Source organism: Aneurinibacillus tyrosinisolvens, from assembly GCF_001015055.1.
GTDB classification, from domain to species: Bacteria; Bacillota; Bacilli; order Aneurinibacillales; family Aneurinibacillaceae; genus Aneurinibacillus_A; species Aneurinibacillus_A tyrosinisolvens.
In genome coordinates this window covers 1-55,496 of record NZ_BBWZ01000029.1, presented here as the reverse complement: position 1 = coordinate 55,496, position 55,496 = coordinate 1, and the positions used below count along the sequence as shown (strand labels likewise).

Here is a 55,496-nt window from a genome sequence, read left to right as displayed (position 1 = left end):
CTTAAATGAAAAGAGTGACAACCAATGAATTACAAAAACTTAATGAAATGAAAAGGTTATATTTATCTTAAAGAATTGGCTGAACCTGATGAAAATTCATTAAGGATACTTATTAATAGATGTAAAGTAGATAATCAAAGTGAAGCTGTTAAGGTAGGAGAACAAGTGATAATGGATTCTTATCCCATTGAAGTTGATGATGGGTTGCCAATAATTCAATTGGATTTTGAATCATATGTTTCTTATTCCATAATCAATGAATCTTTTACTGTAATGGACGAATATGAAATTTTTGATGGTGGAGTATTCAGGATTTATACAAAGTCAAGATACTTGGATTTCGTTAAATTAGGAACAATCGCCGAACATATAAATCCTAACGAACATTTTGTTCATTATCAAATTCCCTGTTTAAACCATATAATTGACGTAATTTCATATGAAGAACCTAAAATAAAAGAAATAAAAAGAGGTTAATTTTCAACCAATGAAAATCGATAATTCAACACTGGGAGACCCAAGATGAATAAGGTTGTAATTTGCAATTCTGTTGGCTCTTATGCAGAAGCATTAACAAGAGGCAAGGAATATGAAGTCATAGCTGAAAATGAAGAAAAAGAACAGATAAAAATACTCGGTGATAACAAACGAGCAAGGTGGTTTAAAGAGGATTACTTCGTATCTTATGGAAGCAATGTCCCGGTGTTGGTTCAATGGCAATTTGATGATGTCATTCATGATTCAAGTGAAAACTCATTACAGCACCCTGAAATCACAGTTATTTTAAGTGATGGACAAAAAAGATGGTGTTCAATATGTACAAAAGTTGGATTAATGGATTATATTCAACGCAATATGGACGGAAATGTTTTTCTTATTGAGAACCAAATTATTATTAAGGATTTTTCGCATGAAGTGGTGAATGATGCTCTAATCCATTTAGACCAGCAAAATGAATTAATCAGTTCAACCAAATTATTGAGCTAATGGACAGTTTACTTCAGTAACTATTTTTGCTTCGGGATAATTCCAGGCATAAATTACGTCAAAATCATTGACGTAATTTATGCCTTTCATTATTATTGACTTAAATTACGTCAAGGAGTGAAGAAAATGAGTGCTCAGAACAATTTAAACGCTAAAACCATTCGTTACATCGAACCATCGCAACGCGCTGGCATGAGGTTCATGCAGCGAGGCATTGAGGGTAGCATCATCATGCTGAACCTACTGCGTTTTCGTGATGTTGCCGATTACACAGCCAATCCTGAACTAACACCGGAGGTCCCAATCAGCGGTGCCGAAGCTTTCAACCGCTATATTGAGCACACGCTCCCATTTCTCCGTGAAAGCGGGGGTGAAGTCATGTTTCTTGGAGATGGCGGAGAGTTTCTTATCGGTCCCGAAGACGAAAGATGGGATCTTGTCATGCTGATCCGCCAGAGCAGCGCGCAGTCGTTTATTGCTTTTTCAAGTCATCAAGATTACCTAGCCGGTATCGGACATCGGACTGCAGCAATCGAAGATTCACGCCTTCTGCCTATGGCAGAACTTCCGATACCGATTTAATTGGAGGAGAACATGACCATGAACATTCTGAAAGTCAACGGCGTCGATTTGGGCTATGACAGTTTCGGTAACGAAAACGACGAGGCTATTATCCTAATCGCCGGGCTTGGAACCCAGATGATCCGATGGACGGTTCCGTTTTGTCGAATATTAGCAGCGCGGGGTTTTCGCGTGATTCGCTTTGACAATCGCGACGCAGGTTGCTCGACGCACTTTAGCCATCATCGGGCGCTGGATTTTGACGCACTAGCGACTGCTCTCATGTCGGGACAACGACCGGACATCCCCTACACTCTCGATGACATGTCCGATGACGCTATTGGACTGCTCGACGCCCTTTCAATTGACCGGGCACATTTCGTTGGCAGGTCGATGGGCGGAATGATCGCCCAGATTGCAGCCAGTGAGTACCTTGAACGGGTTTTATCGCTCACCTCCATTATGTCCAGTTCCGGTAATCCCGCCCTTCCGCAATCTGCCCCGGATGTCATGGCGATGATGACTAAACCGGCGCCGAACCCATTTGAGGATGAAGCAGGATTTTTGGCGCACAGCCTCTCTTTTGCCAAACGCATCGCCGGCACCGGCTATCCGTTTGAAGAGGACGCTTATCGGGCGCTCATTCTGGAGGAAGTCCAGCGAGCCTACGATCCAGGCAGTGTCGGACGACAAATTGCAGCGATCGCTGTCTCCGGTGACCGTCGTCCGCGGCTGGCGACCATAAAAGTACCAGTACTTGTCATTCATGGGGTGGAGGATCCCCTGTTCGTCCCGGCGTGTGGCGAGGACACGGCTTCTGCCATCCCGGGCGCCGAGCTAATGTTGGTTGACGGCATGGGACACGACCTTCCGCACCAACTGTACAAAGTAACCGCTGATGGCATAGAGCGAACGGCTCGTCGCAGTTGACACGCGCTTCCTGCACCTAGCAACCAGCCGCCTACTTCGCTTCGTACATCGTGGATTACACCGATTTCAGCGGAACGTATATGGCGAGGGCGATCGTGCCAAAGGTCGGATTCACGGGCAAGAACATCATCGGCATGCATTACCATTCGGGAACGAAAACCTTTGCCGATATGACTGGGAACAAAAAGATGTGCAACTGCTCGCTTCGCATTTGATCATCAACGAGGTGACGGCGAATTGATTCGAGCCGAATGCGGACATCACCCGGGCGGAAGCGGCGGTGCTCTTGGAACCGTTGTTAAAGCAGCTCCATTTCATCAATTAACGGTGGTTCATAACCAGAGACTCCATTTGAACGTATATGTGGAATCGATCGAATAAGCGCCGGTATTATGTCATTTGTTATTGTTGACGTAAATTACTTCAATAAGAGAGGGGAATCCAATGGGTGATAAAAATATATTAAACTCTAAAACCACTTTAGAATATCTGGTATTGGTTAATGAACAATCCTATTCTGGGATCGGTAGGGAGTTAAATATTACACCACAACAATTTTCGGATTGGATTAAGAAACGTAGACCTATTCCGCAAGAAAGATTGAAAACACTAAGTGACTATTTTGGTATTGATGAATCCTATTTAGTTGATCAGAATAACTTCACAAAAAATCTCGACTCAATTAATAAGATCGATATCCAAATGTTGCTCATTAAGAAAAAAATTAATGAAGGTATTGACGAAGAATCTTACCATGAACATATCCAGAAGCTTCAAAAGGAGAAATCCAAACAAATTCGCATAGGAAGATTAGCTTCGATACTCCATCATGATAATGAGGAGATAAACCAAAGAATTGATCAATTCTTGGCAGAAATGGAGCAACTGATAAGGGGAAGAGAATTACATGGACATGAATAGGCGCAAGGAACTGCAAGAGGATTATAAGCAGATTAAGACGTATATGGGGGTATTCAAAATAACAAATAATCTAAATGGAAAAATGTATGTCGATAGCTATCCTAACTTAAAAAACAAATGGTTAACTCTACAAATGCAGCTAAACATGGGGAGATTTGCAAATTCCCAGTTACAAAAAGAATGGAGCAAATTAGGGGCAGAAGCATTTACCTATGAAGTGTTAGAGGAGAAAAAAGCAGACAAGATTATAGATAGGCGATGGGAACTTAAAAAAATGAAGAAACAATGGCTTGGGAAATTGCAACCATACGGAGACAGAGGATACAATAAGCCAGCAAAAGAATGAGATATGGGTAAAGATATCCTATTTGAACATTTTACACTATCAGTTGTTTAACTAACGGAAATCGCTAGCGAAAAACGGCTGTCACAGACAGTCGTTTTTTATTTGTTCCGCTAACGGGAGTATAGTTTAAGAACATCTGTTAGAATTAAGTTAGTTTTGCTATAGAGAAATAGCTTCTGCATGAAAAGAGATGATTAAAGTGAACAAATTTGAAATTGCAGGTAAAAACGGATTTATACGTATTGAATTTAATGAAGTTTTTGGTTTTCCTAAACAAACAAGTTATTTAGGTGGCTATGATGTAGAGGGGAAAATCGAAATTAAGAGCAGAAATTATTATGTTAAAGAGGCTAAACTTTGGTTTTCAACTGGGCAGGTATATGAGTTTTTCATTCGGATACAAGAATGTTATAACCTTTTAAAAGGAAATGCTACCTTTTCAGACTCAGAAAATAACTTAGAATTTAGCCTTAGTTTTATTAAGTTAGGGCACATACACATTCAAGGACGTTTTCAAGAATTAGGACATGAAGAAAATATTTTGAAGTTTGAGTTTGAAAGCGACCAAAGTTATTTATCATCAACATTACAACAGTTAAAAAATATTGTTGAACATTACGGTGACCTAAAAGGTGTAAAGAATAAGTAATTTCTTATTCCGTTAACAGAAATCTTTAGTTGAACATTTTAAAATTAACTATTTGTGTCGGCATTATACTATGGCTAAAAGAGCGACAAAAAAGTCGCTCTTTGTTTAACTTTATTGGTGTTTAATAATTTTATCAATTAACCCATATGATACTGCTTCCTGTGCATCCAAAAAATAATCTCTATCAGTATCTCTCGCTATTTTCTCCAAAGGTTGTCCTGTCTGTTTAGATAAGATGTGGTTAAGCTGGTCACGCAATTTTAAAATTCGTTTCGCACTGATTTCAATATCTGTTGCCTGACCTCTTGCTCCTCCAAGGGGTTGATGAATCATGACTTCACTATTTGGAAGGGCTAATCTTTTTCCTTTGGCTCCACATGCAAGTAAAAAAGCTCCCATAGAGGCCGCAATCCCAATACATAAAGTGCTAACATTAGGTTTAACATGGTTCATTGTATCGTAAATGGCCATCCCTGCTGTTATGGAACCGCCTGGAGAGTTTATATAAAGAGAAATTTCCTTTTCGGGGTCCTCAGCTTGTAAAAAAAGAAGTTGTGCTACCACACTATTCGCAACATCATCATTAATTTCACCCACTAAAAAAATGATTCGGTCTTTAAGAAGCCTTGAATAAATGTCATAGGAACGTTCTCCTCTGCTTGTTTGCTCAACAACATAAGGAATGAGATTCATGGATTTTCCTCCTGTTAATTATTTAGAAAAACGCACAATCAATTCGATATTTTTTTTCTAAGCTTGATAATTCATTTGTTAGATACTGCGTCTGTAAAGGAAATCCAACTAATCCTTCATCTGCATTCCGTTCATTTATCTTCTCTAATTGAGAAATTACTTCTTTATCAATTTTCATATCATCCATTTCATCTTCAGAAACTAAAACCAAAGGAATAGAGCTTGTCATTTCCTTTGGTTGACCCTGGCCATCCTTATAACTCAGACTGACCGTGATTTCTGTTTTCCTACATGGGATTTCCTGTTGGGTATAAATCTCAATCATAATGTTCAACTCATGTGAAATACTCCCTAACAACATGCAGGCGCTCTTATTCTCAAAATAACCATTAAGGTTTTCCGAACGATATACACCATTAGGTAGGTGAATAGTTAATTGAGCATGTTTTAAAACCTGGGACGATAAAGGATGAATGCGAACCCACAAATGGTTCATCCCTTCTTCATTCTCCATTTTTGATTTCGCTAATCGGATATTTAACATTAGGATTGTTCTCCTTTCAAGATTTGGGAAACGGAGTTAATCACCTTTTGCTTCATTTCTGCGGATATCTTTGGGCTTAAGGTAATAAAAACATCGTCATTAATCTTGTGTGTCTCATTTTCAAGGATTCGATTTGATTGATAAAGGGGCATCTGTTCACTGATTTTTTCAACGGCTTCAAGGGATAGGGATTGAAGCTTCTTTTGAATGGATGATAAGGTTTCGCCTGTCTTTGCCAATGTAAGAACGGCACGGAAATAATGAAGATGTTTATCAATATAAACTCTCTTGTTGCCAACAAGTTCTAATGGGGGAATGACACCAATTTGCGTGTAGTACCTGACTGTTCGTAAGTTTATATTTTGACCTTCACTTTCCAAAATATCTGTGACCTGTTTTGCAGTATAAGTCTGCATAGGAAGCACCTCTTTTATACAGTTAAATGTTTGATTATCGGTTAAATGTTATATTAACAGTATACTGTAACGAAAAAATATTAGTCAAGAAAATTGTGGAATGATTAGTTAATTAATCTAAAGGTACACTTATCCTGATAGACACAAGGAAAAAATTTCTATATTTTTCCTTGAAATCGCTTTATACTATAGAAAATAACAAAAGAGGGCGGTTTCAGACATGATTGAAGGAGTCATTCTGTTTTTATTCCTAACGTCACCATTATGGATTTTCATTATTACCAAACACCAAAAGTATAAGAAAAGCACATACAGAAAAGAAACCATGAACTCATATTGGAAGGTAATACGGGATAAAGGGTTATTAGGGGAATACTTTACAACCCAAAGGCTTGATAAGGTAAACGGATACCATAAGTTCCTGGTCAATTGTTATGTTCCAAATGGAAAAGGGGGAACAAGCGAAACCGATATAATCTTTCTCCATGAGACGGGAATTTATGTTATTGAATCTGTGAACGGCCAAGGTAAAATAAGCATAAGCGGCCATGCAAAAATCTCCAGTAAAAAATAAAATCCCACTCCAAAGCTCCATGATGTATTTTGGTAAGTGACCAAACAAACCAAAGTCATCAGGAGTAGGAGTGGGAAGATTGAAAACGTTGGAGGTTATTTACATGGTTCAGTTTTTACAGCAGCAGGGGTTAAAGCAGACCCAGATAGCCGATCATCCTCTTGTTGGGAGTGACCGGGGAACCGTACGAAACATCCTAAGAGGAGAGCACCCTCTTCAGCAATCAGAGAGAAAGAAAAGAGAGGCAGAATCTACCCTCATTTCAGCTTATATTCCCTACATCCAGGAACGTCTAGAGAAATATCCGCAGCTGTCAGCCGTTCGTATTCATGAAGAAATGACAGACATGGGATATACAGGTTCCATTCGTACAACAAGACGAGGGGTAGCCGCCTTGCGGCAGCCAAGAAAGAAAAGAGCCTATAAGCCCTTTGAAACCTTGCCTGGTCAGCAGATGCAGGTCGATTGGGCAACCTTTACCATTCACTGGCCCGGAGGGGCGAAACAAACGATTTATGCCTTTATCGCCGTTCTTGGTTACTCTCGTCATGTATACGTTGAGTATACCACATCGATGGATATGAATACATTCTTAGCCTGTCATCACCATGCGTTTCTTCATTTTAAGGGGGTTCCACAAGAGGTGGTCTATGATAACGCTCGTACCGTAACGCAAGAGCGAGTCGGTTCGATTGTACGGTTTCAGCAGGAGTTACTGGCTTTCTCTAAGCACTATGGATACCGGCCCCACGCCTGTTGGGTTCTAGACCCTGAATCAAAAGGGAAAGTCGAGTCTTCCGTTCGTTATGTACAGGACAATTTCTTTTATGGACGAGAGTTTGAAAGCATGCATCACTTAAATGAAGAAGCCATCACCTGGTGTCAACGCGTCGCAAGACGGGTTCATGGAACAACCCGAAAGATTCCTTATGAATGTTGGAAAGAAGAACAAGCGTATCTTCATCTTCTTCCGGAGCTTCCCTACCTATCTTCAAATATGCAGGTGAGAAAAGCAGATAAAACAGGACTGATTTCTGTAGAGGGAAACCGCTATTCTGTTCCATGGATGTACCAAAATCACAACGTACGTATCGTGGATCACGGAGATACCTTTGATGTGTACAACTTGGAGGGGGAATGGTTGACCGCTCATACAAAGGCCAAGGAAAAAACAAAGCCGATCATCCTGGATGACCATTATAAAGATCGGCCACATGGTTCTCTCTACCGCAAGCAGCGTTCCTTACAAACAAAATTTGAAGGTTTAGGAGAGCGAGCAAAAGAGTTTGCGGTGGGTTTATCCCTTGAGCGGGAGGGCGGGTCCCTTCGAGACCAGATGGAGTCTATTTTACGACTGACAGAGATCTACCCAGCAGTGGAAGTATATGAGGCCATAAAAAGGTGTTGCGAATTTCGTAACTTCACGTATGGAGCAGTAAAACGCATTGTAGAAACACAGCGTAGGCATCCAAAGGCGCTTCCTTCTCCTCCGAATCAGGCCAGTATTGAAACCAATCGATACGATACATATGAACAGGCCGGCATTCGATCTGCTTCCTATTACGAGGAGGTGGAGTAAGAATGGAAGTGTATTTAAAACGCCTCAAGCTTCGGAGGATTCGTGAAGTGTTTGAGGAGAGGTGTCTTCAAGCGGAGCAGGAGAAATGGACCTATGAAGCCTTTCTTCTTCATCTCCTTGAAGAAGAAATTGAAGCAAGGAATCAAACCGTCGAACAAAAACGTATGCGGGCAGCTAAATTCCCTTCGGAAAAAACCATGGGCGATTTTGATTTTACTTTTCAGCATGGCTTATCGAAAGAAAAAATCATGCGGCTATCCACCCTTGATTTTATTGAAAAGCGGGAGAACGTGATGATGATTGGCCCAGCAGGCGTAGGAAAAACGCATCTTGCCATTGCATTGGGCCGCGAGGCCGTAACCGCCGGTTACGCCGTCTTGTTTCGAACAGCCCAACAGCTGGTGGAAGAACTGTATGCCTCCCTGGCCGATGGGACAGTGGCCAAGAGAATTCAGAGTTATTTACGGAACGATCTTTTGATTATCGATGAATTTGGCTATCTTCCGATGGATGAAACGGCTTCCAATCATCTTTTCCAGGTAGTTTCTCACCTGTATGAACAAAAATCAATTATCGTGACAAGCAACTTGTCCTTTCGTGAATGGCCAACGGCCTTCTCATCAGAAGCGATTGCGGTGGCCACTTTGGATCGGCTTCTTCATCATAGTCACCGTCTTGTATTTAACGGCGATAGTTATCGGTTAAAAGGAAAAAAGACAGCAAACTAAGGAGATTTTTCTTGGCCGTAAGTGATGATTTTCGGATGGCCGTTGACAGAATCTAAAAATTATAGCGGGTGGATATTTGGGAAAGAAACAGATAGAAACTGGTGTCAAATGTTTCCCAATAAACGTAAGGAGTTCTTTTATAACCCGATTAAACAAAATCAAACCCATATTCAAGCCTTGCAAAATATTCTTACCTCTGTGCGTTCCCACCATTTTAAATCTCTTATTGTATTCAGTGAACGATGTGAATTGAAAAAGGTATCCTTTGATGCTACAAACTTATTCATTTTGAAAAGGAATAGATTGGAGAAGATGATGAAGGAATCAATCGAAAAATCACCTAAAGTATTTACAGTAGGTGAGATTGACTGTATTTATGACAAGTTAAAAAGGTATTCAGGTGTGTCTGAAGAGGAGAAACAAAACCATCTGGAACGGATAAAACGGTACAAATAAAACAAGCTTTACCTCAAGTAGAACAATCTAACTAACTCATTTTACTCTGTTTCAGGAAAGAATTAGCTATTAGATTCAATAGTCTATAGATTATAGTGTTGAGAAAAATGCTTACAAAAAAGGAGTATAGAGTGCCTATTATCAAGCATCAACAATTTATTAAAGCACCCATTAAGATATGTTTTGACCTTGCGAGGAACGTAGAAATTCATACCCAAACAACCTCTAAAACAAAGGAAAGAGCCGTTGGTGGAGTTACAAAAGGGTTATTAGAGGAAGGAGATACCGTTACCTGGGAAGCTGTTCATTTTGGTATTAAACAAAAGCTAACAGCCAAGGTGACCACAATGCAAAAACCATACAAATTTGTGGACGTTATGTTGAAAGGAGCTTTCCATTCCTTCAGTCATATCCATCAGTTTATTGAAGAGGGAAATGGAACAATAATGATAGATACATTTCAATATAAGTCTCCATTTGGTCCAATTGGAGTTATAGCCGATAAATTGTTTTTGGAAAAGTATATGAGAGACTTTATTGTTTCTCGTGCAAAGGAATTGAAAAATATTGCTGAAAATATGGCTTAGCTTTGTTCCGTTACGGTGTTTATCAAGATAGTTGTCGTATTTTCCTTGTTTCCTAGAGTTCTATTTATTGAACCAATGATCTTATAACTCAGCCTACTTCTACCGCGCTTCGCTTGGTGTCCTTATCATAAAGGTGGTTACTCCTACCGTGGAAACAAAATAGCGGTTTGTCCACAGGGAGGGAATGCGGCTTTTGAGCCAGGGGAATTCACTCCGCAGGATTCGAGAGGATGCCCCTTTGAGATGACGGACGAGTTTATTGATGCCATACTGAGGATCCACTTCGACGAGAAGGTGAACAGGGTCGGGCATCACTTCCATCTCGATGATCTCAGCCCCGACTTCAGCTGCAGCATCCAGCAAAATTATTTTAAGTCTTTCATCTACCCCATCAATCAAAACATTTCTTCTATATTTTGGACACCAAACCACATGGTATTTACAGGAATAAACAACGTTATGATTACTTTTATAAGTCGTATAACTTTTCATAATCCAATTATATAATAGGGTTAATTCTAATTCAATTTGATTTAAATGATTGAACAAAAAAAGGTCGCTATCCCCATACATAAATGCAGGGGCTTGCGCGACCTCTAAAAAAACGGTCAAATACATAATAATCAATCTCTATTCTTTAGATAACAAATATATTTATACAGAAAAGAGGTTTTCAAATGAAAAAGTTGGCCGTTCCTTTTCTCAGTTTAGCTGTACTATTTCCATCAGCATCCAACGTATTTGCTGCTCCTCATACGCCTGCTCCAATCGACAAGGTAGAGTTTATCGGCATGAAGGCTCCACAAACACCGGAAGAAATCAATACGATGTATTCCAAGGCTTCTGCGGAAGTTACATACAAGAACGGAACTAAAAAATATTCCCTCTAGCTTATGAAAGTCTTTTCAGACCCGGTGACGTGATTAATGGAAAAACGGCGGGAGCCACTTATGATGCCAAGGGGAATGTCATTACGGATCCGAGCACTTCAAAACCTTTTGTTTCAACCTCCCCGGATAGTAATAGCTTAATCAAAGTAGGGGATAAATTATATCTGGTTAATCATTACGAAGGAATCAGTGGCACGAAAACAATCGGAAATTTACCGAAATCCATGGCATTAAATACAGTAGAGCAGGATAAGAACACTGGAAAGTTAACGGTAACAGATATGAAACCCATTGACTTTTCAGCCGATGGCGGAATTTGGACTCCATGTGCCGGATCGCTATCTCCTATGCCGGATAACCGTACTGTTTATATGGGGGATGACGGCAGCTATACGATGATGTTTATGTATGTAGCGGATAAAACAAAGGATTTATCTGCCGGAACGTTATATGCTGCCAGGTGGAAGCAAACCGGTGATCAAAACGGCGGATCAGCCAATTTAGAATGGGTTAAATTATGACACGCAAGTGATGCGGAAATTCAAAAATTAGCGCAAAGCTTGAAGTTCAGCGATATCTTCGAAACGACCAGCGATGACGCTGTTGCCCAGGCTAAAGGGTTTAAGAAAGTAAAAACCAATAGCAGCGGTGGAAAAACGGAATGGTTAAAGTTAAAACCGGGAATGGAAAAAGCTGCTGCGTTCCTTGAATCCCGCCGTTACGGTGCCCTTCTTGGAGCAACTGCCGAATTCAACAAAATGGAAGCTGTTGATTTAAACAAACAAGACGATAAATTATATATGTCCATGTCTTATATTGAAAAAAGCATGGAAAAAAACGCTGCCGATCCTGTCGATGATATTCATGTAAATAAGATCGCTGCAGGTGGAGTGTACTAAATCCAACTGACAAAAACGCAAAAAGATCGGAACGGTGAAGCGATCAAGAGTAACTATGTACCTCTTCGATGTCCGGGCTTGTACTGGGTGAGGATCTTGCTGCACCGGATGCTAGAGGCAATACAGCTAATGCGGATAAAATCGCAAATCCGGATAATGTTGTTTTCTCTGAGAAAATGAGAACTCTGTTTATTGCGGAAGACAGCGATAAGCACACCAATAATTTTGGCCGGGCTTATAATATCGATACGAAGAAACTTTCCCGCTTTGTATCTGTTCCGGATGGGGAGGTGACAGGTTTACAAATGCTGGATAACTTGAATGGATTTACTTACCTTATGGTAAGTTCCCAAAATCCAGGGAATGTGGGATACTTAGCTGGTTTACCAAGCATGGGAAATCAAGATGATGGTGATAACGAAGATCAAAATGATGATAACAGCCAAAATTAAAAATATAATACTCGACAGTCTGAGGAGAACCAAAAGGTTCTCCTTTCTTCTGCTTAAATAATTTCCATTGGGCGCATCATTTCGTGATCTTCATGCTCCAGCATGTGACAATGCCACACATAACGCCCGGTGAAGGGTCCAAAACGGGCTATAATGGATGTAACGTAACCAAAGGGGGTTCGAACTGTATCTTTTGATCCCATTTCATAGGGATTAGGAGGAGTGGGAGGTCCCGTAAAAATAAGGTTTCCGGTTTTTTGAAAATGAGAAACATCAAAAGGCTGGCGATCAAGAATTTGAAAGTCGATCAAATGGAGATGGATGGGGTGAGGATCATCATCGATTATATTGATGATTCGCCATACTTCAACAGTGTTTACCTCAATTCTTTCTGATATGCGATCTATCCACATTTTACCGTCTAATAAATTCAAGGATCTGCCATATTGATCCTTGATTCTGACGAGTGTTAAATATCTTATTCTCCTTGCCATCCTCAGAGAAAGTCGTTCGAATTTCCCTAAATAAAAAGGTAGAGAACTGGTATCTCTACTTGTTAATGGAACGGTTACTCGGAATTGCATGACATCGGTTGTTTCGGGGGATGCACTCTTGGTGACATTTTTGAGAATAATGGTTTGACCGTAGGATTGAGAAAAATCAATGATCATATCTACACGCTCGGCACTCATAAGTATAAACTCATTTATTTTTACTGTTGTCTCAAGAAAGCCGCCATCCGTGCCAATTTGATAAAAAGGCTGACCGGAGTCCATTTTTAATGTCAGGATTCGACTATTGGAGGCGTTTAAAATGCGAAACCGGTATTTTCTTGGTTCAACGTCCAGAAACGGATACACCTTTCCGTTTACCAGAATGGTATCCGCATCAAAAGGAGAGACAAGAGAAGGATGAGGAAGACCTGGATCATTTTGATCCGGTTTGCTGGGGTAGTAAAGTGACCCGTCTGGGTTGAACGAACGGTCCACAATTAAAAGAGGGATTTCATATTTTCCTTTCGGAAGATTCAGGGATTGTTCATGCCTGTCACGAATGAGATACAATCCCGCGAGTCCCGCGTAGACATTCAATCTTGTAATTCCTACCGTGTGGTCGTGATACCATAATGCCATGGCTCGGTCAATGTTTGGATACGTATAAACCTCTCGTTCAAATAAAGGTCCTGTTTGTTGAAAATTTCGCGTAAACCATGCTTCGGGGTAGCCATCACTATGGGCAGGCGTTGTTCCTCCGTGTAAATGTACAACGGTTCTACCCTCTGGAAGAGTGATTTCGGAACCATGAATCGTTGTATCAACGGGAAGAAAGTGCTTATTAGGCAGATCATTCACCCATTTAACATACACTGTTTCATTCTTCATCACTTCGAACGTAGGACCTGGAAATGTTCCTCCATAACCCCATAAACGGGTTGGCCCGAGGTCCCTGTGCAGCTTCTGGGAAAACTCCTTCATAGTCACTTCGTAATATGAACTCGTATTACTTCGCTTCTTGGGAGATAACGTATTTGGAATCGGCAGTTCATCCACAAATTTTTGCAGCTTTATCTTTTCAGGCATAAGAAAGGTAACCCTCCTCACTGTTAAGATCAATTGAGTAAGTTTATGAACGTGAACTTGTCCATTATGTTTTTAAAAAAACTTACTCAAATCCTAATTTATAAGTGGTGTTTTTTTCTTTATGAACCCCTTTCCATCAGCCGTTTTAGCTTCGCTTCTGTAGAGGAGTCTTCTACCGGGGTATATACACTGCATCGTAAATCTGTGCTCCCCTGTACCTGAAGTGAAGTCAAGTTGAATAGCATTTTTCCTGCTTTAGCATGCCTGAATTCAATCAGCACCTCTGGAGCGGTGCTTACCTGGCTTTCTTCCCACAACGACTGAAACTCCGGGTGAAGCTGACTCATTTCTTCAATAAATTCGTTATACCATCCATCCCTTACATATTGACCGTAGTAGACACGAAAAATGGCAAGAAACCCCTTCACAAAATGCTCCCAATTGACGGCTAATGACCTCAATTCTTTTCTTGTAAACACTAAGCGAATTAAGTTACGCTGCTCGTTCGGTACCTGTTCAAAATCCAAAAAAACATGGGCTGCTGCACGGTTCCAACCGACGATTTGGCAGTGCCGATCTGTGATAATCGTAGGACAGTATTTCAGTTCCGTTAGAATTCTTTCCAATGAAGGGCTGATTTTCGTTTGTACTTCTTTTTGCTGAGGGGAAGCTGGATTTGGATTTATTTCTGAAGCCAGATTATATAAGTAATTCCGTTCATCGCTATTTAACTGCAGAGCACTGGCGATGCAATCTAACACGGTCGAAGAGACTTTTATATCCCGCCCTTGCTCCAGCCAGGTATACCAGGTCGTACTTACTCCCGCTAATTGGGAAACTTCCTCCCTTCGAAGCCCGGGCGTCCTCCTCCGGGTTCCCACTGGCAATCCCACAGACTGCGGCTGGATTTTACTGCGCTTCGATTTTAAAAAAGCTGACAGTGCTTCAAGTTTGGCTTGATTACTCAACATCTCCAACCTCCATTATGATAACCATCATCCTGGTGTTAATTATACTAGGATAAACAACAACTTGTAATAGGATAATTTGCGTGTAAAAATATGAACATAACTTTAATTGGGAGGGAATGGGACTTGGAAAGAGTAGTCATTACAGGCATGGGAGTGGTGTCACCGCTCGGAAATAGTGTGGAAACGTTCTGGCAGCACCTGGTTGAAGGCAGGTCCGGAATTTCTGTCATTGATTCATTTGACGTAACCAGACATAAGACGAAAATTGCCGGAGTTGTCCGGGACTTTAATGCTGAGGATATATTGGATCGTAAGGAAGCCAGGCGCTTAGATCGGTTTTGCCAATTTGCTTTGGCTGCAGCCGAACAAGCATGGACGGATTCCAGGCTAAATCTTGATAATATCGATACAGAACGGCTTGGTGTATATGTTGGCTCAGGTACGGGCGGAATTGAAACCTTAATCAAAAATGTTGATATACTGCGTGAAAGAGGACCGGGAAGGGTGAGTCCGACGCTGGTACCAATGATGATTTCAAATATGGCTGCAGCCCAAATTAGTATGAAATGGGGTGCAATGGGCCCCACCATGTCGCCGGTGACTGCTTGCTCCATCGGAAATACAGCCATTGGTGAAGCGTACAAACTCATCCGGTCCGGCGGAGCAGATGTCATATTTGCAGGGGGAACGGAAGCGGCCATAACGGACTTGTCTTTAGCCAGTTTCGAGAATGCTACCGCTTTATCAACGAGGAATGATGACCCTGCCGGAGCCAGCCGGCCATTTGATGCGAATCGGGATGGATTTGTCATGGCCGAGGGGGCGGGCATTTTAATACTCGAATCGTTGTCCCACGCTTTATACAGAAATGCACCAATCTATGCGGAAGTCATCGGATACGGTGCAAGTTCGGATGCCTATCATATGGTATCTCCCCATCCGGAGGGGAAGGGAGCTTATCTTGCTATAAAAATGGCTTTACACGATGCGTCCATTTCTAGTGAAGAAGTCAATATGATTAGTGCTCATGCAACAAGTACAGAAATCGGCGATCGATGTGAAACGATGGCGATTAAGAAGCTGTTTGGAACGGAGGCATACCGGATTCCGATAACAGCTAATAAATCCATGACCGGCCACATGTTAGGTGCAGCGGGTGGAGCTGAAGCCATTGCATTGGTGAAAAGCTTGCAGGAGGGCATCATACCTCCAACAATCAATCAAGAACAATCCGATCCGCTATGTGATTTAGACTATGTACCAAATGTTGCCCGCCAGGCCAATCTAAATATTGGGCTGTCCAATTCATTTGGTTTCGGCGGCCACAATGCAGTTATCGTTTTGAAAAAGTATAAGCAGGATAAGTTGTAAGAAAGGTACCTCAATAAGAGTCCGTTTGGTGTTACCAGCACCGACGGTCTTTTTTTATGTTAAAAAGTTACCGATTTTTGCAATGAATCTTAAGCATTACTTATTGAAAAATTTATAATTGTTTAACATTTATATTTTACACTATCCTTGTATTAAAAATGTTAAAACATAACATTTCAACCAGGAAAAGAGGGTGTTTATGAAGAGCAAGAACAAATGGTTAACCGGACTCCTTGCGTTATCTCTTAGTTTGCCCGTCTCCCTCCCTTATCTTACCCCTATCGCTTCAGCGGAAGGGCCAAGTGACCCGGCCCCTGTACTCACAGCAAAAATAACCAACCAAAATGCCGGAAAAAAGATTCTCTTTGATAACATCCATGGACAAACTGCCGGAGCAGCTGATTGGGTTATCAATGGAGGATTTTCAGACTTTGGAAATGGACTTGCCAATAATGGTTTTTATGTAAAAGAACTTCGTAAATCCACCCCGCTCACCTACAGCGACCTCAGTTCCTATGATGTATTTGTCATTCCGGAAGCTAATATTCCATTTAAGACGTCTGAACAGGCAGCTCTGCTGCAGTATGTACAAAATGGAGGAAGCGTGTTCTTCATTTCAGATCATTATAACGCTGACCGAAACAAAAACCGATGGGATGCTTCCGAGGTTTTTAACGGATACCGTAGAGGAGCCTGGACAAATCCAGCAAAAGGCATGACAGTGGAGGAGGCAAACTCAACTGCTATGCAGGGCGTAAGCAGCTCAGACTGGCTGGGAAGTAATTTTGGCGTACGCTTTCGCTACAATGCCATCGGAGACGTAACGGCAAACCAGATTGTCCCTTCCAGCCAGGCGTTCGGTATTACGAACGGAGTCTCCACGGCTGCCATGCATGCGGGATCTACCGTAGCCATTCTTGATCCGAAGAAAGCCAAAGGAATTGTATACCTTCCCGCAACAACAGCCAAATGGAACAGCGCAGTGGATCAAGGTGTATATAATGGCGAGGGAGTTCCAGAGGGGCCTTTTGCGGCTGTTTCGAAGGTAGGAGCAGGTAAAGCTGCGTTTATCGGAGATTCTTCTCCCGTAGAGGATGCAACCCCACGCTATGTAAGAGAGGAAACCGGCGGGACAAAAACGACACACGATGGTTATAAAGAACAGAATGACGCGACTCTTCTCGTTAATATTGTAAACTGGCTGGCTAAAAAGGAAAGTTACACGAGTCTTGATCAAGTATCAGGGCTGCAGCTCGATAAACCAACGTCATTATTGTCTTTTGAAACACCGAGCCAATCTACTGAACCGAAGGCCGAACCGTGGTCTGCTCCGGCAGCGGGCTACAAATGGTATGACCCGGCTACTTTTAAGCCTGGCTCCTATGGAGCGGTGTCAAAAACAAGCACACCGCCGGCTCCGGCTCCAGCAACTGGTTATTCTTTTGATCATCAATCCGTTTTGCCTAGCGCACAAGCTTTTGAAATTCGAGTAAAAATCGATGGCCAGGCACCTAATACCACCTATAGCGGCTATAACATAGGAATCTATACCTCAAGCGGCACGCAGATAGCAAAGGTACAGAACGCGAATGGAAGCTGGCCTTCCGCTTATGGATACAGTCCTTCCTTCTCTATGACAACTGATAGTATGGGACACGCTGAGAAGGTACTAAAAGTACAGATCCAGCCGGGAACCACGGGGGCGGGAAGCCTGCGGCTCAGACAGAATACGACAGCGAAATATACAGAATCAGTATCGATTGGGAATGTTCCTGCCGAACCGCTTCAGTAAAAGAACAATTTATAAACCAGTTAATGAATGGAGGGTACTTAAATGTTTAAAATGAATTTCAAGGCTTCCGTTTTTTCCATCCTATTTATGCTTATGTTTTTGGCAGCCAGTCTTTTTACAGTATCTACTCCTCATGAAGTTACGCAAGCCGCTAGTTACGACAAAGTCCTTTATTTTCCTTTAAGTAAATATCCTCAAACAGGCGATCATATCCGGGATGCGATTGCAGCAGGGCATTCTTCTATCTGTACAATTGATCGGGGGGTACAGACGAACGACGAGCGGCATCTCTGGCTCCTTATCCAACGAAGCCTGGTTACGATCGGGATGAGTGGCCGATGGCAATGTGTGAAGAGGGTGGAGCAGGAGCCGATGTAAGATACATTAGCCCGTCAGATAATCGTGGAGCAGGAGCCTGGGTAGGAAACCAGGTGTCAGGCTATCCGGATGATACAAGAGTGAAGTTTATTGTAAGATAGCTGTAGGAAGATTTGTGTGAAGGAGTTCAACCTATGGAAAAATCATGGCCTAGGCAAGAATTAACGATTTCCTATTCGCAAATTGCAATATTCAATAAAGGAATGGACACTCCCTTCTCTGATTGGAAAGACGAACATGTGAAGCAGGGGTTTGCATGGAGGGAAGGAACGGTTTCCTTTGGAACGCTGGCAGATGATACGTGCGAAATAGAAGTAAGCCTTAACGATGAAGTAAATGCCAGCGAACAAGCCGTTCGATCCATTGTTGTTCCATTTCAAGTCGGGGAAAAAGGAGTGACGGTAAGCAGCATTCTTTCTAAACAATATGACTTTGATATTCCTCACGGGATATATGAACTGTTATTTGAAGCCGTTCCATTGGAGCCGCCATCAGCAAACGGAATGTTCAAAGTTCGTTATGTTTTTAGATTTACCCCTTCTGCAGCTCCGAAGCAGCGAGTAATCAAACATGACGCCGAACTATCACCGCCTGAAGAACTAGTTATGAAGGCTGAACCGGCGGTTTGATAATCTTCATCGAATACCATACGTATAAAAAAGAATCCAACCCGAATAGGTCGGATTCTTTTTTATTCATCAACTATATTTTTGGCAGTGACCCGCAATGAAAAGCTAAAAAATTAAAAAGGATACCGATATAAAGATATAGGAAAGAAAATGGGTTCTTTTTCTGCAAGCCATTCTTTTATTTTTATTAAGGAAAGGGTAGGTAGCAATGGAGAGATGGGAAAGCACAAAAGGTACTGGTGGACAAAAACCCATACAACGATGAGCCCGTTGCGGAATTCCGTATAGCAAATTTGCAGGACATCGATGAGGCATACCAGGCTGCGGCCCGTGCCAAACAAGAATGGGATAAAGTTAATCCATTTAAAAAGCGGATGATTCTAGAACAGGCGATAACATACATAGAGCAGCACGAAAACGAGATAACAGAAATTATTATTGATGAGTTAGGCGGAACCCGCCTGAAAGCTGCCTTTGAAATTGGACTTGTTAAAGACATTATTAAGGAAGCAGCTACTTTTCCGGTGCGTATGGACGGAAAAATCCTCCCTTCCCCTGTAGACGGAAAAGAAAACAGAGTATACCGCCTTCCTATCGGCGTCGTTGGTGTTATTAGCCCCTTTAACTTCCCCTTCTTTTTATCCATGAAATCAGTTGCGCCTGCACTTGGTGCGGGGAATGGAGTCGTATTGAAACCGCGCGGGCTGGCCAGGATGGAAGAGGATTTGCCGTAGTGGCGGATGAGGTCCGAAAAATGGCCATCAACTCCCGGGAAAATGTGGTGCAGATTGATGAGACGACGAGTCTTATCCAAACCCTTATTTCTAAGCTGGAAGATTCGCTAGAGCGAATTAACGAGACGACGAAAGCCCAGGCAGCGGCTACTGAACAGATATCGGCTACTATGCAGGAAGTAAGCAGTAATACAAACAAGGTGGCACAGATGGCCGAATCGTTGCTGAAAGGCTCAAATTAAAAATTTCTTGTATAAATAATGAAAGGCATAATATGCAGAAAAGTGGATGTGATCCCTTTCCTGTATATTGTGTCTTTTTAAAACCTCTTTATATACAATAGGGGGATGAAAAATGAGAATACAAGGAGGAGCCATATCAAAAAAACGGTTGACAATAAGAGGAAATCATTATAAGTTGTATGTACAACTAACAATGAAAAGCATTAAAGGAGCATATCGTGGAGAAACAGATGAATTTTGAGGAGGACGGTTTTTTTGATTGTCCTTTTTTTAATGTAAACCGGTTAGCGCGTGTAATGAACAAAATGGCTGAGGAAGAGTTTGCACTTATCGGCTTGTCACCTTCCTACGCATATTTGTTAATGGTTGTGGAACAGAACCCTGGTATTACACAGAAAGACTTAAGTGAAACACTGCACATTGCCCCCTCAACAAGCACCCGTTTTATCGATAAGTTGGTTAGCAAAGGTCTTGTACAGAGAAAGAGCGAGGGAAAACTGGCCCTTATCTATCCTACGGATAAAGGGCTGCAGCTCCATAAGGAAATAAATCGGTGCTGGCAGCGGCTGAATGAGCGCTTTGCAGATATTGTAGGATCTGAGCAAGGCAGCATGCTTAGCGGGATGATGCATGCGGTAAGTGAAAAGGTGGAAAAAAAGTAAATATTTTTTTCTGTTTAAAATTGTTTGTACATACAAATGTAAAATCTAATAGAATAAGGGAGGAATTATAGCATGGTTATACAAATAAAGCGGGGGATATTTGACTCATTGGAGGATGAAATGGTCGGTGCGGCGTGTTTTCAGCCGATGCTCCTCGTTTATAAAAATAAAATAGCAGAGCAGACTGAGCAGGACCATTACGCAGTTAAGTCGCAGTTTTACCGTCAGCTAACCGGCGGGCAACAAGCATTGTTCACATTCTATGTGTACCATAATCACGCATGGAAGTCCCCGGTTGAGTTTTATTGGTGGACTGCCTATTTTCTTGCACAGCCGGAAATCTGGTCAGCAATCAAAGGCGGGCTGCAGTATTTCGAAGCTGATTCCATGCTGAACCTTCTTGAAGAGACGGAAGGGCTTCTTAAAGTGAAAGACTATCCACGCAGTCTGGAGGATTTTTCTGTTTCACGTGAGGATCTTGACACCAATGAGGAACTTCTGACAGCTATAAGGTCGCTCCATGCTGCGTACCGTGAACTCACTCCTGCAACCTTAAGGATGGTAGGAGAACACATTCGAAACAACCCGAACGAATTTGTTGACTTCATAGATTAAGTGTAAACGTTATATAATAGAAAATAACAAAAAGGGCAAGTTATCAGATAATTACCAGATAACTTGCCTTTATTCTAGACAAAGAAGAGGAGAACAAAATGGGCAACATCCCTTCACCGGTAAAATCAGCACCGCGTTCTATTTACTGGATTATCGCGGGAATTACCTTTCTAACCTTATTAGTCTCAGCGGGTGTACGCTCCGCTCCGAGTGTGCTTATGGTCCCCTTTGAGGAAGCGTTCGGGTGGAGCCGGACAACGGTTACCTTTCCACTGGCCATCAATCTGGCACTCTACGGCCTCTGTGGCCCGTTTGCGGCAGCTTTTATGGAAAAGTATGGGCTAAAGAAAATTATGATTTTTGCCCTTTCGCTGCTCGTCCTGGGCACCAGCCTTTCAGCCGGAATGCAAACCGCCTGGCAGTTTACCCTATTGTGGGGATTGGTCATCGGCGTGGGTACAGGGTTAACTTCCTCGGTTTTAGGGGCAATGGTAGCAAACCGCTGGTTTAAAGAAAGGCGAGGGCTTATCGTAGGCGTATTTACGGCAAGCGGAGCAACCGGTCAGCTTATCTTTCTTCCTTTATTTGCACAAATCGTATCTTCCTACGGCTGGCAGATGGTCGTTTGGGTTACAGCATGCTCTTCTCTTGTTGCCGTTATACTTGCAGCGGTTTTCATGCGTAATAAGCCGGAGGATGTGGGCATTCTGCCTTATGGTGCAACAGATCCGACGGAGGCTGAGGTTCCTCAAACCCGCATGAATCCTTTTCGGTCTGCGATGGATGGATTAAAGGTCGGAACCCGCTCTAAAGATTTCTGGCTGCTTGCGGGAAGCTTCTTTGTCTGCGGATTGTCTACCAATGGCCTAATTGGGACACATCTCATTCCCGCCTGCCTGGAGCATGGGATTCCTGAAGTGACGGCAGCGGGGATGCTTGCTGTTATGGGGATATTTGATATTATCGGGACGACGATGTCTGGCTGGCTATCCGATCGGTGGGACAGCCGGTGGCTGTTATTCTGGTATTACGGATTGCGTGGGATTTCCCTCGTCTTCTTGCCGTATGCCCTTGATTCCACGTTTTTTGGTCTCGCTGTCTTTGTCGTTTTCTATGGGCTGGATTGGGTAGCAACAGTCCCTCCTACGGTGCGTTTGTGTTCGGACGCGTTTGGAAAACAAAGCGGCATCGTATTTGGCTGGATTTGGGCCTCTCACCAACTCGGAGCAGCAACCGCTGCTTTTGGAGCCGGAATTCTGCATACATGGTTTGGATCGTACACATTTGTCTTTATTGTCGCAGGTATCCTTTGTGTGACTGCGTCCGGATTTGTTATTCAAATACGGCAGAAAAGGGAATCATCTGTTCAATACATAGGCTAGTTGAAACTTTTTGTTTCAAGCATGAAAAATAGAAGAAATTCCTTACATGCAGCGTGGCTGATACACTTCAGGTATAAACGTAAGGAGGTTTCCGAAATGAGAATAAGCGTGCTTGGAACAGGGCGGATGGGACAGGGATTAATCAAAGTAATGTCCCCCCATGTAAAAGGAATTAGTTGGGGTTCCCGTTCGCCTGAAAAAGCAGAGGAATTAATCAAAAAATCAAACAGCAAAGAGGTTTTTCCCGTTACATACGAGAAAGCTTTACAAGCGGATATTATTTTTCATTCCTTTTGGTTCAGGGATTTGCTTCCTTTTGTAAAAGAAAACAAGGAGGAGCTGGCAGGTAAAATACTCGTAGACATTGTTAACCCTTTTACGGAGGATTTCTCAGATTTTACAACGGAGTGGGGAACATCCGCTGCAGAGGAGCTGCAAAGAACTCTCCCTGATACGAGGGTAGTGGGCGCTTTCAAAAATACATTCTTCGAAGTATTTAATCAGCCCATTCACGTAGGAATGAAAAGTGATGTATATGTTACTTCGGATGAAGAGGAGGCACGCGATACCATTGTAAAATTGCTTGAACCACTGCCTTTCCGAATTTTGGACGGCGGCCTGTTGAAGAATAACCGTACAATAGAACGCATGACGCTTTTTGAACGCGAACTTGCCATTCGCTACGGACATTATCCTTATGTATCCTTTCGCCTGTTTGGGGCGGAAATAGGAGATAAAACCAGGGAGGGGCTATAATGTTTATTGTTCTCTTGAAGTATCTAAAACCGTTAGACCAAGTGGAAACGTTTATTAACGAGCATCGGGAGTTTTTAGGAAAGTATTATAAAGAGTCTAAATTTCTTGCTTCAGGACCCCAGGTTCCCCGAGAGGGCGGCGTTATTATTGTCAATGCAGACAGCCGGGAAGAGGTACAGATGATAATAGAAGAAGATCCGTTTAAACGGGAAGAGATCGCCCACTATAATATCATTGAATTTACTCCGACCATGCATGATGAACGAATCTCGCATATTTTACAGCAAGCCAGGTAAGCAGCACTATTGCTTGAAATATTTTCGTAAAAGAAAGCCGTCTTGTTCGGATGCACAGATAAGGGAAATCGTCCGCTTTGCTTCTGTATCACGAATGGGGAGAGCTTTCAACGTGTTATGGCCTAAGTGCTCAACCGCGGTTTTTGGAAGCACGGTGATTCCTGCCCCCGCAGCGACATAGCCGAGGAGAAAGTCTCCAAATGCGACTTCTGTTTGAATCGTAGGAACTATATTGTGCTTTGCAAAAACGGACGTCATCGTTTTTCTCACATGACACTCCGCTGGATAAAGAACGAGCGGCTCAGTTGCTAAATTAGCTACAGCTATATATTCGTTAGAGAAAAGCTGGTGATTCTGGGGAAGAACGGCATAGAAGGATTCTTCGAAGAGGTCCGTTATCCAGAAGGATTTATGCACAGGCAGACGTTCAATAACCGCAGTGTTTACTGTGCCTGACTTTAGCAAGTCGAATATTTCCAAAGAGGTATTTCGAACAACGATTTCAACTTTAATCCCTTTTTCCTGCAGAGCCATTACTTTTTTCGGCAGGTAGTGGGCGGCTAAGCTTGGCAGAGTCCCTAGTACAATGGACTTTTTCTCGCTGAACTTGTTCATGTCGGCCTGAATCAATGCCATTTCCTCAAGTACCGGCTCAATTCTTCTATATAGGGTATCGCCTGCTTCCGTTAGCGAAACGCCGGAAGTTGAACGGGTAAATAGAGCCACACCGAAATAATCCTCCACTCTGCGGATTTGTTTACTCAAGGCCGTGTGGGTAATATTTAGATTTTGGCTTGCTTTAAAAATACTTTTTTGTTTTGCTGTTTCAACAAAACTAGCAAAGTAGTCGATATTCATTTTTTACCTCATCTCATTTTTAAGCCGGGAGCAGAAACTTCCGGCTTTTTACACCTTATATTTTATATCTGTTTCCTAAAGAGTGGTATAAATATTGTTTGGAAAATAAGCGTTTTTCGATTAACGGGGAAGGAGGCAGGGAACGTTAGAAGTATATAAACGAAAGAGAGGGAACAGCATGGATAAGAAAGAAAAGCTTGAACAGGAAATAGCCCAGATTCTTACGGAAGGTGAAATAGAGCGTGAGGATCCGCAGGAAGCGGCACGAAAGCGTCTTCCACACAAGCAGGAGGTACGCATTCAAACGCAAACCGACCCGATTGTGGAAGAGACAAAAAAATTCCGTGAACTCGCGGAAGAGGTCGATGACCGGTATGACAAGTATTCATAGAGAGAAATAGGGGATATAGGGAAGGGGACGGAGAAACTAAAGCATGCTTTGTACGTGTACCGGGATTTGGACAACAGGGCTTTCTTAAACAGGCTTACGGCGGAATGTATTAAGGAAGGGACTGTCATTTCCGATGATGTTTGTTTAATTTCGATTACGATTCCATAAGGATGATAAGGAAAATGGGTACAGGAGAAGGAACGTCTCTGAAGAAAATTGATGTAGTAGGCGCCGTTATTCAGAATGAGAAAAAGGAAATCCTTTGCGCGCTGCGGTCGCAGCAAATGTCGATGCCCGGCATGTGGGAATTTCCCGGCGGAAAGATAGAAGAAGGGGAGAAGCCGGAGCAGTCATTGCGGCGGGAGATTAAAGAAGAACTTTCGGTACAGATTGAAGTAGGTGAACTTATTACAGATGTTGTACATGATTATCCGGCTATCCAGGTTCACCTTTTTACATACCATGCAAAGATTGCATCAGGAGTACCACAAGCAAATGAGCATGAAAAGCTTTTATGGCTGCCAATTCAGGACCTCCTTAGCCTCCACTGGGCTCCGGCCGATATGTCTACTGTGTATAAATTGCTAGGTAAAAATACCCTGTTAGATAAATAATTAGTCATTCCCTGAGAAAATATTTGCAATGCGGTAAATGAGCATATATAATTAGGGTGAATTTGTAATAATATGTCGAATGACCCATAAAAACCGATAAAGGCAAACCTGTTGAAAGGCAGGGACGCAAAGCCACGGATCTAAGGTTCTAAGGACTGCAGAACTATGAACGCCGGGTTACCGAGGACATCATGAAAGCAGAGATAAATAACTGAGGTAACGATGGCTATACCGGACACTGGTATAGCCATTTTTTTAAGGAAGAGCAAAGAAGGAAAAGGGGATAAGGGGATTTTATGCGGGAGAGTACAAGTGCAATAGAAAATGAGCTGTTAATAGAGAGCATAACCCAGAGCAGCCCGTTATATCAGGCATTGTTTGAGTATTATCCGGAACCTGTGTGCCTGATGAGCCTGGACGGGACCTTTGTCAATATAAATAAGCCATGGGAAGATATTATCGGGTACGGTAAAGAGGCACTGCTTCGCGTGCGTTTTGAGCGTCTCATTTGTTCAACAGACATTGAAAGGGTAGACGCTTATTTTAGAAAAGCAATGCGCGGTGAAGCGCAAAGCTATGATACAACGGTGCTGTGTGAAGACGGAAAGAGTATTGAACTGAGTGTTGTCATGGTCCCTATTATAACTGAAGGGAAGGTTGTCGGAGTCTTAGGCGTGGCGAAGGATATTACAGAGCAGAAAATGGCGCGTGATGTATTCAACTCGTCCGCGCTCCATGATATTCTAACCGGGCTTCCAGGCCGCTGGTTGTTTAAAAATGAGCTGACAAAAGCAATAGAAGAGGCCGAGAAGAATACCCATAAGCTGGCCATTATGACGGTGGATATTAATCGATTCAAAAATATAAACGACTCGTTCGGTTATCAGTGCGGAGATTTGCTGCTAAAGGAAGTTTCCATGAGATTAACGCGCGCTATCGGCAGGAATGGAACGATCGCCCGGATGAGTGAAGATGAATTTATTCTCCTCTTTCCCCTTCTTCGTGATAAGGAGCAGGCAATCCCTATAGCGGAAAAAATAGCAGCCGAATTCAACCCGTCGTTTCATATAGAGAGTTATGAATTCCAGATTACAAATAGCATCGGCATTTCCCTCTTTCCAGATGATGCCGCAGATGCGGAAGGGCTTATCCGCCATGCGAGCACCGCCCTTTATTATTGTAAAGAACAGGGGAGCGCCTACTATTTTTACAGTGAAGAAATAGAGAAAGAAATATACGAGCGGTTTGAAATGGAGAAAGATTTGCAAAAAGCAATCGAGCAGGATGAGTTCATTGTTCATTATCAGCCGCAGGTTAACGTGAAGACGGAGAAAATTGTCGGTGCTGAAGCGCTTTTGCGCTGGCAGCATCCGGGGAAGGGAATCATTTCTCCCCTGAAATTCATCCCGCTGGCGGAAGAGACAGGCCTGATTATTCCCATTGGTGAATGGGTTCTGCGAACCGCATGTGGCCAGGCGAAAAGCTGGCATGAAGAGGGACATTCGCATATGAGGGTTGCCGTAAACATTTCTGTCCGCCAGTTTCGTCAGCGAAACTTCATTCACAGGATCGTTAGCATTCTGGAAGAAACCAGGCTGGAGCCGGAATTCCTTGAACTGGAGATTACAGAGAATATTTGCATGTCCGATATTGAATATGCACTGCAAATGATCCACGACTTGAAGAAACTTGGGATTACGATTTCCATTGATGATTTTGGGACAGGCTACTCTTCCCTCAGCTACTTGAGTAAGTTTCCGATTGAGACGCTCAAAATTGACCGCTCCTTTATTCAGGGAATTCACCGTGAAGAAGGGAATGCCGCCATTGTGAACTCCATTATTGAGCTGGCTCAAAGCCTGCACCTAAAAGTAGTGGCGGAAGGAGTAGAAACAGAAATAGAGCTCGATTACTTGAATAAGAGGGGCTGCGAAATGGTACAAGGCTATTATTTTAGCGCTCCAGTTGCAACGGAGATGTTTACGGATCTGCTTCAGGCGCAGAAAGAATAGAGGCTTTTAAGAAAAGAAGGCTGCTTTTGCGCCTTCTTTTCTTATCCTATTCGGAGAATGCTAAAACTGGATAACCGGCTTTTTGGTTCGTCTTTAAATTCGTTTTCACTTGCTGGACAATCTCGCTCTTCATATCAAAACGGTCTGGAGAATCCAGTAAGGCAATTTTTGAAAGCTCCGGCTGACTTTGAAAAAAGTGGAACAGATTCAGAAGATTTTGCTGTACCTGTCCCTGAACTTCATGAGCCGGCAGGTTCGTTACGAGGGTTCCTGTCTTCTTTTGCTAAGTTATTGAAATTACTGCCATCCACGAGTACAATAAGTGTAGTAAAATGCAACAGTGTAGTTTGTTGCAAAATGAGGGAGAATCATATGACACGCATTCTTGCTATCGCTCCTTACCCGGGGCTTAAAGATTTATTTCTGGAAGTAAATGCTGAGCTTCATAAAGATATTCACGTAGAAATCGGCGATTTATACAAAGGGCTGGCCATTGCAAAAAGCATGGAGGATAAAGGGTTTGATGTTATTATCAGCAGAGGAGCGACTGCACGGCTGCTGCGTAAGCACTGCAATCTCCCGGTCATTGAAGTGAAGATATCCGGATACGATATTCTCCGTACGCTGACGCTTGTAAAAGGCTATCCAGGAAAAATCGGTCTTATGAGCTACTTTAATACGATCCAGGGAGCGGACGCGATCGGCACGTTACTGGAAATGGATTTATCCTTCTACCCCATTGGCGAAGAACAGGAAATAGAACACGGAATTAAAAAGGCGCTGGCCGAGGAAGTCCAGGTCATTATAGGGGACGTAATTTCCACTTCTGTCGCAACGCAGCTGGGCATGCACGCTATCTTGATTACTTCCGGTAAAGAGGCGGTCATTGAATCGATTGATGAAGCGGAACATATGGCCTTCTATACTAAGAAGGAAAAAAAACGCAGAGAACTGTTTGAATCCGTTGTGGCAGGTTACCATGAAGGAATCATTGTGGTTGATAAAGACGAGAAAATATACATGCTGAACGATAAAGCGGAGGAGTTTTTAGACACGAAATCCAGTTATGTATCAGGGAAGCTTGCGGGCGAAGTTCACCCGATGCTCCATTTTCAATCGGTGTTTAGTACGAATGCATCTTCTCCTGGACAAATGATCAGTTTGCGAGGAGAAGAGTACATCATCAGTAAATTCCCTGTTACGATGAATTTAGAACTTATTGGAGGCCTTGCGGTTTTTGAGTCGGTGAGTAAAATACAAAAGGTTGAAAGCCAGATTCGCCATATGCTTATAAATCAGTCAGAACGGGCGAATATGCACTTCAACCACCTTGTCGCAACAAGTGAAGGTATGCGTGAAACGATCGCAGCGGCAAGAAAGTTCAGCCGGACGGATTTTTCCATTCTTCTATATGGGGAGCCGGGAACCGGCAAACGCAGCATTGCTGAAGCTATCCACAATGAGAGCGAGCGCAGGGAATTTCCGTTTGTTTTTTTTAATTGTGAAGCACACGACAAAGAGCAACTCGAGGCCGAGCTTTTTGGCTGGGAAGGGAACGGCGAAAGGCAGGGAGCGATTGAACTTGCCCATAATGGCACGCTTTTTATCGATGCCATCGGGAAGATGCCGCTCTCCATTCAGGCAAAACTAATGAATGTTCTACAGGAACAAAGGGTAATCCGCATGCACGGAGAAAGGAGCATTCCTGTTGATATCCGTGTAATCGCTGCCAATTCTCTCGATTTAGAAACAAGTGTGGATTCAGGTGTGTTCAGAGAAGATTTGTTCTACCTTATTAATGGCGGGATTGTTACAATTCCGCCATTGCGTGAACGGAAAGAGGACATCGGGGAGCTTGTCCGCTGGTTCATTGCTTCGTTTAATGCCAGGCTCGGAAAGCAAATCGTTGGGTTTCGTGCGGAGATTATAGAGCGGTTGAAACAGGCGGATTGGCCGGGCAATGTGCAGCAGCTGCGAGCCGCTGTGGAAAAAATATGTGTAGCCGGCACCGGGCCGTTTATAGAAATAAAAGAAACACAAAGTATTGTTGATGAATTGCTTAAAATAAAAGCGGATGGGCCTGTTTTACGAAATGGAATTGATATAACAGGAAGGACGCTCGATGAGCTAGAACGGGAAATTATTATGAAAGTGCTCGAAGAGGAAGGGAACAACCAGTCTCAGGCAGCCAAGCGCCTTGGCATTAACCGTTCGACTTTGTGGAGAAAAATTAAAGAAGAAGTGGAAAAATAGCAGGGTCTTCCTGTTATTTTTTTTGATTAAAAATGAAACAGTCATATAAAAATTCAATTTCAGTTTAAAAATACAACGTGTTTGGGCTGTGAAAAGTATTGAAAAATGCAACATAATCGTATATTGTTAAAAAGAAGCATCATTTGGCAAGGAAACAAAGGGGTGATGGCATCATTGTTCAAAATTTTGATCATAGCTGATGATTTGACCGGCGCTAACGACACCGGCGTTCAATTTGCAAAACGGGAATTTAATACCCTCTCCCTTCTTGATGTACGGCGCAGTGAATACGTGCAGGAGGCAGAAGTTCTCGTTTGCAATCTTGAGACAAGGTCGTTAGACCCACAGGCGGCTTATCAAAAAATAAAAGCGTTTTCACAAATGCTCGATTTTTCTTCCATTCCTTTCGTATACAAAAAAATTGATTCCACAATGAGAGGAAACATAGGGGTGGAAATCGATGCGCTGCTGGATTGCTCTCCTTTTGATATAGCGGCTGTTGTCCCGGCCTATCCGAAGAACGGAAGGACAACTGTGGGAGGGTATCATCTTGTGAACCAGCTTCTTCTCGAGGACTCCGAGGCAGCCCATGATCCGAAATCTCCCGTAACGGAATCGTATTTACCGGCTCTATTGGCCAGACAGAGCAAGAGAACGGTAGGCCATATTGATATAAAGATAATACGGGAAAATCGCATCGTTCAAGAAATGAGAAATTGCATTTCGCAAAACGAGCAAATTGTTGTGTTCGATAGTTTTTCTCAAAATGATTTGCAATCGGTTACAGAAGCGATTTTAGAGAGCGGGCTGCGAGTGCTGTGGGTAGGCTCAGCCGGGCTGGCTGAATGCTTATCCGGGAGAATAAACGGTGGAGCCAATGGGAAGCCCACAGAACAAGAAAGCAGAGTGCAGGGAAATTTCCCAATATTCACTATTGCCGGAAGTGTAAGCGTTATAACGAGAAAGCAAATACAAACGCTTTGTGAGCGGGATGATTTTCGTACCGTTTCTGTTGACCCCCTGGCCATTTTAACAGGAGAGGACAGAACAGGGCAGCTTAATAAATTGTGTAAAGCCATTGTAGCTACCATTGATGAAGGAAAAAACCCCATTCTAACTACGGAGGCTTCAGAAACTGTGATGCAGTCTGTCCGGCGGTGGAAAGAGAGCCATGGCACAGGAGACCTTGAGACTGGAAATCAAATTGCTGATTTTCTTGGTGAACTGGGCCGTATGGTTGTATCGCAGAGAGAACTGCGGGGACTCATTTTAACCGGTGGAGACATTGCATATCGAACCTGTGAATACTTACAAGTTCCGGCCTTGCGCATTGTTGATGAAGTTGAAGAAGGAATTCCGCTGTGCGAAATTCTCGGAGGAGAAGCGGCACACATGTCTGTTGTAACAAAGGCAGGGGCTTTTGGGGATGAACAATCTCTTTTGCGTGCCGCAGAAAAAATAAAAAACTTTAAGTAAGAGGGGATTACAATGAGTTCTTCAAAATGGATGAGAATTATACCGGTTGCCTTTATTATGTACATGTTTGCCTACATGGATCGAATTAACGTTGGAGTTTTGCTCCCGTATATGGAGAAAGACCTGAATTTGTCAGCATCCGGGGCGGGCGATATTGCCGGTATTTTCTTCTGGGGTTATTTACTTCTTCAGATTCCCGGTGGAATCCTGGCATCGCGCTGGTCCGCCAAAAAATTTGTATTTATTCTCATGATGGTCTGGGGTATTTTTGCAACTGCCTGCGGCTTTGTGCAGACAGAGGCCCAGCTAAAAGTTGTTCGTTTTTTCCTTGGTGTGGCGGAAGGCGGCGTTTGGCCGGCCGTTCTCGTTCTATTAGCTTCCTGGTTTACCCTTAAGGAAAGAGCGCGCGCAAATGCTTTTTGGATGGCGTGCTTGCCAGCATCTGCCATGATTATGGCTCCACTGTCAGGATTACTGCTTGCTCACTTCGATTGGAAAACAGTCTTTATTATTGAGGGAATCCCTCCATTTATCTGGGGATTTGTCTGGCTTTTCGTAATAAAAGACAAGCCGAGCGAAGCGGAATGGCTGAATGAAAGGGAACGTAAGCAACTGCTTGCAGAACTAAAAGAAGAACAAAAGAATGCAATAAAATCTGAAGGATATGGAGCTGCATTCAAGAACCCTATTGTATGGGGCCTGGTTGTTACTTACTTCTTCTGGATGACAGGTTTTTACGGCTATACGCTCTGGGTTCCGAGTGTTGTAAAGTCATTTACAAAAGACCCTGTTGAAATGGGCTGGTTAACCGCCATTCCGTTTACCTGTGCGTTAGTAGGCATGTTTGTTAATTCTATCTGGTCTGACCGTCGTATGAATCGTATCCAGCATGTAGTCATTCCTTTACTAATTGCGGCGTTGAGCATGATCGCAGGCCAATTTGTAACGTCTCCGTTTGCCCAAATGGTTCTGCTTTCTATTACGGCTATTGGGGTTTATGCGCCTTATGGTCCGCTATGGACGATTCCTACTGCTATTATTCCGGCCGGTATTGTCGGAGCCGCGCTAGGCTTGCAGAACGCAATCGGAAACCTTGGTGGTTATTATGGACCGTCAATTTTTGGTAAACTTAAAGACACGACAGGAAATTATCATATGGGATTTTATTTCCTTGCCGCATCCCTTGTCGTTTCCGGAATCGTAATTACGATTCTCGGAAGGTATCTAAAAAAGGATAAAGAAACGATTCAAAAAGATACAACGTTGAGCGCTGTGAAGTAACAGAGGAGGTAAAGGAATGAAGTTTCCAAAAGTCGCACTGGTTAAGCAAAGGTTCAGGGGTCCGGCAGTTCAGGACATTGATAAAGCCGTCTCTGATCAATTAGCTGCAATAGGACTTGCAGATCAAATCACTCCTGGAATGAGAATTGCGATTACGGCGGGAAGCCGCGGAATAGCCAACATTGCAGTGATTATTAGAGCTACGGTACACGAATTGAAAAAACTCGGGGCTGCTCCATTTATTGTTCCCACCATGGGCAGCCATGGTGGGGCAACCGCTGAAGGTCAGGTGGAAGTGCTTGAAAGTTTGGGGGTAACCGAGGCGTTTTGTGGAGCTCCCATTCAGTCATCTATGGAAGTCGTTCACATAGGGGAAACGCCTGCCGGTATGCCGGTCCATGTGGATAAAAACGCGTGGGAGGCAGACGGAATCGTCCTGATGGGGCGGGTAAAGGTTCATACCGATTTTAAATCCCCGATTCACATCGAAAGCGGACTCATGAAAATGGCTGCCATTGGACTTGGAAAGCATAAGCAGGCCCTTCTCATTCACAGCTACGGCGTGCATGGTATTCGCGATATTATGCCGGAAGTGGCCCAGGTAATGCTGGATAAGGCCAAGATTATTTGCGGAGTCGCCCTTATTGAAAATGCATTCGAGCAAACGGCAAAAATCGAAGCTATCCCTACAGCATCCATTCCGGAGCGGGAAAAGGAGCTGCTGAAAGAATCAGCGCTCTTATGCCTAAGCTTCCTGTCGAAGATATTGACCTTCTGGTCGTTGGCGAAATCGGGAAAAATTACAGCGGCACAGGGATGGACACCAACATCATCGGGCGCATTCGCATTCTTGGAGTGGAAGAGCCGAAAACACCGCGTATTAAGTACATTATCGCAAGTGACGTCAGTGAAGAATCCCATGGGAACACGCTCGGAATCGGATTGGCCGATTTGACGACAAAAAAGCTATTTGACAAGATTGACTATCAAAAAATGAACGAGAACGTCATTACGAGTACATTCCTTCACCGGGCAATGGTCCCGATCGTGCTTAATAACGACAGAGAAGCGGTAGAAGCTGCCCTCCGTGCTACCTGGGGAGTGGAATCTGATAAAGCAAGATTTATTCGCATTCCGAACACCCTTCACCTTGAGTACCTTTATGTTTCAGAATCACTTCTGCCCGAAATCGAGGCGCTTGATTATATAGAAATTGTGGGCGAACCGCAGGAAATGGCGTTCGACGAAAACGGCTACTTTACAGGCTGGCATGAATAAATATCAAAGATCCAGGGAGGAAAATTCAATGGAGATTAAGACAGAGAAACAGATTGCAACTTATGGAAACTACATCAATGGAGAATGGCACGAACCAGCCCAAACCCTTGCTGTGTTTAATAAATACACAGGAGAAGAGTTCGCACGCATTGCACGGGCAACGAAGGAAGAGGTAACAAGCGCGATAACAAACGCTCATGAAACCTTTCAAACAAAGAAGCTAAGCCCGTATGAGAGATATGAAATTCTAATGCGCGCCGCTGAGATTTTTAAAGAGCGCAGAGAAGAACTGGCACTCATTATCGTACGTGAGGTTGGTAAGGTTCTGAAGGATGCGCGTGGGGAAATTGATCGGGGAATTCAGACGTTAATCGCTTCTGCTGAAGAAGCGAAGCGCATTGCAGGGACCGGAGTTCCGCTTGGCCAGCCTGGCAACGAAAACAAGATGGCGTTTACTGTCCGTGTTCCGGTTGGCGTTATTGGCGCCATTACGCCTTTTAATTTTCCTTTCAATCTGACGCTGCATAAGATAGGTCCTGCTATCGCGGCTGGAAATACCGTTGTTTTAAAACCGGCTGAAGTCACGCCGGTCATCGCATGCAAAATCGCGGAAGTCTTAACAGAAGCAGGATTGCCGGCAGGCTTCCTCAACATTGTAAACGGACTCGGTCAGGAAGCGGGGCAGTATTTGCTCGAGGATGATCGGATTGCCATGTACACCTTCACGGGAAGCGCCGGAGTAGGCCGCCACATTAAGAGCGCGACCGGCATACGCAGAGTAACGCTCGAGCTTGGCAACAATTCGCCGAACATCGTCCACCGCGATGCTCCAGATCTCGATAGGGCCGCCGAGCTTTGTGTGACGCGGGGGTATATCAATGCCGGCCAGGCTTGTATTTCCGTGCAGCGCATTTATGTTCACCGTGATATTTTTGATGCTTTTGTTGAGAAAGCAATCAAAGTGGCCGGTTCTTTACGCGTAGGAAATCCGGAAGACGAGACGACAGATGTGGGCCCCATGATTTCGGAGAAAGAAGCCAAACGGGCGGAATCGTGGATTCAAGAGGCTGTTGAGCAGGGGGCAAAAGTTGTGTTTGGCGGTACGAGAGAAGGTGCCATTCTGCAGCCGACCATTCTCGTAGATGCAACACCGGACATGAAGGTCGTCTGCCAGGAAGTATTTGCCCCTGTAGTGAGCATTATTCCTTTTGATGATATTCAGGAAGCTTTTGACCATGCAAATAACAGTGAACTCGCCCTTCAGGTAGGGGTGTTTACTTCCAATATTCAAATCGCAATGCAGGCTGCGCATGAATTGCATTTTGGCGGCGTGATTATTAACGACGTTTCCTCCTACCGTGCGGATGTCATGCCATACGGCGGCTTAAAAAATAGCGGAATCGGCAAAGAAGGTCCTCATTATGCAGTGCAGGAAATGACAGAAGAAAAAATCGTTGTTATCAATTTATAGGGAGAGTGGTGGAGAGTTATGAGAAACATTTGGGAGTTTTTTTCAACAGAGAGAGTCGTATTTGGTAATGGCGCCATTAAGCAGCTGGATTCTATCCTGCAGCGTTTAAAAGCAAAAAATGTCCTGCTCGTTACGGATCCTGGGATCGTAAAAGCAGGAATTGCAGAAACCGTAATCTCCCTGCTGCGAGAAGCGGATTACAATGTTGTCGTATACGACAGGGTTGTTCCGGAACCGCCTGTAAGCAGTGCAATGGAATGTTACGAGTTTGCGAAGTCCCAAATGAAAACAGATGCTATTATCGGTCTTGGCGGCGGAAGCAGTATCGATATGGCTAAGGTTGCGGCGCTGCTCGTTGCACATGGCGGACACCCGCTCGATTATTATGGCGGAGAAAATCAAATCCCGGGTCCAATTGCTCCGCTTATTGCCATTCCGACAACAGCCGGTACGGGATCAGAAGTTACCTCTGTCGCTGTCTTAACGGACGTTGAGAACAACATTAAAGCGGGTATTTCTGATAACTACATGCGTCCGGCGGTTGCGCTCCTCGACCCGGAATTAACAACCGGGCTTCCACCCTACGTGACGGCCTGCTCGGGAATCGATGCACTCTCCCATGCGATTGAGGCATATACAGCGAAGAACTTCCAATACATCCAGGCGGAAGGAAGCATTCTATTCCAGGGCTCCATTCCAGTCAGTGATGCCCTTGCCCTTCATGCGATTAAGCTCATTGCGGAAAACCTTGTACTTGCGGTACAGCAGGGAAGCAATTTAGAAGCGCGCTCGAATATGCTTGTTGGAAGCCTGCTTGCCGGCATGGCGTTCTCGAATGCCGGAACCGCTGCCGCTCACGCGCTGGCTTATCCAATCGGGGGCCTTGTCAAATCACCGCACGGAGAAGTTACGGGTCTCCTGCTCCCTTACGTAATGGAATATAATGCAGCGGTAGAAACGAAAAAAATGGTCGATATCGCCCGCGCTTTCGGCATCAATACAGAAGGAATGGATGATCGGGAAGCAGCTCTTGCCGCATCGGATGCGGTTCTGAATCTGCTTGACGATATCGGCCTTCCAACACGCCTGTCTCAAATTGGCATTCAGGAAAAAGATATTCCGGAAATTGCGGCAAAATCACTGCCGATTGCCCGGTTAATTCGCAACAATCCTCGTGTACCTACACAGCAGGGATTGGAACAGCTGCTGCGAAATGCTTTATAAAAACAACAAGGGAGTGAGAGTGAAATGCCAACCGCAAAACCGATTATCGGAATCACAATGGGGGACGGTGCTGGCGTAGGCCCGGAAATTATTATGAAGGCATTAGCCGACAAAGACATCTACACATCCTGTGCGCCATTTGTAATAGGAGATGCGAAGCTTCTCGAAAGAGCGGGGAAGATTGTAGACAGCACGCTTCAGGTTCGAACCATTCAATCTCCGGCGGAAGCTGCGTTCGAATATGGAATGGTTGATTGCGTGGATTTGAATCTTCTGCCCGAGGACCTGCCGTTTGGACACGTATCGGCGGAAGCGGGAAACGCTGCTTTCCGTTACCTGGAGCGAGCGATTCAACTGGCGAATGAAGGCCAGATCGATGCCATTTGTACTGCGCCGCTGAATAAAGAGGCATTGCATAAGGCCGGCCATATTTATCCGGGCCATACGGAAATCCTTGCTGAATTGACAAACACGGATAACTTCTCCATGATGCTGTCTGCTCCTAACTTAAAGGTGATTCATGTAACAACGCATATCGGAATTATCGATGCGATTAAAAAAATCAATCCGGAGCGGGTGTACGATGTGATTAAGCTTGCACACGATACGCTTAAAAAGGCCGGGTATGAAGATCCGAAAATTGCAGTATGCGGAATTAACCCGCATGCCGGTGAAAATGGGCTGTTCGGCTACGGAGAAGAAGCGGAAAAAATCGTTCCTGCGGTGGAGAAAGCGCAGGTGGAAGGAGTCAATGTCGTAGGGCCTCTTCCTGCGGACACTCTGTTCTTCCGGGCAGGGCGCGGTGATTTTGACATTGTTGTAGCGATGTACCACGACCAGGGGCATGGGCCGATTAAAGTTCTTGGCCTGGAAGCCGGCGTAAATATTACGGTTGGACTTCCAATCATTCGCACAAGTGTGGACCATGGAACGGCTTTTGACATCGCCGGTAAAGGGATTGTAAATGAGCTGAGCCTGAAAGAAGCACTGCGCCAGGCTGTCGATCTGGCACCAAAAAGAGAAGTATGATAGGTTTCAGGGGAACAGTGCAAATGCTGTTCCCTTATTTTAAAAGGAGGCGGAGAGGATGAACAGACCAAAGGTCGTTGTCACGCGCAGAATGCCGCAGGAAGCAATCGAACTGCTGGAAAAAGAAGCGAACGTGTATGTCTGGGATAGTGAGGAGACAGCCATTCCACAAACGGTGCTGCTTGAACAGGTAAAAGACGCCGCTGGCATTCTGACAAATGTCGCGGATTCGATCGATAAGGAAGTATTGGATGCGGCTCCTTCGTTAAAGGTAATCAGCACGATGGCGGTCGGCTACGATAACATTGACATAGCGGAAGCAGCGAGAAGAGGGATTGCCATCGGGCACACGCCGGGTATTCTCACAGAAGCAACAGCGGATTTAACGTTTGCCCTATTAATGGCTTCCGGGCGAAGAGTTGCCGAAGGAGCCGCCTATGTGAAAGAAGGCAAATGGAAGAGCTGGGGGCCGATGTTGTTAACGGGCCAGGATGTTTACGGTGCCACCATCGGAATTATCGGCATGGGAAGAATCGGAGAAGGCATAGCCAGGCGGGCTGCCGGATTCGACATGAATATTCTTTACCACAACCGCAGCCGCAAACCTGACATTGAAAAAAGCCTGAATGCGGAATACTGCTCACTCGATTCACTTCTTGAGCGATCAGATTTCGTCGTTCTGCTCGCTCCGTCTACTCCGGAAACGTACCGGATGATGGGAGAGCGAGAGTTCAAACTGATGAAATCCAGCGCCGTGTTCATTAATGCTTCGCGCGGGAAGAATGTGGACGAGCAGGCGTTATACGAGGCTTTACAGGACGGAGAGATATGGGCCGCGGGGCTTGATGTATTTGACGAGGAGCCGGTTTCTCTTGACAACCCGCTTCTATCATTGTCGAATGTCACGGCTCTCCCTCATATCGGAAGCGCAAGCATTAAAACGAGGACGAAAATGGCGGTTGTTGCTGCGCAGAACCTTCTGGCCGGCCTGGCGGGAACGGAGTTATTATTTGAAGTGAAAGGGGATACGGTATGAACTACTTTTCGGAGTTAAAAGGACAGAATATACTTGTGACAGGTGGAAGCAAAGGGATTGGGAAGGATATCGCCCGCGCTTTCGCTGAATTGGGATCCAATGTTATAATTACCGGCAGGGAAGAGGCAACGCTGACACAGGCAGTTGAGGAGTTAAAGGCTTATCATCCGAACTGTTCTTCTATCATTGCGGACATACAGAATGTAAGCAGTGTGTATGAAATGGTGGATGAAACCGTATCGCGGCTGGGAAGCATCGACGTGCTCGTGAACAACGCCGGAGTCAACATCCCAAAACCTGTATTAGAAGTAACAGAAGCGGACTGGGATGCCGTTCTTGATACGAACTTGAAGGGAACGTTCTTCGCCTCACAGCGGGCGGGAAAATATATGATCCCGCAGGGAAAAGGCAGAATCATCAATATTGTCTCCCAGATGGCTTTTGTCGGGTACGTTAAGCGTTCCGCCTACTGCTCCAGCAAGGGAGGAGCCGTGCAGCTCACCAAGGCGCTTGCGGTGGAATGGGCTTCCCACAATATAAAAGTAAATGCTGTTGCGCCTACGTTTATTGAGACCGATTTAACGCGTAAAATGTTCGAAGATACTCATTTTTATCAAGATGTAATGAGCCGCATTCCGATGGGCAAGCTGGCGAAGCCGTCAGATGTAACGGGAGCCGTCCTTTTCCTTGCATCCAACCTGTCTGATTTCGTAACGGGAGATACGATTCGGGTTGACGGGGGCTGGACAGCTATCTAGTTTTTGAAAAAGAGGAGAGGGCGATAAACATGATAAATCAAGAAAAGCTTTCGATTCTCGGCGCAGGGACAATGGGCCATTCAATTGCGTTAACGGCCGCCTGGTCGAAGTTTGAAGTGAATGTATGGGGAAATGATGAAGCGGATATTGAACGCGGCCGAAAAGGTGTCCGGGACAAGCTTGGTGTCCTTCACCAGTACGGTGCAATTGAATCAGAGCAAGAATGCAGAGAAATTGAATCGCGCATTCATTTCATCCCGAATATGGAAGAATGCATTGCTGACGCTACCTTTATTATCGAGGCTGTGCCGGAAAACCTGGCGCTAAAGCAGGATCTCTTCAGAAAGCTGGATGCTTTATGCCCGGAAGGTGTCATTCTGGCCAGCAACACGTCAGGCTTGAGCCCCACAGAGATCGCTTTACATACGAGCCAGCCTTTACGTACGGTTGTGACACATTTCTGGAATCCGGGTCACCTCATTCCGCTTGTAGAAGTAGTAAGGGGAGAGCATACGTCCAACGAAACGGTACAACGCTCACTTGATCTGCTCCATGCAATGAACAAAAAACCCATTGTCGTGAAGAAGGATGTGCTCGGTTCTATCGGAAACCGCCTTCAGTATGCTTTGTTTAGAGAAGCGCAATATCTGCTTGAATCGGATGTTGCTTCTATGGAGGACATCGATGCAGCGGTTCGGTACAGCATTGGCCGCCGCCTTCCGGTTACAGGGCCGTTTATGAGCGCAGATATGGGCGGTTTGGACGTGTTTGATTCGATTTCAAGCTACCTGTTCCCAGATCTCAGCACGGCTCAGGCATCGATGGAAACGATGCGCGGGCTGGTGGATGAAGGCAAATACGGACAGAAAAATGGCGCCGGGTTTTATGAGTGGCCGCCCGAGTTTTCAGAGAAGATGAATCGTGAACGTGAAAGAGAACTCATTGAATGGGTTAAAAAAGATCTTCAGCAAAACAGTGACGAGAATTAAAACGTATGAAGAGCTATCTTTTTATTTTTTTAGCGATTTTGTATTTTGCAGTCGGAAACATTTTGTTTGCGGTTCCCAATAAGATTATGAACGGCGGGATGACGGGCTTAAGTTTGATGGGTTATTACCTGTACCATATCAATATTGGAGTCGGTATCTTTGTTTTAAACCTTCCGCTCTTTCTTCTTGCTTTTTTCTTCTATAGGGACTTGTTTTATAAATCCGTTGTGAGTATGGCTGTTTGCTCCTTGCTTATTGGCCTTCTGCAGGAGCCTCTGCTCCGTTTTGGGATTCACAACATTTGGATTGGGAGTATTGCGGGAGGATTGTCGATGGGGACCGCGCTCGGCATTCTCGCCAGGATGAACGCAAGCCTTGGCGGCGGCTCCCTCCTCGGGAAAATGGTCCATGAGCGATTCGGATTTTCTTTGAGCCGTTCGATTTTTTTGATTGATTCCTCTGTATATCCGTTAACTCTCTTTTTAATCGGAGCCACAGAGACGATTTTTTCGCTCGTGCTTACAGCGTTTAGTGCGCTGGGCGTTTATCTGGTAGGCCGTATTCCGTATCCGGCTTCTTCTCCTATGAGGGGTAGCGAGGAACAGATAGAGTCATTATAAGAAAAACACAGGCGCTTTCCTTATACACAAGGAGAGCGCCTGTTATCTTTTATTCATTTTTTTGAATACGCTTACACAATTCCCGCTTCAGACTCTTCCATTCGGTAAATTTCATTCATCGATTTCCCGCGTGCCCTCTCCAGCACATCCAGCCGTGTGCCTAACTGTCTGAGAGCAAAGTTTAAATATTCATCAGCATCTACACCGAAGGGCGGAATTTCGTAGTGAGCATAGTTATCCTCGATAAGCCCCATGGCCAGCGGCATTAATTCCGACATTCTCTGTGATACCAGATCGAATAAATCACCGTTTTCGCTAATCATACGCTGGAGCAGGAAGGTACCGTACCCGATATGGCGGGACTCATCCCGTTTGGCGTGCTCCAGCCCTTGCAACAGACCTGGCAGAACTCTGTTCTTCGCAGCCGACATGTGGAAACCGTGGTAGCCGGTCTCAGCAAGAACACCTTCTACAAACATATTATATGTCACCGATGCATTCACGATAGCTTCAGGTGAAGTATCGGTACGGAGCCGCTGCATAGCAGAAGGGAGCTCAACGGAGAAAATTCTGTTATAGTTTTCGGATGTATTCGGTGTCAGCATGTCCGTATGCCCGAGGCTGTCAAAGAACAGCCGGAAGAACTCAACATGCTTTGCCTCTTCAAAAAGGAAAGTGGTGAGATACATTTCCTCTTCCAGATGCCCCTGCTCTGCTACCGCCATCACAAGAGGCAGCAAATCGATCGTAACGGCCTCTTCTCCTGCCTGGAATTGAGAGAGCACTTGCAGGATAAAATGCCTTTCCTCATCCGTGAAATTCCCCCAGTCTTTTCTGTCCTGTGTGAAATCAATGGCGAGCGGGTCCCACTGGCCGAATTTCTTCGCTTTTTGGTACAGGCGAAAAGGAAGAGAGTCGTGCTTTAACCCCGTTGCTGTTTGGTAGTTCCTGTTCATAAACATACCTCCTTAGTTTTGGTATGTCTAGCGTAGCGAAAAAAGAATAGGGTTCCTATCCCGAAAAAAGCCGGGGGTAGACTCTACTGAATAATGCCCATGCGCAGAGCAACGGCTACAGCCTCCGTACGATTCCTCGCATTAAGTTTTTCTACGGCAGATGTAAGATAATCGCGTACCGTATAGTCGCTAAGCCTGAGGCTGGCCGCAATTTCTTTCGTACTCTCCCCCAGCGCCGCAAGCTGGATGACTTCCGCCTCCCGCGGGCTGAGCGGCCGCTCGTGCAGCCAGGACGAATACTCTCCATTATTTACTGTTTGCTGGTGGTAGATAACCCTCCCGATATGGTTGCCGAATTGCATACAAGCCTGGAGAATTTCGCCGGAAGGCTCAAAAAATTCGCCGCCGTGGTCCATGAGGGCAGCACCGATAATTTGATTGTCCGCGACCAACGGTGTGACGACGAGTGAGGTAAGGCCAAACTGTTCAATATACCGGGCCGGCAAGCCATTTAGGCGGGAAACCTCCGGAACATAGGCCGGCATTCTGGACGCAAGCACGAGCGGAGCGAAAGGGATATTGCTCCACGGCTCATGGATGCGTTTAATCAAGTCGTTGTTCAGATTATGTCCGACAATGCCGTAAAAGCTTTGTTTTTTAGGCGAGTAAGCGAACAGGCAGACACGTTTAAAATGAAGAAGCTCCGCGAATAAATCTGCTGCTGTTTGCAGCATCTCCGGCCTGCGGATATTGATCATATTCTCATATAGTCTGGAGAGTTTTTCATATAGAAAATGTTCATCCGCCAGTTTTTTCGGCGGATTATCCGAATGGAAAAGAAGGCGCAGGTTATGCAGGAACTCCCGCAAACAGGGAAGGGGGGCGAGGGAATGAAAGGAAGCTGCCTTTACCCAAATCTCATATTCCGATGTGCAGGGCAGAACAAGCGCTTCGGAAGGGGATGATTTTAGCTGCCCCAGATCTTCGAGAGAATAAGGAATATTCCCTGCTGCCCCAATGAGCGTATATTCCTTGCCGGTACGCTGAACAAGGGCAATCCATCCTATCTCCTCCGGCAGCGAAAAGGATTCAAATGCGGAAGCCAGATGTGCTGAATGAGCTAAATGATTGGCAATCAACATAACGTTCCTCCGTTTCGAAATGGTATAAATATTATCACAATATTACCACTATTTGGATAGTGCTAATCAGACCATTAAAAATGGCCTACCTGCCCCCCCAGTTTTACGGGATAGACCGGACGGTGTGGATATGAAAATATGAGAATAAGAAAGCGCTTTAATTACGAACGAAAGGAGAGAGAGAATGAAAGCAGCGGTTTTGCTTGATTATGAACAACCGGTTCAAACCCTTGACGTGGAACTTATGGACCCGAAACCGGGTGAAGTGCTCGTTAAGATGGCGGCTGCGGGGGTGTGCCACAGCGATCTGCATGTTATCAAAGCCGATCTCCCGCTCCCGGTTCCGCTTGTCTTAGGGCACGAGGGTGCGGGTATTGTGGAAGCGGTAGGCGATGGTGTAACCCGCGTAAAGCCCGGTGACCATGTGGTTCTGTCGTGGGTCCCTGAATGCGGAGAATGCTATTTTTGCCAGATTAGCCGGTATGATATGTGTGATTCGGCTGCTGCTTCAGCCCTTATGGGAGCGCAGCGGGACGGAACAACCCGGTTTCAGTTAGCCGGGGAAGAAGTATATCAATTTAGCATGACAGGGACCTTTGCGGAATATACGGTTGTACCGGAAGCGAGCGCCATTCCGATTCGAAAAGACGTTCCGCTGGAGCTGGCGGCACTTGTGGGCTGCAGTGTAATGACGGGTGTGGGCGCAGTTATCAATACGGCAAAGGTCCGTCCGGGAAGCAGTGTCGTGGTCATCGGTACCGGGGGTGTCGGATTAAACGTAATCCAGGGGGCGAAACTCTCGGGAGCGGAAAAGATTATTGCGGTGGATACGATGGACCGCAAGCTGGAAATGGCCCGGACGTTCGGCGCCACGCATACGATTAACGCCAGGGAAAAGGATGTCATTATGACCGTGCTGGATTATACGGATCAGCTGGGAGCGGAATATGCGTTTGAGGTCATCGGGCGTCCTGAAACGATCGCTCAGGCGTACAATTGCCTTCGTAAGACAGGAACGGCTGTTGTTGTTGGAATTGCCTCGCCGAACGAAGAAGTATGCATCAATGCGTTCTCTATCCCTTCCCAGGCGAAAACGTTAACCGGCACATGGTACGGACAGGGCAACCCGCGGATTGATTTGCCGAAGCTTCTGGATTTATACAAGGCCGGCAAACTGAAGCTCGATGAACTGATGACCAGGACATACGATTTATCGCAAGTAAATGAAGCGTTTCAGGATATGCTGGACGGCCAGGTGGCCCGGGGCATTATTAAATTCTAGAACAGGGAGGAAAAAACATGCCATTTTTTAAAGACTCAGAAGAACTGTACGACGTATTAGGAAATTACTTTAAATCGATTATCGATACAGAATCGGCAAAGGTGATTAACCAGGTCGGCGGACCGGTTCAATATGTGTACAGCAACCCGGAAGGAAAAGTGACCATGATGCCGGAAACAAACGGCGGAGAGGAAATGAACCTTATTCTTGGAGATACGGATGTTCAGCCCCTGCTTACATTTAAAATGAATGCGGACGTAGGGCACCGGTTCTGGCTCGGCAAGGTCGATCTCTCTCAGGCGCTGGCCCGTCAGCAAATGCAGGCGGTCGGGCCTCTTTCCAAAGCGCTTAAAGTTGTACCGGCCCTTCAGCCGCTGTATGGCATGTACAAAGACTACCTTGTGCAAATCAACAGGGAGGATTTAATTGAAGCCTAATAGAAGGGCGCCGGGAAACCGCCGCGCCTTTTTCCCGTCTTTCAGGTGAATGGACAGCTGCATGTATGCCAGTAACAAGGAGGGAAGCACATGGTGGAAACGAGTGCTATAAAATTTCGGAATCATCTATTTATAAATGGTGAATGGGTGCCATCGGTTTCTGGAAAAACCTTTCCTGTCTTTAATCCGGCAACCGGGGAGGTGCTTGTAGAAGTAGCTTTTTCCGAACAGGAAGACGTGAACCGTGCCGTTAAAGCGGCGAACGATTCTTTTATAGAGCGCAGATGGCTGGCAATGACCGTGCTTGAGAGGGGGCGTATCCTCTCTAAAGTCGCCCGGTTAATCCGCGAATCCCAGCAGGAATTGGCTACGCTTATCTCCCTGGAGAATGGGATGCCAATCAATACAGCTCTGTTTGTCGAGATTCCGCTCGTTATTGATACGTTTGATTATTTTGCCGGCCTTGCTTCCCAGGTAAGCGGGCAGACACTCCCTTTCAATATGACAGGGGGACCTCAGGAATATATGACGCTTACGTTAAAGGAGCCTATCGGTGTGGCCGGCCTTATCACGCCCTGGAATTTTCCGCTTCTTATGCCGGCATGGAAAATCGCTCCCGCGCTGGCAGCCGGGTGCTCTATCGTACTGAAGCCGGCTCCGCAAACACCGCTCACTGCCCTTAAACTTGCGGAAATTATGAGCGAAGCAGGTGTTCCGGAAGGGGTCATTAACGTTATACCCGGGGGCGATGAGGCAGGAAAGACCCTTGTAAGCCACCCCGATGTTCCCAAAATCGCCTTTACGGGAGAAACAGCGACAGGACGCCACATTATGGCTTCCGCAGCCCAGCACATTAAGCGTGTCACCCTGGAGTTGGGGGGGAAGTCGCCCAACATTATTTTTGCCGACGCAGACGTAGAAGAGGCGGTGTCCGGTTCGCTGTTCGGTGTGTTCCTCAATTCCGGACAGGTCTGCCAGGCGGGGACAAGGATATTCGTTCAGCGTGATCTGTATGAACCGTTTCTCACCCGTTTAACGGAGCGGACGGCAGGGCTAACGTGCGGAGCGGGGACGGATTTTGCAACCGACATCGGCCCGGTTATTAGCGCCGAACAGCTCGAAAGAATCGAGCATTACATCCGGCTTGGACAGGAACAGAGGGCACGCTTGATGACAGGGGGCCGAAAACCGGAGGGACTGCACGGCGGTTACTTTATTGAGCCGACTGTTTTTGCGGATGTTAGGCCGGACATGGCCATCGCAAAGGAGGAAATTTTTGGACCTGTCGTCTGTGTGATTCCTTTTGATACAGAGGATGAGGTTGTACAGATGGCCAATGATACGATATACGGGCTTGCCGCTGCGGTATGGACCCGTGACATTAAACGAGCCCTTCGAACGGTGAAAAGGATTAAGTCGGGAACGATCTGGGTCAACACGTACCAGGTTCTTACACCGACGGCCCCGTTTGGCGGATACAAGCAAAGCGGTTTAGGACGGGAACTCGGTGCGCATGCGCTGGACGCCTATTTGGAAACAAAAACGGTCATGGTTGATTTGAATGAAGCTCCAATGGCTTACTTCTAAACTATCTGCCTCTCCGGCAGGAGAGGAACGGTGAGGTGAAAACATCATGTATGGATTAAAAGAAAAGAAACCGGAAACACGCTCGCTCCAGGGCAAGCTGTCGGAAGAGCGAGCGAAAATCACCCCGGCTTCCAGGTTCCGTACGATTATTTCTGTTCTCGGAAAGCACGGCCTGCTTCATGTTTTCAGCACCCGTACAAACATGCGGGAAGTCGGAAAAAGGATGCGCCTTGCCTTTGAAGAGCTTGGCCCGACGTTTATTAAACTGGGCCAGGTGCTTGTTACACGGCAGGAACTGCTGCCGGCTGAAATTACTGAAGAGTTGAGTGCATTGCTCGATGAAGTCCCGCCTATGCCTTTTGAATCGATTGAGGCCATTCTCTCCGATGAACTGCCGAGCGGGATGGCGACATTCGAATGGATTGATTCAAGGCCTCTCGGTTCCGCTTCACTTGCCCAGGTGTACCGGGCCCGGCTGCGGGGAGGAAAGGAATGTGCCGTCAAGGTTGTCCGTCCGAATGTGGACCGCCTTTTCCAAACAGATATAGCCGTCATTAGAAAACTCGTAAAACGGGTGCAGCGGTTCCTTCCCCGCCCCCTCCAGGCTTCTGTTAATCTCCCGGATTTAATTAATGATTATTACAGCAGTTCACTAAGCGAGCTGAATATGGAGAACGAAGCGGCGGCGATGGAAGACCACCGAAAAATTGCCGAAGAGTTTGAAACGCTCCATGTTCCGGAAGTATACATGGTCACAAAAAAAGTGCTCATCCAGGAATTTGTTGATGGCTGGTCGTTAAAGGAGTTTCCCGTTGATTTCTTTACATTCGAAGAGCGCCTGCTCCGCATGACCGATCTCGCTCATTATTATATTAAAACCTTCTTGAATGGGTATTATCACGGGGACCCGCACGGCTCTAACATTCTTGTAGACAGGCATACGAAGAAATGCGTTCTCATCGATTTTGGGATGACGGGAAGAACGGACACCCTGCATACGGAGGCTCTATTCCGAATGATTATGCATATTCGGGTGAACCAGGCTGAGGACGCTGTGGAATGTGTTATGGATATACTTGACCAAACGATGTATACGGATCCGGTGAAGTTAAAGGATCAAATGCGGTCCATGATGATTCAGTATGTGAACAGCAACCAGGCATCCATTTACAACTGGGGAAACCTCACGATGTCCATTATTGCCATCGGCATGAAAAACTACTGCAAAATACCAACGGCCTTGCGCTGTGGGCTAAGGGGTTCTCGGCCGCGGAAGGAACCGCCCGCTGGCTGTGTCCGGAAATCAGCTTTCACAGCGTGGTAGAAACAGCGGATGTAAACATTATGAAGAACTGGACGGCGCGGCGGTTTAACTACCGTTCCAATGCGAGCCTTCTCACCGAAACATTTAAGCTCGTGGGAACCTTCCCCCGCAGGGTTAACAAAATTCTTGAACGGCTTGCCTGGAACCATATGAAATTTACGGTGGAAACGCGCATCAGCGAAAACTCCGCCGATGTGCTCAATAAAATGATCAATCGTCTCTCCCTTACCGGGTTGGCGGGAGCGCTTTTTATTGGCGGCAGCATTCTCCAGGCTTTCGCTGTAGGCAGGGTATCCGGTGCTCTGGTGCCATTTTTTGCCGATACTGCGCTCTTAGGTGCAGGCATTATTTCCGTATACCTTATTTGGCGGATTTTGCGTTCCAAGCGGGCCTGACACGAAAGAGAGGAGGAATCGGATATGGAGAAGGGCAAAAAAATGACGATGGAGGAGCGGATTCAAGCTTTCTACAAGCAGAGCGGCGGGCCGGGAAATCCGGATATCGAGCGGATTCTGGAGCACCACCTTCTATACGGCAAGGACCATGGGATGAAAGGAAAGAAGGAAACCGTGCAGGATGCGCTCCGCGATGCGCTTACGGAGGATAAATCCACTTCCCTTATCATTGACTGGCTCGCCGAGAAAAAAATCGAACGCATGTCCAGGCAATACCAGAAGGAAGAGAGATATAGCCAGATGGGAAAGGAAATCGGTCAGGGGCTTCGCGAAGGGATTGAGGTGATGTACAACAAACGGATCGATGATCTTGAAGTGGAAGTAACCCGGCTGCGGGAACTGGTACTGCGATTGACAGCCCGGCTGGAAGAGGTCGGTATTGCAGATGATAACAGGTACCGCAGGTTTCATGGCGATATTATATGAAAAGCATGAGACGAATTCCTACTTCAGGCATACGGCGACCCCGATAAAATAGCGCACGCCTTCCCTCGGCTGTTCAAAAGTAACACCCCGCTGGTAATAGAATTGGATTTCGGAGAAGGAGAAGGGAGCGAAAAGCTCCTTGAATTCTTCCGGCGTTAACTGGTGTACGTGAAAAGGCTCGCTTGTCTGCATGCCGCGCCCTCTTCCGAACGGAGTGGAGAGAACAAGCGTACCGCCGGGCTTTAGCATTTGATAGAGAGAATGGACAAATCGCCTGTCATCCTCCAGGTGCTCGATCGTCTCAAAGCTTAAAATCGTATCAAAGAGGCCGAGCCTGGCAGGAAGATCGGGGTCAAGGGCATCTTCTACGGCGTACGTTACTTTCTGGTGATTGTATTCTCTATTTGCATATTCGATTGTTTCCCTATCATTATCGACACCGATGACTTCTGTTATTTCCCGTTTTCTTTCTTTTGCAATCATATGGCAGCCATACCCTGTGCCGCAGGCAATATCCAGTACTCTGCCATGTATGTAAGGGGTGGCAAAATAATATCTTGCAATATGTTCGAGCAGCATTCCGTTTGTTGGCTTTAACTGTTTTGGAATTATTCTTTCTCCTGTCCATTCAAGCAACTTGATCACCGTTTTCCCTCTGATTTATATACGTACAGCGTACCTTATTTTTATTCGGTTTTCAAAAAGGAAAGCGTGCGGAACAAGAAGGGATCCTTGCTTCGCACGCTTTTTGCCGCTATACGGCTGCGAATCTCCCGCCTTACATAAGCGGGGGTTCGTCACGGCAGCCCGATACCGACGAGAAGGCCCGTTAATCCACCCAGGAACCCGCCGGTAACCGCCCCCGTCGCGAGTACCTTCAGAGCTTCCACAACATTACCCAAAAGGGATGGGGATTGAATAACAAATTGGGCATAGGAATTAACGTATATATGTAGAAGAAGTATGGAGTACAAGCAACTAGCAGGAGGGATCGTATGGAAGGGTGGAAGTGGAAGCATAACGAACGTGCAAGAGAAGAAGAAAATAAAGGATCGGTGGGGGCATTCTCAGTACAGGAAGCGAAAAAGGCGGCGGATTTTCATAAAAGCTTTGCCGGGTATGAAGCCACACCGCTGCGGGGGCTGCATAATCTCGCAAAGCATATCGGAGTTGCCGGCGTTTATGTGAAAGATGAATCGTATCGCTTCGGTCTGAACGCATTTAAGGTGCTGGGAGGCTCCTATGCTATCGGCCGCTACCTTGCAGACAGGCTCGGTATGGATATGAAGGATCTCTCTTTTGATCTGTTGAAATCTCCCGCTGTGAAAGAGAAGCTGGGTGAGATTACATTTGCTTCTGCCACGGACGGGAATCATGGAAGAGGGGTAGCCTGGGCCGCGCAGCAGCTGGGCCAGAAGGCCGTCATTTATATGCCGAAGGGATCTGCACAGATTCGGCTGGATAACATCAAGGCAACGGGAGCGGAGGCTTACATAACCGAGCTTAATTATGACGATACAGTGCGTTTTGTAAAGGAGAGTGCAAAGGAGAAGGGCTGGGTGCTCGTCCAGGATACAGCCTGGGAAGGATATACGGAGATTCCAACCTGGATTATGCAGGGATACATGACGATGGTATCGGAGTCCCTTCAGCAGTTGAAGGAGCAGGGCATTGAGAAGCCTACCCATGTGTTTATCCAGGTAGGCGTCGGTTCGATCGCCGGCTCCATTCAGGGATTGTTTGCTTCGTTATTTGGAGAATCTCGTCCGATCACTGCAATTGTTGAACCGGATAAAGCGGACTGCCATTATCTCTCCGCTGCGGCGGGCGACGGAAAGACCAGGCATGTGACGGGCAGAATGGATACGATTATGGCAGGGCTTGCGTGCGGGGAACCGAACCCGATTTCGTGGGCGATTTTGAACGATTATAGCGATATGTTTATCTCGTGTCCGGATTACGTCGCGGCCAGGGGGATGAGGGTGCTCGGGAATCCGCCTGGGGATGACCCGAGAGTTGTTTCCGGAGAGTCAGGAGCGGTGACCACAGGGATCCTCGATTTTCTTCTGAACGACCAGAATTTAGGAGAAGCACGCGAAATTATCCATTTAAACGATCGTTCAATTATTCTCGTTTTCAATACGGAGGGGGACACTGACCCGGAAAACTACAGGAAAATTGTTTGGGACGGTACATACCCGAATTACAAGGAAATGGAGTGATTTTGCAGTTTTCCCGCTCCCCTAAAGAAGCGGAAGAAAGCAGGAGACGGGGAAAATTCCCGGAAAACAAAAGTGGTTTCTCATCCTGCGATTATGCAAAAGTCCAGCCTTTGTCTTCTCTCTTCATCGCCCTTACTTCAGTAATTGCATCCGTGTTTAGCGGACCGTAAATATGAGGGTATAAATTTCCGCCTTTAGCCGTCTCGTATTTGACTTCAGAACGGACGTTCTTCTCGTCAATGACAAGTACAAGAAGTTGACCCGTGTACTGTGCATATACGCGGTTCGCTACCTTGAATAAAAGCTCATCCCCTTTGGTGGTGTGGATAAATCCTTCCTGCTCGTAGTCGCGGGGAACGTATTCTTCTTTGTTAACGAATTTCTCCCAGTATGATTGGGGGACAAGGCAATAAATAATGCTCATTGTTCGCTTCCTTTCGGTTTGCTTCATTTTTCATATCAAAGTTTATTTTATACATAAAACAGCCCGGATAATATCATTTTTTTGAAACCTTGAGGCTGTCCATTTCGTATGAAAAGGTAAATTGAATGGAAAAAGGGGACAAGACAATGTCTTTTTTAAAAGATCTTCTCAGGATGCTTACCGGCAAAAAGCATGGGGGCTACCGCCATTACAGCAGCAGTGATTACCGTCACAGAAGGCATTCAAACCATGGCCATTCGCATTACGGCCACTCCCATTACAAGAGAAAGCACTCAAGTTCAAGCCGCGGGTTTTTCAGCAGTTAGTTAAACGATAGTATTGTGTACGCTAGATCGAATCGGACAAAGCAGAAAAAGCCCAGGGAGCACCCCCGGGCTTTTTCTGCTTTTTTATCGGGTTGTTTTCGTAACGACAACTCCGACCGTTTCATCTCCTTTTCGGTAAACGGATAGAAGGCAGGATGGGCTCGTAGTACAATAGAGAAAACAGGAAGGAAAGGGAAGCTGCCTCATGAAGGAAATCATTCTTACTTCCCATACGCAGGAACAGTGGAGAAAGAGAAGACAGGAACTAACGGAATGGAATGAGCGCCCGAAGCAGCCTCGGAGAGCTAAAGCTTTGCTGCGTTTCGCTTCTGATTACGTAGATGAAGAAATGCACCCGGCCCTCGCATTATTAAATCAATTGGGCATCAAAACCGAGTATTCGTGTGCAGGGGTAAGCGTGCTTGACGATCCGGAAAGCCATTCGCTATATGCATATGTCACGTTCCCAAAAACGAACGACGCAGAGCCATTCATGCAATTTTTAATAAAGAAGATGCGGCACCGCCTTCTTGCCATTTATGAGCCTGAACGAAACCGTTATGATCTTTCTTCTTTTTACATTGGGCACAATCGTTCTTTTTGCCTTCTGCTCTACAGGTACACTCTGGAATGGAAAGAATATAGCAAAAGGGTATAATATAGAGATAAGAGAGCAGGAGAAATTAATTCAAGATGGAGAAGGAGGAGAAAAATGTCTACTTTGACTGAGGTAATGGCATATAATCAACAATTTGTTGAAACAGAAAAATACGAGGAGTTCCGAACTACAAAGTTCCTAATAAAGGCATTGTTATATTGACCTGCATGGATACGCGTTTGACCGAACTTCTGCCCAAAGCGATGAACCTGCGCAATGGGGATGCGAAAATAATTAAAGACGCGGGTGCCATGGTGCTTCACCCGTTTGGCAGCGTAATGCGGAGTATTCTTGTGGCCGTGTATGAGCTGCAGGCGAAGGAGGTATTTGTTATCGGGCACCACGACTGTGGGATGACAAGTCATCATGCTGATTCCTTACTGGAAAAGGCAAAGCAGCGCGGAGTGGGCCAGGAAGTGATTGATACACTGGTTAGTGCAGGAATTCAACTGGACAAATGGCTTGCAGGCTTTGATAGTGTAGAGGATAGCGTTAAAACGACAGTGCAAAATGTTAAAAATCATCCGATATTTCCGCAGGACGTTGCCGTACATGGCCTTGTTATTCACCCGGAAACCGGAAAATTAGATGTGGTGGTTAAAGGGTAGTGGCAAGCATTATTTTTTATTTAGTTGCGATTGTGACGGCAAATGTAATAACAGCGGCTTTTCAGCCGCTGCAAGTTATGGGCCTTATTATTCCCCCGGGTACATTGATTATCGGCCTCACATTTATCCTGCGGGATTTTGTCCAGCGTAGCTATGGGAGAAATAAAACGTATAGCGTGATTGTTCTTGCGCTTATCCTGTCCGCCATTACTTCAGCCCTTCTGGGTGACACGATGGCAATAGTGGCTGCCTCGGCCTTGTCATTTGCTTTATCTGAAACGGCCGACACGGAAATTTATACGCGCTTGCAGGGCTCTTTTTCCCAGCGTGTTTTATACAGCGGAATTGTCGGCGGGATTCTGGACAGTACGGTGTTTGTTATTATTGGATTATCTCCTATCGGTGCCGGGTTTCTTCCGTGGGCGGCCGTTCCGATGGCTATCGCCGGGCAGATTCTCGCTAAGGTGGTCATGCAGGGACTGGGCGCTCTGGTTATTAAAACGAATTTCGAAAAGCAGGTTGGCCTGTAAGATTATGAAAAGAGCGGAGAACACGCTGTGGCGTGCCTCCGCCTTTTTTATTTTTCTGGAGGGAGCAGCTAAAGAAATATCAAATTGTCTTATTCATTTGGCTGGCTTGTATTATAATTATAAATATTTAGACTGGTTATAAACGATATAATTTGCATTATTTATAGACAAAGAAGGAGTGGTCTTTTGAAGATAGATATTTGCAGGTTTAATGACGGAGCAAAAATCGTATGGCAGGAAACGGCGGGACTGGCTATTGTAACGATAAAAAGAGAGAAAGTAAAAAACGCGCTGACACCGGAAATGTGGAAAGTCTTAGCGGAAATCGGACGGAAGATTGAAAAAAACGGACAAATTAAAGTCGCCATTCTACGGGGAGAAGGCCCGCAATTTACCGTCGGCTCGGACATTAAGGCATTCCACTCAATGTCCATTGAAGAGGCGAACGAGGCGTTTGGTTTAATGGAGGAGGCGATTTCTACGTTTGAGTATCTTCGCATTCCAACCATCGCCGTGATAAATGGTCCTGCAATGGGGGCTGGACTTGAGCTTGCTCTTTCCTGCGATATTCGAATTGGCACAAAGGACGCGCTTATGGGCATTCCAATTGGGAAGCTCGGCATCACGATTAGCCAGCGGTTCGCCCAACGCTTGGTTCATCTTATCGGTCCAAGCCGCACAAAGGATTTGATTTTTACCGGGCGCTCTTTCAAAGGAGACGAAGCATATGGAATGGGGATGCTCAATTATATAACGAGCAATGAAGAACTTGATGGATTCATTCTTGAAATTGCCGAGAAAATTAAAAAGGCTTCAAGAAATTCACTGCAGGCAGCGAAGGAAGCGGTGGCACGGTGTGTTCCTTTTACAGAAGTAGCGTTCGGGCACAGGGGATATCCGCAATATATCGACCCCGTCGATTTTCCGGAAGGGGTCGCCGCTTTCGTTGAAAAAAGAGAACCCAAGTTCAAAAGCTGACCCGAATATTTATAAAAAATTTACAAAAAAGCAGCCCTTTCTCCTGTGGCGAACTCTACAATTGGTGGTAAGACGAATAAGATAAGATAAGCCGGAGAGGAGGAGGAAGGATGACGAAAAGCCAATTCTCAGTATTATCCTGTGCAGGAAGGAAAAATGTTCGAATCTCTGTGTGGGGTTTTGCAGCGGCTAGGAATAAATCATTTGCCTTTGATGTAACGTAATAAAAGGACTATCTCATACACATACGAGATGGTCTTTTTTACTTAGATTAGGAACGGAGTGGAGCGGTCAATAAAAACCTGAGCAGGAGGTCAATTGATGATTAACAAAATGTCCTATGCTGAACAAGGCGTATTTTATAACATAAGTGAGCGTTTCAATCAGTTTGATGATGTGTTTGCGCGTATCCTACGCTTTACCGAGCAGGATCCCCTTGCGCGTTATTCTATGGCCATTGGGACAGATTCGCAGGCGTACAAAAATTATACAAAGTTCACCTCAGCCATTCTGATTCATCGAATTGGGAAGGGTGCCTGGGGCTGCTTGCGGGACTACATAGTTCCGAGACGCATTAAAAGCCTTCGGGAAAAGATTTCACTTGAGACATCCTTAAGCGAGGAAATTGCGTATTATTTTACCCCTGAGATGCTTGGGTCCATATCGGATATACTGCTTCCCAACCTGGATAAAGGAGCCGACTTCAACCTGGCCATTCATCTGGACATTGGTAACCAGGGAGCAACAAAGGAATTAATCAAGGAAATGGTCGGACGGGTTAACGCAATGGGATTAGAGGCAAAAATAAAACCGGAGTCTTATGTAGCCTCCTGTTACGCAAACCGCTACACAAAAGTAGGCTCGACGTTAAAGGTAAGGGCTAATTAGGTCGTCTTTACTTACGGAGAAAAAGGTAACGAAGTGTGGTTTTTGAAGGTCAAATTCCTGTAAAATGGACGGGGAATGGCCTTCTTTAACATGGGTTTAAATCCCTTCCCTGATTGCTGAAAAAATATATTGCTTTTTGTTTATTACCTGTGCTATATTAATTCTTGTCGCTGCTAGTCCTTCACTAAGGTGGATAGGGATGAAGAAACAGCGCAGAATATAGAGTAAGTAATGTTCCGCAGTAGCTCAGTCGGTAGAGCAATCGGCTGTTAACCGATCGGTCGCTGGTTCGAGTCCGGCCTGCGGAGCCACCTTTTTTCAAAGGTGAATAAGGAAGTTCTCC

Annotated in this window: 65 protein-coding genes, 1 tRNA gene, 3 pseudogenes and 1 riboswitch; of the genes and pseudogenes, 58 read left to right on the top strand and 11 right to left on the bottom strand. The window is 45.3% G+C overall.

Annotated features, from left to right (window positions below; genetic code table 11):
* Nucleotides 1-60 precede the first annotated feature (60 nt).
* From MBEAL2_RS20300 to MBEAL2_RS20270, 9 genes are all read left to right on the top strand, one after another.
* Entirely contained in the window at nt 61-477 is a 417-nt protein-coding gene (locus tag MBEAL2_RS20300; RefSeq protein ID WP_236692959.1) for a hypothetical protein, read from the top strand.
* A 45-nt stretch (nt 478-522) separates the two neighbouring features.
* On the top strand, nt 523-987 hold the full coding sequence (locus tag MBEAL2_RS20295; RefSeq protein WP_047154070.1) for a hypothetical protein: 465 nt from the start codon (nt 523-525) through the stop codon (nt 985-987).
* 231 nt (nt 988-1,218) lie between these two features.
* Entirely contained in the window at nt 1,219-1,569 is a 351-nt protein-coding gene (locus MBEAL2_RS20290) for a DUF1330 domain-containing protein (RefSeq protein ID WP_236692958.1), read from the top strand.
* An 18-nt stretch (nt 1,570-1,587) separates the two neighbouring features.
* Nucleotides 1,588-2,478: an alpha/beta fold hydrolase gene (locus MBEAL2_RS20285; protein WP_047154068.1), complete on the top strand. Its 891-nt coding sequence runs from the start codon at nt 1,588-1,590 to the stop codon at nt 2,476-2,478.
* 80 nt (nt 2,479-2,558) lie between these two features.
* On the top strand, nt 2,559-2,693 hold the full coding sequence (locus MBEAL2_RS33685) for a hypothetical protein (protein WP_269082496.1): 135 nt from the start codon (nt 2,559-2,561) through the stop codon (nt 2,691-2,693).
* 22 nt (nt 2,694-2,715) lie between these two features.
* Nucleotides 2,716-2,859 carry a hypothetical protein gene (locus tag MBEAL2_RS31945; RefSeq protein ID WP_161798257.1) on the top strand — a complete coding sequence of 48 codons (144 nt, stop codon included), beginning with the start codon at nt 2,716-2,718 and terminating at the stop codon, nt 2,857-2,859.
* Nucleotides 2,860-2,922: 63 nt separating this feature from the next.
* Nucleotides 2,923-3,399: a helix-turn-helix domain-containing protein gene (locus tag MBEAL2_RS20280; RefSeq protein WP_047154067.1), complete on the top strand. Its 477-nt coding sequence runs from the start codon at nt 2,923-2,925 to the stop codon at nt 3,397-3,399.
* Nucleotides 3,386-3,745, top strand: a complete 360-nt coding sequence (locus MBEAL2_RS20275) for a GIY-YIG nuclease family protein (protein ID WP_047154066.1) — start codon at nt 3,386-3,388, stop codon at nt 3,743-3,745. Before MBEAL2_RS20280 ends, MBEAL2_RS20275 begins: the two co-directional genes overlap by 14 nt.
* 199 nt (nt 3,746-3,944) lie before the next feature.
* Nucleotides 3,945-4,394, top strand: a complete 450-nt coding sequence (locus MBEAL2_RS20270; protein WP_047154065.1) for a WapI family immunity protein — start codon at nt 3,945-3,947, stop codon at nt 4,392-4,394.
* A 111-nt stretch (nt 4,395-4,505) separates the two neighbouring features.
* Here MBEAL2_RS20270 and clpP read toward each other — a convergent pair whose 3' ends face one another.
* The 3 genes from clpP to MBEAL2_RS20255 are packed head-to-tail and all read right to left on the bottom strand — an operon-like array spanning nt 4,506 to nt 6,047.
* Nucleotides 4,506-5,087 (bottom strand): ATP-dependent Clp endopeptidase proteolytic subunit ClpP, encoded by a 582-nt coding sequence (clpP, locus tag MBEAL2_RS20265; protein WP_047154064.1) that lies wholly within the window; start codon nt 5,085-5,087, stop codon nt 4,506-4,508.
* Between the two features lie 22 nt (nt 5,088-5,109).
* Nucleotides 5,110-5,631 carry a hypothetical protein gene (locus MBEAL2_RS20260; protein WP_047154063.1) on the bottom strand — a complete coding sequence of 174 codons (522 nt, stop codon included), beginning with the start codon at nt 5,629-5,631 and terminating at the stop codon, nt 5,110-5,112.
* Nucleotides 5,631-6,047, bottom strand: a complete 417-nt coding sequence (locus tag MBEAL2_RS20255) for a MerR family transcriptional regulator (protein ID WP_047154062.1) — start codon at nt 6,045-6,047, stop codon at nt 5,631-5,633. The genes MBEAL2_RS20260 and MBEAL2_RS20255 overlap by 1 nt, the downstream gene beginning before the upstream one ends.
* Nucleotides 6,048-6,267: 220 nt before the next feature.
* On the opposite strand from MBEAL2_RS20255, the gene MBEAL2_RS20250 reads away from it, so the two are divergent.
* The 5 genes from MBEAL2_RS20250 to MBEAL2_RS20230 all read left to right on the top strand — a co-directional run bounded on the left by MBEAL2_RS20250 (nt 6,268) and on the right by MBEAL2_RS20230 (nt 9,971).
* Nucleotides 6,268-6,621, top strand: coding sequence for a nuclease-related domain-containing protein (locus tag MBEAL2_RS20250; protein ID WP_052947863.1), 354 nt, complete (start codon nt 6,268-6,270; stop codon nt 6,619-6,621).
* A 103-nt stretch (nt 6,622-6,724) separates the two neighbouring features.
* Entirely contained in the window at nt 6,725-8,200 is a 1,476-nt protein-coding gene (istA, locus tag MBEAL2_RS20245; protein WP_047154061.1) for an IS21 family transposase, read from the top strand.
* 2 nt (nt 8,201-8,202) lie between these two features.
* Nucleotides 8,203-8,928, top strand: coding sequence for an IS21-like element helper ATPase IstB (istB, locus tag MBEAL2_RS20240; RefSeq protein ID WP_047154060.1), 726 nt, complete (start codon nt 8,203-8,205; stop codon nt 8,926-8,928).
* Nucleotides 8,929-8,952: 24 nt separating this feature from the next.
* Nucleotides 8,953-9,384, top strand: a complete 432-nt coding sequence (locus MBEAL2_RS20235) for a nuclease-related domain-containing protein (protein ID WP_052947862.1) — start codon at nt 8,953-8,955, stop codon at nt 9,382-9,384.
* A gap of 131 nt (nt 9,385-9,515) precedes the next feature.
* On the top strand, nt 9,516-9,971 hold the full coding sequence (locus MBEAL2_RS20230; RefSeq protein WP_047154059.1) for an SRPBCC family protein: 456 nt from the start codon (nt 9,516-9,518) through the stop codon (nt 9,969-9,971).
* 99 nt (nt 9,972-10,070) lie between these two features.
* Here the strand turns inward: MBEAL2_RS20230 and tnpA are convergent, their stop codons facing one another.
* Nucleotides 10,071-10,463 (bottom strand): IS200/IS605 family transposase, encoded by a 393-nt coding sequence (gene tnpA, locus MBEAL2_RS20225; RefSeq protein WP_047154087.1) that lies wholly within the window; start codon nt 10,461-10,463, stop codon nt 10,071-10,073.
* Between the two features lie 185 nt (nt 10,464-10,648).
* On the opposite strand from tnpA, the gene MBEAL2_RS33060 reads away from it, so the two are divergent.
* The 4 genes from MBEAL2_RS33060 (at nt 10,649) to MBEAL2_RS33045 (ending at nt 12,212) form a co-directional block, all read left to right on the top strand.
* Nucleotides 10,649-10,861: a hypothetical protein gene (locus tag MBEAL2_RS33060; RefSeq protein ID WP_047154058.1), complete on the top strand. Its 213-nt coding sequence runs from the start codon at nt 10,649-10,651 to the stop codon at nt 10,859-10,861.
* 29 nt (nt 10,862-10,890) lie between these two features.
* Nucleotides 10,891-11,382, top strand: a complete 492-nt coding sequence (locus MBEAL2_RS33055) for a hypothetical protein (protein ID WP_236692956.1) — start codon at nt 10,891-10,893, stop codon at nt 11,380-11,382.
* Nucleotides 11,383-11,421: 39 nt separating this feature from the next.
* Nucleotides 11,422-11,760 (top strand): hypothetical protein, encoded by a 339-nt coding sequence (locus MBEAL2_RS33050; protein ID WP_236692955.1) that lies wholly within the window; start codon nt 11,422-11,424, stop codon nt 11,758-11,760.
* Nucleotides 11,761-11,828: 68 nt separating this feature from the next.
* On the top strand, nt 11,829-12,212 hold the full coding sequence (locus tag MBEAL2_RS33045) for a hypothetical protein (RefSeq protein ID WP_236692954.1): 384 nt from the start codon (nt 11,829-11,831) through the stop codon (nt 12,210-12,212).
* A 53-nt stretch (nt 12,213-12,265) separates the two neighbouring features.
* Here the strand turns inward: MBEAL2_RS33045 and MBEAL2_RS20210 are convergent, their stop codons facing one another.
* Together MBEAL2_RS20210 and MBEAL2_RS20205 are read right to left on the bottom strand one after the other, a co-directional pair.
* A complete protein-coding gene (locus MBEAL2_RS20210) occupies nt 12,266-13,792 on the bottom strand; it encodes a multicopper oxidase family protein (RefSeq protein WP_152667866.1) in 1,527 nt (508 codons plus the stop codon).
* Nucleotides 13,793-13,911: 119 nt separating this feature from the next.
* Nucleotides 13,912-14,763 carry a helix-turn-helix transcriptional regulator gene (locus MBEAL2_RS20205; RefSeq protein WP_439644891.1) on the bottom strand — a complete coding sequence of 284 codons (852 nt, stop codon included), beginning with the start codon at nt 14,761-14,763 and terminating at the stop codon, nt 13,912-13,914.
* 123 nt (nt 14,764-14,886) lie between these two features.
* On the opposite strand from MBEAL2_RS20205, the gene fabF reads away from it, so the two are divergent.
* The 11 genes and pseudogenes from fabF to MBEAL2_RS20150 all read left to right on the top strand — a co-directional run bounded on the left by fabF (nt 14,887) and on the right by MBEAL2_RS20150 (nt 23,620).
* On the top strand, nt 14,887-16,134 hold the full coding sequence (gene fabF, locus MBEAL2_RS20200; protein WP_047154057.1) for a beta-ketoacyl-ACP synthase II: 1,248 nt from the start codon (nt 14,887-14,889) through the stop codon (nt 16,132-16,134).
* Nucleotides 16,135-16,333: 199 nt separating this feature from the next.
* Nucleotides 16,334-17,926 (top strand): DNA-binding protein, encoded by a 1,593-nt coding sequence (locus MBEAL2_RS20195; protein WP_047154056.1) that lies wholly within the window; start codon nt 16,334-16,336, stop codon nt 17,924-17,926.
* 87 nt (nt 17,927-18,013) lie between these two features.
* Nucleotides 18,014-18,405: pseudogene (gene nucB / locus MBEAL2_RS20190) on the top strand (sporulation-specific Dnase NucB).
* 33 nt (nt 18,406-18,438) lie between these two features.
* Nucleotides 18,439-18,933, top strand: coding sequence for a competence protein ComJ (gene comJ, locus MBEAL2_RS20185; RefSeq protein WP_047154055.1), 495 nt, complete (start codon nt 18,439-18,441; stop codon nt 18,931-18,933).
* A gap of 206 nt (nt 18,934-19,139) precedes the next feature.
* Nucleotides 19,140-19,631, top strand: a pseudogene (gene yfmT / locus MBEAL2_RS20180) (benzaldehyde dehydrogenase); the annotation flags it as partial.
* A 35-nt stretch (nt 19,632-19,666) separates the two neighbouring features.
* The gene (locus MBEAL2_RS20175; protein ID WP_047154053.1) at nt 19,667-19,909 is read left to right on the top strand and encodes a hypothetical protein; all 243 of its coding nucleotides are present in this window, start codon (nt 19,667-19,669) and stop codon (nt 19,907-19,909) included.
* Between the two features lie 218 nt (nt 19,910-20,127).
* A complete protein-coding gene (locus MBEAL2_RS20170) occupies nt 20,128-20,571 on the top strand; it encodes a MarR family winged helix-turn-helix transcriptional regulator (RefSeq protein ID WP_236692953.1) in 444 nt (147 codons plus the stop codon).
* Between the two features lie 72 nt (nt 20,572-20,643).
* A complete protein-coding gene (locus MBEAL2_RS20165; RefSeq protein ID WP_047154051.1) occupies nt 20,644-21,186 on the top strand; it encodes a hypothetical protein in 543 nt (180 codons plus the stop codon).
* 98 nt (nt 21,187-21,284) lie between these two features.
* Nucleotides 21,285-22,568 carry an MFS transporter gene (locus MBEAL2_RS20160; RefSeq protein ID WP_047154050.1) on the top strand — a complete coding sequence of 428 codons (1,284 nt, stop codon included), beginning with the start codon at nt 21,285-21,287 and terminating at the stop codon, nt 22,566-22,568.
* A 21-nt stretch (nt 22,569-22,589) separates the two neighbouring features.
* Entirely contained in the window at nt 22,590-23,324 is a 735-nt protein-coding gene (locus MBEAL2_RS20155; protein WP_269082495.1) for an NADPH-dependent F420 reductase, read from the top strand.
* Complete coding sequence (locus MBEAL2_RS20150; protein ID WP_047154048.1) at nt 23,324-23,620, top strand: YciI family protein; 297 nt, start codon at nt 23,324-23,326, stop codon at nt 23,618-23,620. The genes MBEAL2_RS20155 and MBEAL2_RS20150 overlap by 1 nt, the downstream gene beginning before the upstream one ends.
* A gap of 6 nt (nt 23,621-23,626) precedes the next feature.
* On the opposite strand, the gene MBEAL2_RS20145 is transcribed toward MBEAL2_RS20150, so the two are convergent.
* Nucleotides 23,627-24,478, bottom strand: a complete 852-nt coding sequence (locus tag MBEAL2_RS20145; RefSeq protein WP_047154047.1) for a LysR family transcriptional regulator — start codon at nt 24,476-24,478, stop codon at nt 23,627-23,629.
* 178 nt (nt 24,479-24,656) lie between these two features.
* Between MBEAL2_RS20145 and MBEAL2_RS20140 the strand changes: the two genes are divergently transcribed.
* The 15 genes from MBEAL2_RS20140 (at nt 24,657) to MBEAL2_RS20075 (ending at nt 40,910) form a co-directional block, all read left to right on the top strand.
* Nucleotides 24,657-24,869: a hypothetical protein gene (locus MBEAL2_RS20140; RefSeq protein ID WP_047154046.1), complete on the top strand. Its 213-nt coding sequence runs from the start codon at nt 24,657-24,659 to the stop codon at nt 24,867-24,869.
* Nucleotides 24,870-25,051: 182 nt separating this feature from the next.
* On the top strand, nt 25,052-25,483 hold the full coding sequence (locus tag MBEAL2_RS20135; RefSeq protein WP_173427729.1) for a (deoxy)nucleoside triphosphate pyrophosphohydrolase: 432 nt from the start codon (nt 25,052-25,054) through the stop codon (nt 25,481-25,483).
* Between the two features lie 91 nt (nt 25,484-25,574).
* Nucleotides 25,575-25,668: riboswitch (cyclic di-GMP riboswitch) on the top strand.
* 111 nt (nt 25,669-25,779) lie between these two features.
* Nucleotides 25,780-27,495, top strand: coding sequence for a sensor domain-containing protein (locus tag MBEAL2_RS20130; RefSeq protein ID WP_047154045.1), 1,716 nt, complete (start codon nt 25,780-25,782; stop codon nt 27,493-27,495).
* Between the two features lie 372 nt (nt 27,496-27,867).
* On the top strand, nt 27,868-29,748 hold the full coding sequence (locus MBEAL2_RS20125; protein ID WP_047154044.1) for a PrpR N-terminal domain-containing protein: 1,881 nt from the start codon (nt 27,868-27,870) through the stop codon (nt 29,746-29,748).
* A gap of 174 nt (nt 29,749-29,922) precedes the next feature.
* Nucleotides 29,923-31,224 (top strand): four-carbon acid sugar kinase family protein, encoded by a 1,302-nt coding sequence (locus MBEAL2_RS20120; RefSeq protein WP_047154083.1) that lies wholly within the window; start codon nt 29,923-29,925, stop codon nt 31,222-31,224.
* A 12-nt stretch (nt 31,225-31,236) separates the two neighbouring features.
* Nucleotides 31,237-32,505 carry an MFS transporter gene (locus tag MBEAL2_RS20115; protein WP_047154043.1) on the top strand — a complete coding sequence of 423 codons (1,269 nt, stop codon included), beginning with the start codon at nt 31,237-31,239 and terminating at the stop codon, nt 32,503-32,505.
* 16 nt (nt 32,506-32,521) lie between these two features.
* The gene (locus MBEAL2_RS20110; protein WP_236692952.1) at nt 32,522-33,460 is read left to right on the top strand and encodes a lactate racemase domain-containing protein; all 939 of its coding nucleotides are present in this window, start codon (nt 32,522-32,524) and stop codon (nt 33,458-33,460) included.
* Complete coding sequence (locus MBEAL2_RS33040; protein ID WP_236692951.1) at nt 33,457-33,783, top strand: hypothetical protein; 327 nt, start codon at nt 33,457-33,459, stop codon at nt 33,781-33,783. The genes MBEAL2_RS20110 and MBEAL2_RS33040 overlap by 4 nt, the downstream gene beginning before the upstream one ends.
* Nucleotides 33,784-33,811: 28 nt before the next feature.
* On the top strand, nt 33,812-35,254 hold the full coding sequence (locus tag MBEAL2_RS20105; RefSeq protein WP_047154042.1) for an aldehyde dehydrogenase family protein: 1,443 nt from the start codon (nt 33,812-33,814) through the stop codon (nt 35,252-35,254).
* Nucleotides 35,255-35,272: 18 nt separating this feature from the next.
* On the top strand, nt 35,273-36,478 hold the full coding sequence (locus MBEAL2_RS20100; protein ID WP_047154041.1) for a hydroxyacid-oxoacid transhydrogenase: 1,206 nt from the start codon (nt 35,273-35,275) through the stop codon (nt 36,476-36,478).
* A 24-nt stretch (nt 36,479-36,502) separates the two neighbouring features.
* On the top strand, nt 36,503-37,507 hold the full coding sequence (gene pdxA, locus MBEAL2_RS20095) for a 4-hydroxythreonine-4-phosphate dehydrogenase PdxA (protein WP_047154040.1): 1,005 nt from the start codon (nt 36,503-36,505) through the stop codon (nt 37,505-37,507).
* A gap of 58 nt (nt 37,508-37,565) precedes the next feature.
* Entirely contained in the window at nt 37,566-38,543 is a 978-nt protein-coding gene (locus MBEAL2_RS20090) for a 2-hydroxyacid dehydrogenase (RefSeq protein ID WP_047154039.1), read from the top strand.
* Nucleotides 38,540-39,301: an SDR family NAD(P)-dependent oxidoreductase gene (locus MBEAL2_RS20085; RefSeq protein WP_047154038.1), complete on the top strand. Its 762-nt coding sequence runs from the start codon at nt 38,540-38,542 to the stop codon at nt 39,299-39,301. Before MBEAL2_RS20090 ends, MBEAL2_RS20085 begins: the two co-directional genes overlap by 4 nt.
* Before the next feature lie 29 nt (nt 39,302-39,330).
* The gene (locus MBEAL2_RS20080; RefSeq protein WP_052947861.1) at nt 39,331-40,290 is read left to right on the top strand and encodes a 3-hydroxyacyl-CoA dehydrogenase family protein; all 960 of its coding nucleotides are present in this window, start codon (nt 39,331-39,333) and stop codon (nt 40,288-40,290) included.
* A 5-nt stretch (nt 40,291-40,295) separates the two neighbouring features.
* A complete protein-coding gene (locus MBEAL2_RS20075) occupies nt 40,296-40,910 on the top strand; it encodes a YitT family protein (RefSeq protein WP_047154037.1) in 615 nt (204 codons plus the stop codon).
* Between the two features lie 71 nt (nt 40,911-40,981).
* On the opposite strand, the gene MBEAL2_RS20070 is transcribed toward MBEAL2_RS20075, so the two are convergent.
* Together MBEAL2_RS20070 and MBEAL2_RS29535 are read right to left on the bottom strand one after the other, a co-directional pair.
* Nucleotides 40,982-41,866 carry a R2-like ligand-binding oxidase gene (locus MBEAL2_RS20070; protein WP_152667865.1) on the bottom strand — a complete coding sequence of 295 codons (885 nt, stop codon included), beginning with the start codon at nt 41,864-41,866 and terminating at the stop codon, nt 40,982-40,984.
* Nucleotides 41,867-41,949: 83 nt separating this feature from the next.
* Nucleotides 41,950-43,008, bottom strand: a complete 1,059-nt coding sequence (locus MBEAL2_RS29535; RefSeq protein WP_052947860.1) for a LuxR C-terminal-related transcriptional regulator — start codon at nt 43,006-43,008, stop codon at nt 41,950-41,952.
* A 184-nt stretch (nt 43,009-43,192) separates the two neighbouring features.
* Here MBEAL2_RS29535 and MBEAL2_RS20060 point away from each other — a divergent pair, with 184 nt between their 5' ends.
* From MBEAL2_RS20060 to MBEAL2_RS20040, 6 genes are all read left to right on the top strand, one after another.
* Nucleotides 43,193-44,290, top strand: a complete 1,098-nt coding sequence (locus MBEAL2_RS20060) for a Zn-dependent alcohol dehydrogenase (protein ID WP_047154035.1) — start codon at nt 43,193-43,195, stop codon at nt 44,288-44,290.
* A 17-nt stretch (nt 44,291-44,307) separates the two neighbouring features.
* Entirely contained in the window at nt 44,308-44,727 is a 420-nt protein-coding gene (locus MBEAL2_RS20055; protein ID WP_047154034.1) for a hypothetical protein, read from the top strand.
* A 90-nt stretch (nt 44,728-44,817) separates the two neighbouring features.
* Nucleotides 44,818-46,314: an aldehyde dehydrogenase family protein gene (locus MBEAL2_RS20050; RefSeq protein ID WP_047154033.1), complete on the top strand. Its 1,497-nt coding sequence runs from the start codon at nt 44,818-44,820 to the stop codon at nt 46,312-46,314.
* 46 nt (nt 46,315-46,360) lie between these two features.
* Complete coding sequence (locus MBEAL2_RS20045; protein WP_236692950.1) at nt 46,361-47,638, top strand: ABC1 kinase family protein; 1,278 nt, start codon at nt 46,361-46,363, stop codon at nt 47,636-47,638.
* Between the two features lie 20 nt (nt 47,639-47,658).
* Nucleotides 47,659-48,033, top strand: coding sequence for a hypothetical protein (locus tag MBEAL2_RS33035; RefSeq protein WP_236692949.1), 375 nt, complete (start codon nt 47,659-47,661; stop codon nt 48,031-48,033).
* Nucleotides 48,034-48,057: 24 nt separating this feature from the next.
* Entirely contained in the window at nt 48,058-48,519 is a 462-nt protein-coding gene (locus tag MBEAL2_RS20040; protein ID WP_047154032.1) for a hypothetical protein, read from the top strand.
* 18 nt (nt 48,520-48,537) lie between these two features.
* Here the strand turns inward: MBEAL2_RS20040 and MBEAL2_RS20035 are convergent, their stop codons facing one another.
* Nucleotides 48,538-49,155: a class I SAM-dependent methyltransferase gene (locus tag MBEAL2_RS20035; protein ID WP_047154080.1), complete on the bottom strand. Its 618-nt coding sequence runs from the start codon at nt 49,153-49,155 to the stop codon at nt 48,538-48,540.
* Nucleotides 49,156-49,514: 359 nt separating this feature from the next.
* Here MBEAL2_RS20035 and dpaL point away from each other — a divergent pair, with 359 nt between their 5' ends.
* The gene (dpaL, locus tag MBEAL2_RS20030) at nt 49,515-50,741 is read left to right on the top strand and encodes a diaminopropionate ammonia-lyase (protein ID WP_047154031.1); all 1,227 of its coding nucleotides are present in this window, start codon (nt 49,515-49,517) and stop codon (nt 50,739-50,741) included.
* 91 nt (nt 50,742-50,832) lie between these two features.
* Here the strand turns inward: dpaL and MBEAL2_RS20025 are convergent, their stop codons facing one another.
* Nucleotides 50,833-51,165, bottom strand: coding sequence for a DUF952 domain-containing protein (locus MBEAL2_RS20025; protein WP_047154030.1), 333 nt, complete (start codon nt 51,163-51,165; stop codon nt 50,833-50,835).
* Between the two features lie 146 nt (nt 51,166-51,311).
* Here MBEAL2_RS20025 and MBEAL2_RS20020 point away from each other — a divergent pair, with 146 nt between their 5' ends.
* From MBEAL2_RS20020 to MBEAL2_RS19990, 7 genes and pseudogenes are all read left to right on the top strand, one after another.
* On the top strand, nt 51,312-51,491 hold the full coding sequence (locus tag MBEAL2_RS20020) for a hypothetical protein (protein WP_047154079.1): 180 nt from the start codon (nt 51,312-51,314) through the stop codon (nt 51,489-51,491).
* Nucleotides 51,492-51,696: 205 nt separating this feature from the next.
* A complete protein-coding gene (locus MBEAL2_RS20015) occupies nt 51,697-52,149 on the top strand; it encodes a hypothetical protein (RefSeq protein WP_047154029.1) in 453 nt (150 codons plus the stop codon).
* 54 nt (nt 52,150-52,203) lie between these two features.
* A pseudogene (locus MBEAL2_RS20010) lies at nt 52,204-52,757 on the top strand (beta-class carbonic anhydrase).
* Entirely contained in the window at nt 52,757-53,287 is a 531-nt protein-coding gene (locus MBEAL2_RS20005) for a VUT family protein (RefSeq protein ID WP_236692948.1), read from the top strand. Before MBEAL2_RS20010 ends, MBEAL2_RS20005 begins: the two are co-directional and overlap by 1 nt.
* Nucleotides 53,288-53,473: 186 nt before the next feature.
* On the top strand, nt 53,474-54,265 hold the full coding sequence (locus MBEAL2_RS20000) for an enoyl-CoA hydratase/isomerase family protein (RefSeq protein WP_047154028.1): 792 nt from the start codon (nt 53,474-53,476) through the stop codon (nt 54,263-54,265).
* Nucleotides 54,266-54,586: 321 nt separating this feature from the next.
* Nucleotides 54,587-55,153 carry a ribonuclease H-like YkuK family protein gene (locus MBEAL2_RS19995; protein ID WP_082130059.1) on the top strand — a complete coding sequence of 189 codons (567 nt, stop codon included), beginning with the start codon at nt 54,587-54,589 and terminating at the stop codon, nt 55,151-55,153.
* A gap of 235 nt (nt 55,154-55,388) precedes the next feature.
* A tRNA-Asn gene (locus MBEAL2_RS19990) sits at nt 55,389-55,464 on the top strand.
* The last annotated feature ends 32 nt before the right edge of the window (nt 55,465-55,496 follow it).

Excerpts from the sequence above, each read along its gene's own strand:
- MBEAL2_RS20295 (WP_047154070.1), top strand. The coding sequence starts at position 523 with ATGAATAAGGTTGTAATTTGCAATTCTGTTGGCTCTTATGCAGAAGCA.
- MBEAL2_RS20290 (WP_236692958.1), top strand. The coding sequence starts at position 1,219 with ATGCTGAACCTACTGCGTTTTCGTGATGTTGCCGATTACACAGCCAAT.
- MBEAL2_RS20285 (WP_047154068.1), top strand. The coding sequence starts at position 1,588 with ATGAACATTCTGAAAGTCAACGGCGTCGATTTGGGCTATGACAGTTTC.
- MBEAL2_RS33685 (WP_269082496.1), top strand. The coding sequence starts at position 2,559 with ATGGCGAGGGCGATCGTGCCAAAGGTCGGATTCACGGGCAAGAACATC.
- MBEAL2_RS20280 (WP_047154067.1), top strand. The coding sequence starts at position 2,923 with ATGGGTGATAAAAATATATTAAACTCTAAAACCACTTTAGAATATCTG.
- MBEAL2_RS20275 (WP_047154066.1), top strand. The coding sequence starts at position 3,386 with ATGGACATGAATAGGCGCAAGGAACTGCAAGAGGATTATAAGCAGATT.
- clpP (WP_047154064.1), bottom strand. The coding sequence starts at position 5,087 with ATGAATCTCATTCCTTATGTTGTTGAGCAAACAAGCAGAGGAGAACGT.
- MBEAL2_RS20260 (WP_047154063.1), bottom strand. The coding sequence starts at position 5,631 with ATGTTAAATATCCGATTAGCGAAATCAAAAATGGAGAATGAAGAAGGG.
- MBEAL2_RS20255 (WP_047154062.1), bottom strand. The coding sequence starts at position 6,047 with ATGCAGACTTATACTGCAAAACAGGTCACAGATATTTTGGAAAGTGAA.
- MBEAL2_RS20250 (WP_052947863.1), top strand. The coding sequence starts at position 6,268 with ATGATTGAAGGAGTCATTCTGTTTTTATTCCTAACGTCACCATTATGG.
- istA (WP_047154061.1), top strand. The coding sequence starts at position 6,725 with ATGGTTCAGTTTTTACAGCAGCAGGGGTTAAAGCAGACCCAGATAGCC.
- istB (WP_047154060.1), top strand. The coding sequence starts at position 8,203 with ATGGAAGTGTATTTAAAACGCCTCAAGCTTCGGAGGATTCGTGAAGTG.
- MBEAL2_RS20235 (WP_052947862.1), top strand. The coding sequence starts at position 8,953 with ATGATTTTCGGATGGCCGTTGACAGAATCTAAAAATTATAGCGGGTGG.
- tnpA (WP_047154087.1), bottom strand. The coding sequence starts at position 10,463 with ATGAAAAGTTATACGACTTATAAAAGTAATCATAACGTTGTTTATTCC.
- MBEAL2_RS33060 (WP_047154058.1), top strand. The coding sequence starts at position 10,649 with ATGAAAAAGTTGGCCGTTCCTTTTCTCAGTTTAGCTGTACTATTTCCA.
- MBEAL2_RS33045 (WP_236692954.1), top strand. The coding sequence starts at position 11,829 with ATGTCCGGGCTTGTACTGGGTGAGGATCTTGCTGCACCGGATGCTAGA.
- MBEAL2_RS20210 (WP_152667866.1), bottom strand. The coding sequence starts at position 13,792 with ATGCCTGAAAAGATAAAGCTGCAAAAATTTGTGGATGAACTGCCGATT.
- MBEAL2_RS20205 (WP_439644891.1), bottom strand. The coding sequence starts at position 14,763 with ATGTTGAGTAATCAAGCCAAACTTGAAGCACTGTCAGCTTTTTTAAAA.
- MBEAL2_RS20195 (WP_047154056.1), top strand. The coding sequence starts at position 16,334 with ATGAAGAGCAAGAACAAATGGTTAACCGGACTCCTTGCGTTATCTCTT.
- comJ (WP_047154055.1), top strand. The coding sequence starts at position 18,439 with ATGGAAAAATCATGGCCTAGGCAAGAATTAACGATTTCCTATTCGCAA.
- MBEAL2_RS20165 (WP_047154051.1), top strand. The coding sequence starts at position 20,644 with ATGGTTATACAAATAAAGCGGGGGATATTTGACTCATTGGAGGATGAA.
- MBEAL2_RS20160 (WP_047154050.1), top strand. The coding sequence starts at position 21,285 with ATGGGCAACATCCCTTCACCGGTAAAATCAGCACCGCGTTCTATTTAC.
- MBEAL2_RS20155 (WP_269082495.1), top strand. The coding sequence starts at position 22,590 with ATGAAAAATAGAAGAAATTCCTTACATGCAGCGTGGCTGATACACTTC.
- MBEAL2_RS20150 (WP_047154048.1), top strand. The coding sequence starts at position 23,324 with ATGTTTATTGTTCTCTTGAAGTATCTAAAACCGTTAGACCAAGTGGAA.
- MBEAL2_RS20145 (WP_047154047.1), bottom strand. The coding sequence starts at position 24,478 with ATGAATATCGACTACTTTGCTAGTTTTGTTGAAACAGCAAAACAAAAA.
- MBEAL2_RS20140 (WP_047154046.1), top strand. The coding sequence starts at position 24,657 with ATGGATAAGAAAGAAAAGCTTGAACAGGAAATAGCCCAGATTCTTACG.
- MBEAL2_RS20135 (WP_173427729.1), top strand. The coding sequence starts at position 25,052 with ATGGGTACAGGAGAAGGAACGTCTCTGAAGAAAATTGATGTAGTAGGC.
- MBEAL2_RS20130 (WP_047154045.1), top strand. The coding sequence starts at position 25,780 with ATGCGGGAGAGTACAAGTGCAATAGAAAATGAGCTGTTAATAGAGAGC.
- MBEAL2_RS20125 (WP_047154044.1), top strand. The coding sequence starts at position 27,868 with ATGACACGCATTCTTGCTATCGCTCCTTACCCGGGGCTTAAAGATTTA.
- MBEAL2_RS20115 (WP_047154043.1), top strand. The coding sequence starts at position 31,237 with ATGAGTTCTTCAAAATGGATGAGAATTATACCGGTTGCCTTTATTATG.
- MBEAL2_RS20110 (WP_236692952.1), top strand. The coding sequence starts at position 32,522 with ATGAAGTTTCCAAAAGTCGCACTGGTTAAGCAAAGGTTCAGGGGTCCG.
- MBEAL2_RS20105 (WP_047154042.1), top strand. The coding sequence starts at position 33,812 with ATGGAGATTAAGACAGAGAAACAGATTGCAACTTATGGAAACTACATC.
- MBEAL2_RS20100 (WP_047154041.1), top strand. The coding sequence starts at position 35,273 with ATGAGAAACATTTGGGAGTTTTTTTCAACAGAGAGAGTCGTATTTGGT.
- pdxA (WP_047154040.1), top strand. The coding sequence starts at position 36,503 with ATGCCAACCGCAAAACCGATTATCGGAATCACAATGGGGGACGGTGCT.
- MBEAL2_RS20090 (WP_047154039.1), top strand. The coding sequence starts at position 37,566 with ATGAACAGACCAAAGGTCGTTGTCACGCGCAGAATGCCGCAGGAAGCA.
- MBEAL2_RS20085 (WP_047154038.1), top strand. The coding sequence starts at position 38,540 with ATGAACTACTTTTCGGAGTTAAAAGGACAGAATATACTTGTGACAGGT.
- MBEAL2_RS20080 (WP_052947861.1), top strand. The coding sequence starts at position 39,331 with ATGATAAATCAAGAAAAGCTTTCGATTCTCGGCGCAGGGACAATGGGC.
- MBEAL2_RS20075 (WP_047154037.1), top strand. The coding sequence starts at position 40,296 with ATGAAGAGCTATCTTTTTATTTTTTTAGCGATTTTGTATTTTGCAGTC.
- MBEAL2_RS20070 (WP_152667865.1), bottom strand. The coding sequence starts at position 41,866 with ATGAACAGGAACTACCAAACAGCAACGGGGTTAAAGCACGACTCTCTT.
- MBEAL2_RS29535 (WP_052947860.1), bottom strand. The coding sequence starts at position 43,008 with ATGTTGATTGCCAATCATTTAGCTCATTCAGCACATCTGGCTTCCGCA.
- MBEAL2_RS20060 (WP_047154035.1), top strand. The coding sequence starts at position 43,193 with ATGAAAGCAGCGGTTTTGCTTGATTATGAACAACCGGTTCAAACCCTT.
- MBEAL2_RS20055 (WP_047154034.1), top strand. The coding sequence starts at position 44,308 with ATGCCATTTTTTAAAGACTCAGAAGAACTGTACGACGTATTAGGAAAT.
- MBEAL2_RS20050 (WP_047154033.1), top strand. The coding sequence starts at position 44,818 with ATGGTGGAAACGAGTGCTATAAAATTTCGGAATCATCTATTTATAAAT.
- MBEAL2_RS20045 (WP_236692950.1), top strand. The coding sequence starts at position 46,361 with ATGTATGGATTAAAAGAAAAGAAACCGGAAACACGCTCGCTCCAGGGC.
- MBEAL2_RS33035 (WP_236692949.1), top strand. The coding sequence starts at position 47,659 with ATGAAGAACTGGACGGCGCGGCGGTTTAACTACCGTTCCAATGCGAGC.
- MBEAL2_RS20040 (WP_047154032.1), top strand. The coding sequence starts at position 48,058 with ATGGAGAAGGGCAAAAAAATGACGATGGAGGAGCGGATTCAAGCTTTC.
- dpaL (WP_047154031.1), top strand. The coding sequence starts at position 49,515 with ATGGAAGGGTGGAAGTGGAAGCATAACGAACGTGCAAGAGAAGAAGAA.
- MBEAL2_RS20025 (WP_047154030.1), bottom strand. The coding sequence starts at position 51,165 with ATGAGCATTATTTATTGCCTTGTCCCCCAATCATACTGGGAGAAATTC.
- MBEAL2_RS20020 (WP_047154079.1), top strand. The coding sequence starts at position 51,312 with ATGTCTTTTTTAAAAGATCTTCTCAGGATGCTTACCGGCAAAAAGCAT.
- MBEAL2_RS20015 (WP_047154029.1), top strand. The coding sequence starts at position 51,697 with ATGAAGGAAATCATTCTTACTTCCCATACGCAGGAACAGTGGAGAAAG.
- MBEAL2_RS19995 (WP_082130059.1), top strand. The coding sequence starts at position 54,587 with ATGATTAACAAAATGTCCTATGCTGAACAAGGCGTATTTTATAACATA.